At 33.7% G+C, this 55,211-nt stretch carries 63 protein-coding genes (1 of these 63 running past the window's edge); 42 read left to right on the top strand and 21 right to left on the bottom strand.

Annotation, left to right across the window (positions count from 1 at the left end):
• The 36 genes from ACFO3O_RS06395 to ACFO3O_RS06220 all read left to right on the top strand — a co-directional run.
• Window positions 1-221 (top strand): hypothetical protein (locus tag ACFO3O_RS06395; protein ID WP_379977733.1); only part of this gene is annotated, 221 nt, incomplete at its 5' end.
• The gene (locus tag ACFO3O_RS06390) at window positions 218-643 is read left to right on the top strand and encodes a hypothetical protein (RefSeq protein WP_379977732.1); all 426 of its coding nucleotides are present in this window, start codon (window positions 218-220) and stop codon (window positions 641-643) included. The genes ACFO3O_RS06395 and ACFO3O_RS06390, both read left to right, overlap by 4 nt.
• Before the next feature lies 1 nt (window position 644).
• A complete protein-coding gene (locus ACFO3O_RS06385; protein ID WP_379977737.1) occupies window positions 645-4,898 on the top strand; it encodes a strawberry notch C-terminal domain-containing protein in 4,254 nt (1,417 codons plus the stop codon).
• The gene (locus tag ACFO3O_RS06380; protein ID WP_379977731.1) at window positions 4,895-5,860 is read left to right on the top strand and encodes an AAA family ATPase; all 966 of its coding nucleotides are present in this window, start codon (window positions 4,895-4,897) and stop codon (window positions 5,858-5,860) included. Before ACFO3O_RS06385 ends, ACFO3O_RS06380 begins: the two co-directional genes overlap by 4 nt.
• Entirely contained in the window at window positions 5,844-6,860 is a 1,017-nt protein-coding gene (locus ACFO3O_RS06375; protein ID WP_379977730.1) for a hypothetical protein, read from the top strand. Before ACFO3O_RS06380 ends, ACFO3O_RS06375 begins: the two co-directional genes overlap by 17 nt.
• Window positions 6,857-7,165 (top strand): hypothetical protein, encoded by a 309-nt coding sequence (locus ACFO3O_RS06370; protein WP_379977729.1) that lies wholly within the window; start codon window positions 6,857-6,859, stop codon window positions 7,163-7,165. The genes ACFO3O_RS06375 and ACFO3O_RS06370 overlap by 4 nt, the downstream gene beginning before the upstream one ends.
• A gap of 25 nt (window positions 7,166-7,190) precedes the next feature.
• A complete protein-coding gene (locus ACFO3O_RS06365) occupies window positions 7,191-7,547 on the top strand; it encodes a hypothetical protein (RefSeq protein WP_379977728.1) in 357 nt (118 codons plus the stop codon).
• 1 nt (window position 7,548) lies between these two features.
• Complete coding sequence (locus ACFO3O_RS06360; RefSeq protein ID WP_379977727.1) at window positions 7,549-8,238, top strand: hypothetical protein; 690 nt, start codon at window positions 7,549-7,551, stop codon at window positions 8,236-8,238.
• The gene (locus tag ACFO3O_RS06355) at window positions 8,225-8,470 is read left to right on the top strand and encodes a hypothetical protein (RefSeq protein ID WP_379977726.1); all 246 of its coding nucleotides are present in this window, start codon (window positions 8,225-8,227) and stop codon (window positions 8,468-8,470) included. Before ACFO3O_RS06360 ends, ACFO3O_RS06355 begins: the two co-directional genes overlap by 14 nt.
• 12 nt (window positions 8,471-8,482) lie before the next feature.
• Window positions 8,483-8,947: a hypothetical protein gene (locus ACFO3O_RS06350; protein WP_379977725.1), complete on the top strand. Its 465-nt coding sequence runs from the start codon at window positions 8,483-8,485 to the stop codon at window positions 8,945-8,947.
• A gap of 127 nt (window positions 8,948-9,074) precedes the next feature.
• Window positions 9,075-9,551 carry a hypothetical protein gene (locus ACFO3O_RS06345; RefSeq protein ID WP_379977724.1) on the top strand — a complete coding sequence of 159 codons (477 nt, stop codon included), beginning with the start codon at window positions 9,075-9,077 and terminating at the stop codon, window positions 9,549-9,551.
• Window positions 9,551-10,594 carry a hypothetical protein gene (locus ACFO3O_RS06340; RefSeq protein WP_379977723.1) on the top strand — a complete coding sequence of 348 codons (1,044 nt, stop codon included), beginning with the start codon at window positions 9,551-9,553 and terminating at the stop codon, window positions 10,592-10,594. Before ACFO3O_RS06345 ends, ACFO3O_RS06340 begins: the two co-directional genes overlap by 1 nt.
• 167 nt (window positions 10,595-10,761) lie before the next feature.
• Window positions 10,762-11,631, top strand: a complete 870-nt coding sequence (locus tag ACFO3O_RS06335; protein WP_379977722.1) for a hypothetical protein — start codon at window positions 10,762-10,764, stop codon at window positions 11,629-11,631.
• Window positions 11,632-11,848: 217 nt separating this feature from the next.
• Complete coding sequence (locus tag ACFO3O_RS06330) at window positions 11,849-12,013, top strand: hypothetical protein (RefSeq protein WP_379977721.1); 165 nt, start codon at window positions 11,849-11,851, stop codon at window positions 12,011-12,013.
• Window positions 12,014-12,082: 69 nt separating this feature from the next.
• A complete protein-coding gene (locus tag ACFO3O_RS06325; protein WP_379977720.1) occupies window positions 12,083-12,976 on the top strand; it encodes a hypothetical protein in 894 nt (297 codons plus the stop codon).
• A gap of 81 nt (window positions 12,977-13,057) precedes the next feature.
• Window positions 13,058-13,678 (top strand): hypothetical protein, encoded by a 621-nt coding sequence (locus ACFO3O_RS06320; RefSeq protein ID WP_379977719.1) that lies wholly within the window; start codon window positions 13,058-13,060, stop codon window positions 13,676-13,678.
• Window positions 13,679-13,680: 2 nt separating this feature from the next.
• A complete protein-coding gene (locus tag ACFO3O_RS06315) occupies window positions 13,681-14,316 on the top strand; it encodes a hypothetical protein (protein ID WP_379977718.1) in 636 nt (211 codons plus the stop codon).
• A 2-nt stretch (window positions 14,317-14,318) separates the two neighbouring features.
• On the top strand, window positions 14,319-14,867 hold the full coding sequence (locus ACFO3O_RS06310; RefSeq protein WP_379977717.1) for a hypothetical protein: 549 nt from the start codon (window positions 14,319-14,321) through the stop codon (window positions 14,865-14,867).
• A complete protein-coding gene (locus tag ACFO3O_RS06305) occupies window positions 14,864-15,097 on the top strand; it encodes a hypothetical protein (RefSeq protein ID WP_379977716.1) in 234 nt (77 codons plus the stop codon). The genes ACFO3O_RS06310 and ACFO3O_RS06305 overlap by 4 nt, the downstream gene beginning before the upstream one ends.
• Window positions 15,098-15,100: 3 nt before the next feature.
• Window positions 15,101-15,523 carry a hypothetical protein gene (locus tag ACFO3O_RS06300; protein WP_379977715.1) on the top strand — a complete coding sequence of 141 codons (423 nt, stop codon included), beginning with the start codon at window positions 15,101-15,103 and terminating at the stop codon, window positions 15,521-15,523.
• A 5-nt stretch (window positions 15,524-15,528) separates the two neighbouring features.
• The gene (locus ACFO3O_RS06295; protein WP_379977714.1) at window positions 15,529-16,305 is read left to right on the top strand and encodes a hypothetical protein; all 777 of its coding nucleotides are present in this window, start codon (window positions 15,529-15,531) and stop codon (window positions 16,303-16,305) included.
• 11 nt (window positions 16,306-16,316) lie between these two features.
• Window positions 16,317-17,753: a YncE family protein gene (locus tag ACFO3O_RS06290; protein ID WP_379977713.1), complete on the top strand. Its 1,437-nt coding sequence runs from the start codon at window positions 16,317-16,319 to the stop codon at window positions 17,751-17,753.
• A gap of 43 nt (window positions 17,754-17,796) precedes the next feature.
• Window positions 17,797-18,219 carry a TIGR02594 family protein gene (locus ACFO3O_RS06285; protein ID WP_379977712.1) on the top strand — a complete coding sequence of 141 codons (423 nt, stop codon included), beginning with the start codon at window positions 17,797-17,799 and terminating at the stop codon, window positions 18,217-18,219.
• Window positions 18,220-18,269: 50 nt separating this feature from the next.
• Window positions 18,270-18,782, top strand: a complete 513-nt coding sequence (locus ACFO3O_RS06280; RefSeq protein WP_379977711.1) for an N-acetylmuramoyl-L-alanine amidase — start codon at window positions 18,270-18,272, stop codon at window positions 18,780-18,782.
• Window positions 18,783-18,800: 18 nt separating this feature from the next.
• Complete coding sequence (locus ACFO3O_RS06275; RefSeq protein WP_379977710.1) at window positions 18,801-19,247, top strand: hypothetical protein; 447 nt, start codon at window positions 18,801-18,803, stop codon at window positions 19,245-19,247.
• Window positions 19,244-19,738: a hypothetical protein gene (locus ACFO3O_RS06270; RefSeq protein ID WP_379977709.1), complete on the top strand. Its 495-nt coding sequence runs from the start codon at window positions 19,244-19,246 to the stop codon at window positions 19,736-19,738. The genes ACFO3O_RS06275 and ACFO3O_RS06270 overlap by 4 nt, the downstream gene beginning before the upstream one ends.
• A gap of 11 nt (window positions 19,739-19,749) precedes the next feature.
• A complete protein-coding gene (locus tag ACFO3O_RS06265) occupies window positions 19,750-20,277 on the top strand; it encodes a hypothetical protein (protein ID WP_379977708.1) in 528 nt (175 codons plus the stop codon).
• Between the two features lie 3 nt (window positions 20,278-20,280).
• On the top strand, window positions 20,281-20,778 hold the full coding sequence (locus ACFO3O_RS06260; protein ID WP_379977707.1) for a peptidoglycan-binding protein: 498 nt from the start codon (window positions 20,281-20,283) through the stop codon (window positions 20,776-20,778).
• Window positions 20,775-21,386, top strand: coding sequence for a hypothetical protein (locus ACFO3O_RS06255; RefSeq protein WP_379977706.1), 612 nt, complete (start codon window positions 20,775-20,777; stop codon window positions 21,384-21,386). The genes ACFO3O_RS06260 and ACFO3O_RS06255 overlap by 4 nt, the downstream gene beginning before the upstream one ends.
• Entirely contained in the window at window positions 21,386-21,628 is a 243-nt protein-coding gene (locus tag ACFO3O_RS06250) for a hypothetical protein (RefSeq protein ID WP_379977705.1), read from the top strand. The genes ACFO3O_RS06255 and ACFO3O_RS06250 overlap by 1 nt, the downstream gene beginning before the upstream one ends.
• Window positions 21,629-21,637: 9 nt before the next feature.
• Complete coding sequence (locus tag ACFO3O_RS06245) at window positions 21,638-21,988, top strand: hypothetical protein (RefSeq protein ID WP_379977704.1); 351 nt, start codon at window positions 21,638-21,640, stop codon at window positions 21,986-21,988.
• Window positions 21,966-22,319: a hypothetical protein gene (locus ACFO3O_RS06240; protein WP_379977703.1), complete on the top strand. Its 354-nt coding sequence runs from the start codon at window positions 21,966-21,968 to the stop codon at window positions 22,317-22,319. Before ACFO3O_RS06245 ends, ACFO3O_RS06240 begins: the two co-directional genes overlap by 23 nt.
• Window positions 22,231-22,650 carry a hypothetical protein gene (locus ACFO3O_RS06235; protein WP_379977702.1) on the top strand — a complete coding sequence of 140 codons (420 nt, stop codon included), beginning with the start codon at window positions 22,231-22,233 and terminating at the stop codon, window positions 22,648-22,650. The genes ACFO3O_RS06240 and ACFO3O_RS06235 overlap by 89 nt, the downstream gene beginning before the upstream one ends.
• 7 nt (window positions 22,651-22,657) lie before the next feature.
• Window positions 22,658-23,092, top strand: coding sequence for a hypothetical protein (locus ACFO3O_RS06230; RefSeq protein ID WP_379977701.1), 435 nt, complete (start codon window positions 22,658-22,660; stop codon window positions 23,090-23,092).
• Between the two features lie 26 nt (window positions 23,093-23,118).
• On the top strand, window positions 23,119-23,442 hold the full coding sequence (locus ACFO3O_RS06225; protein ID WP_379977700.1) for a hypothetical protein: 324 nt from the start codon (window positions 23,119-23,121) through the stop codon (window positions 23,440-23,442).
• Window positions 23,443-23,568: 126 nt separating this feature from the next.
• Window positions 23,569-24,078 carry a D-Ala-D-Ala carboxypeptidase family metallohydrolase gene (locus tag ACFO3O_RS06220; protein WP_379977699.1) on the top strand — a complete coding sequence of 170 codons (510 nt, stop codon included), beginning with the start codon at window positions 23,569-23,571 and terminating at the stop codon, window positions 24,076-24,078.
• Between the two features lie 5 nt (window positions 24,079-24,083).
• On the opposite strand, the gene ACFO3O_RS06215 is transcribed toward ACFO3O_RS06220, so the two are convergent.
• From ACFO3O_RS06215 to ACFO3O_RS06200, 4 genes are all read right to left on the bottom strand, one after another.
• Complete coding sequence (locus ACFO3O_RS06215) at window positions 24,084-24,581, bottom strand: DinB family protein (RefSeq protein WP_379977698.1); 498 nt, start codon at window positions 24,579-24,581, stop codon at window positions 24,084-24,086.
• 462 nt (window positions 24,582-25,043) lie between these two features.
• Entirely contained in the window at window positions 25,044-25,778 is a 735-nt protein-coding gene (locus ACFO3O_RS06210) for a response regulator (protein ID WP_379977697.1), read from the bottom strand.
• A gap of 24 nt (window positions 25,779-25,802) precedes the next feature.
• Window positions 25,803-26,540, bottom strand: a complete 738-nt coding sequence (locus tag ACFO3O_RS06205) for a hypothetical protein (protein WP_379977695.1) — start codon at window positions 26,538-26,540, stop codon at window positions 25,803-25,805.
• 1 nt (window position 26,541) lies between these two features.
• On the bottom strand, window positions 26,542-26,673 hold the full coding sequence (locus ACFO3O_RS06200) for a hypothetical protein (protein WP_379977694.1): 132 nt from the start codon (window positions 26,671-26,673) through the stop codon (window positions 26,542-26,544).
• A gap of 261 nt (window positions 26,674-26,934) precedes the next feature.
• Between ACFO3O_RS06200 and ACFO3O_RS06195 the strand changes: the two genes are divergently transcribed.
• From ACFO3O_RS06195 to ACFO3O_RS06175, 5 genes are all read left to right on the top strand, one after another.
• Complete coding sequence (locus tag ACFO3O_RS06195) at window positions 26,935-28,596, top strand: hypothetical protein (protein ID WP_379977693.1); 1,662 nt, start codon at window positions 26,935-26,937, stop codon at window positions 28,594-28,596.
• A gap of 4 nt (window positions 28,597-28,600) precedes the next feature.
• Entirely contained in the window at window positions 28,601-29,095 is a 495-nt protein-coding gene (locus tag ACFO3O_RS06190; protein WP_379977692.1) for a hypothetical protein, read from the top strand.
• Between the two features lie 625 nt (window positions 29,096-29,720).
• Entirely contained in the window at window positions 29,721-31,562 is a 1,842-nt protein-coding gene (locus tag ACFO3O_RS06185; RefSeq protein ID WP_379977691.1) for a hypothetical protein, read from the top strand.
• Window positions 31,563-31,578: 16 nt separating this feature from the next.
• Window positions 31,579-32,064 (top strand): hypothetical protein, encoded by a 486-nt coding sequence (locus tag ACFO3O_RS06180; RefSeq protein ID WP_379977690.1) that lies wholly within the window; start codon window positions 31,579-31,581, stop codon window positions 32,062-32,064.
• Window positions 32,065-32,413: 349 nt separating this feature from the next.
• Window positions 32,414-34,267: a hypothetical protein gene (locus tag ACFO3O_RS06175; RefSeq protein ID WP_379977689.1), complete on the top strand. Its 1,854-nt coding sequence runs from the start codon at window positions 32,414-32,416 to the stop codon at window positions 34,265-34,267.
• A 713-nt stretch (window positions 34,268-34,980) separates the two neighbouring features.
• Here the strand turns inward: ACFO3O_RS06175 and ACFO3O_RS06170 are convergent.
• From ACFO3O_RS06170 to ACFO3O_RS06135, 8 genes are all read right to left on the bottom strand, one after another.
• Window positions 34,981-35,775, bottom strand: a complete 795-nt coding sequence (locus ACFO3O_RS06170) for a DUF1963 domain-containing protein (RefSeq protein ID WP_379977688.1) — start codon at window positions 35,773-35,775, stop codon at window positions 34,981-34,983.
• A gap of 166 nt (window positions 35,776-35,941) precedes the next feature.
• Window positions 35,942-37,264 (bottom strand): hypothetical protein, encoded by a 1,323-nt coding sequence (locus tag ACFO3O_RS06165; RefSeq protein ID WP_379977687.1) that lies wholly within the window; start codon window positions 37,262-37,264, stop codon window positions 35,942-35,944.
• Window positions 37,265-37,269: 5 nt separating this feature from the next.
• The gene (locus tag ACFO3O_RS06160) at window positions 37,270-38,139 is read right to left on the bottom strand and encodes a phospholipase D-like domain-containing protein (RefSeq protein WP_379977686.1); all 870 of its coding nucleotides are present in this window, start codon (window positions 38,137-38,139) and stop codon (window positions 37,270-37,272) included.
• Between the two features lie 418 nt (window positions 38,140-38,557).
• Window positions 38,558-39,427: a hypothetical protein gene (locus ACFO3O_RS06155; protein WP_379977685.1), complete on the bottom strand. Its 870-nt coding sequence runs from the start codon at window positions 39,425-39,427 to the stop codon at window positions 38,558-38,560.
• A 201-nt stretch (window positions 39,428-39,628) separates the two neighbouring features.
• A complete protein-coding gene (locus tag ACFO3O_RS06150; protein WP_379977684.1) occupies window positions 39,629-40,453 on the bottom strand; it encodes a DUF4238 domain-containing protein in 825 nt (274 codons plus the stop codon).
• A gap of 212 nt (window positions 40,454-40,665) precedes the next feature.
• Window positions 40,666-41,385, bottom strand: a complete 720-nt coding sequence (locus ACFO3O_RS06145) for a hypothetical protein (protein ID WP_379977683.1) — start codon at window positions 41,383-41,385, stop codon at window positions 40,666-40,668.
• A 161-nt stretch (window positions 41,386-41,546) separates the two neighbouring features.
• Window positions 41,547-42,938: a hypothetical protein gene (locus tag ACFO3O_RS06140; RefSeq protein ID WP_379977682.1), complete on the bottom strand. Its 1,392-nt coding sequence runs from the start codon at window positions 42,936-42,938 to the stop codon at window positions 41,547-41,549.
• Window positions 42,939-43,099: 161 nt separating this feature from the next.
• Window positions 43,100-43,837 (bottom strand): hypothetical protein, encoded by a 738-nt coding sequence (locus ACFO3O_RS06135; protein ID WP_379977681.1) that lies wholly within the window; start codon window positions 43,835-43,837, stop codon window positions 43,100-43,102.
• Window positions 43,838-44,371: 534 nt separating this feature from the next.
• On the opposite strand from ACFO3O_RS06135, the gene ACFO3O_RS06130 reads away from it, so the two are divergent.
• Entirely contained in the window at window positions 44,372-48,208 is a 3,837-nt protein-coding gene (locus tag ACFO3O_RS06130; RefSeq protein ID WP_379977680.1) for a hypothetical protein, read from the top strand.
• 177 nt (window positions 48,209-48,385) lie between these two features.
• Here ACFO3O_RS06130 and ACFO3O_RS06125 read toward each other — a convergent pair whose 3' ends face one another.
• From ACFO3O_RS06125 to ACFO3O_RS06085, 9 genes are all read right to left on the bottom strand, one after another.
• Window positions 48,386-48,811: a hypothetical protein gene (locus ACFO3O_RS06125; protein ID WP_379977679.1), complete on the bottom strand. Its 426-nt coding sequence runs from the start codon at window positions 48,809-48,811 to the stop codon at window positions 48,386-48,388.
• The gene (locus ACFO3O_RS06120; RefSeq protein WP_379977678.1) at window positions 48,812-50,092 is read right to left on the bottom strand and encodes a PA3715 family protein; all 1,281 of its coding nucleotides are present in this window, start codon (window positions 50,090-50,092) and stop codon (window positions 48,812-48,814) included.
• A gap of 169 nt (window positions 50,093-50,261) precedes the next feature.
• Window positions 50,262-50,921, bottom strand: a complete 660-nt coding sequence (locus ACFO3O_RS06115; RefSeq protein ID WP_379977677.1) for a hypothetical protein — start codon at window positions 50,919-50,921, stop codon at window positions 50,262-50,264.
• Window positions 50,922-51,093: 172 nt separating this feature from the next.
• Window positions 51,094-51,480: a hypothetical protein gene (locus tag ACFO3O_RS06110; protein WP_379977676.1), complete on the bottom strand. Its 387-nt coding sequence runs from the start codon at window positions 51,478-51,480 to the stop codon at window positions 51,094-51,096.
• 17 nt (window positions 51,481-51,497) lie between these two features.
• Window positions 51,498-52,067 (bottom strand): hypothetical protein, encoded by a 570-nt coding sequence (locus tag ACFO3O_RS06105; protein WP_379977675.1) that lies wholly within the window; start codon window positions 52,065-52,067, stop codon window positions 51,498-51,500.
• A gap of 42 nt (window positions 52,068-52,109) precedes the next feature.
• Entirely contained in the window at window positions 52,110-52,328 is a 219-nt protein-coding gene (locus ACFO3O_RS06100; RefSeq protein ID WP_379977674.1) for a hypothetical protein, read from the bottom strand.
• 485 nt (window positions 52,329-52,813) lie between these two features.
• Window positions 52,814-53,212, bottom strand: a complete 399-nt coding sequence (locus ACFO3O_RS06095) for a hypothetical protein (protein WP_379977672.1) — start codon at window positions 53,210-53,212, stop codon at window positions 52,814-52,816.
• A gap of 221 nt (window positions 53,213-53,433) precedes the next feature.
• Window positions 53,434-54,300, bottom strand: a complete 867-nt coding sequence (locus ACFO3O_RS06090; RefSeq protein ID WP_379977671.1) for a hypothetical protein — start codon at window positions 54,298-54,300, stop codon at window positions 53,434-53,436.
• A 183-nt stretch (window positions 54,301-54,483) separates the two neighbouring features.
• A protein-coding gene (locus ACFO3O_RS06085) for a LytR/AlgR family response regulator transcription factor (RefSeq protein ID WP_379977670.1) crosses the window boundary here: on the bottom strand, window positions 54,484-55,211 show its 3' portion. Its footprint extends 10 nt past the window's final position; the window shows 728 of its 738 coding nt (coding positions 11-738); the start codon falls outside the window, past its right edge; it ends in the stop codon at window positions 54,484-54,486.

Here is a 55,211-nt window from a genome sequence, read left to right as displayed (position 1 = left end):
ATGGATTTACGCTTTACAATAAACAAGGCGCTGTAGCGAGTATGATGCTCATTTTAGTGGGTGGTCGAAAGCGTACTCCTAGTGCCATCTTTCCAACCAAACAAACTCATCCCCAATTAGAAGCCATTATTGATAGCTATAGTGCTTTATGGCTTCGGATTAAATCGCACCTACATCCTTTAAAAAAATTAGTAGAACAATTAAAAATTGCAAACAGATGATATTTTACAATCCACAACTCATTACTGATACCGATAGCGCCACGTTATTTTCCGTTCAAAATGCTACGGCATTCAATCAATACGATGATCATTATTCAGGTATTTACCTTCATCTTTTTAATCTCATTGAAAAAGCAATTGAAGAAAAAGAAAACGTAGTAGGACTGATTGAGGACTACTTAGAGATTCCCTACTCGGGAGGTCAAAATACCGAAGAGCTCACTGCTTTCATTTTCTATAGTGATCGTATGAATGATGCACTAGCTACCCTTCGTGGTCGCTGGGGAAGTTACGATCCTACCATAGAAGAAAACACCCTTACTAGCGCTTCAGATATTACAAAGAAAGAGGCGATACAGCGCTATAGCTATACAACGCTACGCAGTTATTTGGAGGCTTTAACCACTATTGAACTTGACTGATATGCAAGAGATCGCTTTAAAAGAAGTAGAAGAAACTACGGTAGACACAGATGCGCTTGTTAATTCAAAAAGCGCACTGATGCCTTATGTAGTGAAGTCAAATGCGCCCTATGTGATGGATACCTTAGTCCCTCGGAACTTAGCTTTTGAAACCCAAGTAGCTCTTAATCGAATTGTTCGGGACTATGGTAATATCGATCACCTAGTACGAGATAGATTGCGCTATAACTCCTTAGAGGATCTTTGGAAAGCTTTTAGCGCCGAACAAGTAGACGCTATTGGACTGTATGTAAAACAGTTTGATATGGGCAAAAGTCTGATTATCGCAGATGCTACAGGGATTGGTAAAGGCAGAGAGGCAGGCGGGGTGATTCGTCATGCTTTAATGGAAGGATACTTGCCGATATTCTTTACTCAAAAGGTAAAGCTGTTTTCAGATATCTATAGAGATTTAAAAGCGATTGATCTTACGGATATTAATCCTTTTTTGCTGAACACCGATAGTCAAGCAAAGATTAAAGACGCCGATGGTAGTGTGGTTTTTACGTCTCTTTTATCGTCAGAACAAAAAGAACTACTCACTTCCTCAGAGACTGTAGCGACAGATAGTGATAAAGCGATTGCCTATTACAAATCTATTGGCAGGGACTTACCTGATCCAGATAAATATCCCGAACTGACCATCACTCATGTGATCGATCAAGTGCCAGAGCAGTATGACATGATCTTTTCTACCTACTCACAATTACAATCGGCAGCACCTTATAAATATTTGTGGTTAAAGGCTATTTGTGAGCAAATAAGATTAGGCACCTCAAGATTTAAAGGGGTGGTATTTGTGCTAGATGAATGTCATACCATTGGATCGCATGAGACAATCATCGGTAAGGCCATGTTATCTCTTTTATCCTTATCACACGCGTGCTGTTTTTTAAGTGCCACTTTTGCTAAATACCCAGAGGTGATGCCTATTTATGCAGGATATACTGCTATTGCTGAAGCCAAATTGAGTAATGATGCTTTTGTGCGTTCTATGAAATCAGGCGGACTCGCCTTACAGGAAATCATCTCGCCAAATCTAGCGGAAATGGGACAGCTTATTTCTCGTCAACGCTCTAGTGAGGGAATAGAAACCTTCTATGAAGTATTAGATCACGAACCAGAGCGAAGTTTGCATCGAAAGCAAGTGGATCGCATTATTAAGATCATGCGCCGAATTGCTTCTTTTGAGAGTGAGTATTTAAACGGTCGTTTTGCTATTATCCATTCTCAGGCGAAAGCTATGGGGGATAAGACCAAACAGAAACCTCGAAATTTGGGTGTCAAACAAAGCCCTTATTTCTCTAGAGTTTTTGGCATTGTCGATCAAATGCTCTTTGCATTAAAAGCCGAATCAGTAGCTAAAAAGACCCTTGCATTATTAGAGCAAGACAAAAAGGTAGTCATTGCTTTTAAAAGTACAATGGGCGCTTTTTTAAATGACTTGCAGTTAAGTTCAGGCGATACGATTCCTAGAAAAAATTTAGATTTTGTTCATATTTTACAAAAAGGATTAGATAGTATTTTTTACTACAGCTATACCACTATTGATAATGAAAAAACGCGTGAGCGTATTCCTTTAGAAGACTTATCCGAAGAGGCGCAAATTGCGTATCAAACATTAAAAGAAGATATCAAAAAAGAGCGTTCAGGTCTTACTATATCCCCTATAGATATTTTAATTGATGTTATCACAAAGACACAAAAAACCAATACGCTTGGAGGTCATAAGGGTACTCACTTTAGAGTTGGCGAAGTAACAGGGCGTAAGCAACGTCTTATTTTTGATGGGGATCAGGCTATTGTACAATCTTTCCGATCAGATTCTGAAAAAGCATTTCGCTTGTTTAATTCAGGGGAATATGATGTACTTCTGATTAATCAAAGTGGAAGTACAGGGGCTTCGGCTCACGCATCGAAGGATTTTAAGGATCAACGTAAACGTTCGCTACTGATGCACCAATTTGAATTAGACATTAACACGGTGGTGCAAATTTTAGGAAGAGTGAATCGTACAGGACAAGTGGTCTTACCCGAATATTACTATGTTACATCGGATATTCCTATGGAAGCTCGTCTGATGACGATGCTAAAAGCCAAATTAAAAACCCTAGATGCCAATACCACAGGATCACAAAAAACCCGAGATGATACGCTGAAAAGCCCTGATTTTTTAAATAAATACGGAGATACCGTAGCCCATGCATGGATTAAAGAACATCCAGAACTCATGCCTGATTTAGGCTATCCAAATCATAGTAGAGTGAAAAGTGATAACGGATATGTAAGCTATGTTTTAAATCCAGAAAAGCATGGTGCTATTCGTCAATTAACAGGACGAGCAGGGTTATTATTAGTTAAAGATCAGGAAAGCTTATATGATGAGTTACTCTCGCGATATAAAGATCAAATCCTTTTAGAAAAACAGCAAGGAACCTATGATTTAGAAGTGGAGTTTTTACAACTTGACGGCGAGGTGCAAAAGCGGTATTTGTTTCATAAAGGATCAGGAGGTCAAAGTGCTTTTGGACGAGATACTGTCAGAGAAGAAACGATTGTCAATAACCTGAATCGTCCCTTTACTTTGCAACAGGTAGAACTTCGGCTTTTAAAAGCATTAGCAGGGAAAACCGCAGAAACCGTACAAGCAGAACTTTTAGCAAAGATTGCAACAGAGTATCCCATAATGGTGGCTGAAAGAGAATCTTCAAAAAGAGAAAGTATCGATAAACTTGCAATTCAAATGAAAGCGTATGAGTCGCAAAAAGTAATTAGCGAAGAAGATGAAAAAGATGCTTGGCTGTTAAAGGATATTATCGATGATAAGCAAGAGCGTTTAGATACCTATATAAAACAATTAGCGGCAATTCGTAAACGTATCGAATCTCATATTGGATTTTGGCAAATTGGCGATGCAGTGAAAGTGCCCACCTATTATAACGGCTCAGAGGCTTCTTGGGGTGTTTTTTTAGGGGTTAGTATTGGCAAGAGCGCTAAAAATCCATACACCCTTGGAAACGTTCGATTAAACTTTGCGGTTACCGATAGTCGTAAAGCACTTAGTGTGTCCTTAAATGAAGGTGTTGATAATGGCTTTTTAAGTGATATTTTCAAAGAAAGTAAGGCTACTCCCATATCAGAAAGAGAACAACAAGAAGTACTTCCCTTATGGAATGAGCGAATTAAAGAGGCTTCGGCTAAACGTGAACAACGTCATATTTTAACGGAGAACATCCTAGCTTCAGCCAGTCAAATTGATGGAAAAAACAGGCTCATAAAATACAATACTAAGCAAGGGGCTATTCAGAGCGGTATTTTAATCGCGCGAGATGTAGATACCTCTTTTTACAATCAAAGTAGGTATCCTATTAGCGAAGCTTTAGATAAAATCACTACCCTGGCTATTGGCGGGTATTTTAAAGCGAATGATGATAAAGTTCGATTTGAGAAAAAAGGGAGTACCACTTTTGATGTATTTCTGGAAAAGAAAGCGTTTTATAAAGCCATCATCGATTCTGAATTACAAAAACTTCTAACCCCTAGAATGGGAGCTGACCCAAATGAATTGCCTGACTTTGTTCAAAACGGGAATGAAATGACAGGGAGCGTATTGCTATCGAATATGCGATTATTTTTAGATAAGCTAGACGGATATGGCGTTTTTTACTTAGATGCTACAAAAGAGGTCAAGGAGTTAAAACAAGAAAACGAAAAAGATTGGGAGTCGCGGACTCAGCGATCCAATAAACGCTTTGTGTATGAGCTTGGCACTGCCTACGGCAAATCAAGTCATCCAAGTGCAGGCTTTGAAAACTTCTTTGAAGGGGATAGTCGCTATCCATTAGGGCGTGTGGTCTACAGCAGACGCCTTAGTGATAAAGAGCGGTATAATTTTACCCTTATCCCTGTTTTTAAAGACGCTATGGAATCCTACCGATTATGGAAAAGTGCGAGTAGCGACACCAAGATCATGACTGACTATTTAGCCCTTATCGACACCCTTAGGGATACCCCTTTATTTAAAGCTATAGAAATCCTAGGGTATTTTATTGTCAACCATCCCCATGAGAGTGGTAATGCAGAATTTGTCTTTGGTAGGTATAGCGCCTTAGAACTAGGTAAAGCATCGTATAGTAATGAGATTAGTGAAATTACACCCCTTACCGAGTTTGTTGCAAAACTGAATGTATATAAAGAATTAGAAGAAATACTATGATAACAAGTAAGCGATATAAGCAGTTAAAACTAGATATTCCCGAAATCGATCAGATTCCCAATTTTATGAAGATTTTGGATGATCTGATTTGGGGTAATAATGTTTTTTTAGTGGGATCGGCAGGAACAGGAAAAACTACCCTCGCTGAGAAAGTGAGTTATTCCTTATTCGGAAGGCACGAACGTGATAAAAAAGAGCTTCCCTACATCACGATTAATTGTAGTCAGTGGACTTCCCCAACCGAAATTAAAGGGGGACAAACCATGACGGGCTATAAAGAAGGAGGACTTGTAGAGGCATGGCGAGATGGTAAAATTCTTATCCTAGATGAGATGCCCAAACTCGACGCCAATACCGCAAGTCTGCTTAATGATGCCTTAGCTAAGAGTGCAAGCGACGAGGCGATTATTTTCAATGGACTGAATGAGCCGATTGTAAAACACCCTGATTTTGGATGTATTGCTACAGGGAATACCACAGGTAAGGGCTTTAGTAAACATTATGTAGGCAATAGCAAACAGGATGCCTCCCTTATTGACCGCTTTAGCGGGTGTATTTACCATGTAGGTTTTAATGAGCGTTTAGAAAAAGCCCTTATATATCCCACTCTTGTTGCACATTGTCAAGCCATTCGTTCAGCTATTTTACGCTATGAAGCAAAAGACGCAGGAGATGATACCACAGAGGATATTATGACCCTTCGTACCATGCTGAACCTGCAACGTTCTTATGTACTGGAAATGTTTCGCGAAATGGGTATAAAAGATGCTAATGATAGTCGATTTATCCCTTATCAAAATGGGAAGACATTACAGGACGCACTAGATAGTTATTTCTGGGTAATGAACAGCGAGAAAGCAAAAAAGATCAAGGCTGAAATTAGCTATGATGGATTTATAAACACCTATAAATCCGCAGAGGCTAGAGAAGAATTTTCAAAAGAATATGCTCGCCGTGTCTAAAAATCCTATCCTACATACCCATTCTTTTGAGAGCAGACGCTTTCAATATGTCCAATTTGCAAGTCCCGGAGTCTATCACGCATTTGTGGAAAAGCAATGCAAACAACTATTTATGGACAATGCGCAAACCCTAGAAATGATTATTAAAAATGCGCAAACGCGTATTGTTAAGTCAAGTGATTGGTATGGAAATCCACCACCAAACGCTTTAAGGGATTTACAAGAGCATCGCTATTTTGGGAAAATGGAACTCTTAGAGGTCATCGCTCCAAAAATACAAAAGGAGCTTGATCGTTATACCGATCTTGTGGAAGATGACTTATTAAAACGCCCTCAATTAAGTGCCAACAGTAAAGGTTTGGGTGTGTTTTCTTTTGATCGCGTGATGATGGGCTTATATAAAATTCCCTTTACAAAAAGGAGTAGCGAGTTAGAGAGATTTCATCATCAACTAAAAATTGAACTAGGAAAAGACAAAGCAACCACCGTTAAGAACACCCACCTTTATTTTGAGAATAAATCGAGTTCAAAGCCCACACTTACCCTAACGGTACTAGCGGGTGCAAATGCTAATACAAAGGGGGACGCTTTATATTATGTTGGTATTGCTGTGGCACTACTTACAGAGTATCTGGAGAGTTGCCATATTGCTGTGGCTATTGACGTGTTATTAGGTACTTCTTTCGGGGTGCATACCATTGTATCTGCTATTAGAGTCAAACACTTTGAGGATTCTTTAGATATAAATCAACTTTTAGTCTTGGCAAGTGATCCGAGATATTTCCGATTTAATGGTTTTAAAGGGCTTATAGCGTTAGCGGATTATTGCGGAATTAATATTCCTAATGGACTTGGAAGAATTGATGATACGATTACAGATGCGTACTTAAAATATGTCCCCAATACCCTTTTGTTTAATCAAAGCTATTCCATAGATAGTGCCGTAAAAGAAGTATCACGCATCTTACTAGAATACACACAAAAAGTAAAAACAAGATGAACATACCACAAGACAGTATTCAAAAAATCATGGAAGGGGCAGTTTTAATACAAAAGCACTGCAAAGAGTCGTGTTTTGATTTTCAGGTGATGACTTCAAGATTTCATAAAGATACCCTGATCCTTCGTTGGGTAGAAGTGGATATTAGTGATGTTGAGCGCCCTATTCAATGTTATCGCTATCGCTGTTATCATTTAGATGGAAGCGCTCAAAACTGTTCCATTCATTACAACAATGTGCAAGAGGCAAACACTTTTTTTAAGAGCCTAGAGACCCACTTTAGACAAGATTTTGTCAAAAAATAGATAGTAATTTATTAAAGAAATATGTATGTATAAATTAAAAGATATTAAGGCCAATGCGCTAAGAGATATACCCATTAATGGGCAAAAAGAAATTATAGAGCAAACAGGAAGCCCATTGATATTGGAAGATGGTTATTCCCTTATTAAAAAGCAAACCCAGCATTTTACAATCGATGATCCTTTAGCCAAACAGGCTGATCGATTGCTTTTTGAACTACTAGAGAATCATCAAAAAAATAGCGATCAAAAGACGGTCAAACAGGTAAGTGAGAAAGCAGTTGTTCTACTTAGCAAAGACGCTATTCGTATTCGTGAGAATGAACGACTGCGAGTATTGACACTTTTGAAACTCAAATTAACCCTCAACCTTAAAAGCGCATAAAATGACAGATATAGAAAAAATACAAGCGTTGGATATGACTAAAATTCTTAATAAAGAGGTCAAGTCTGAAATTGAAAAATTAATTGATGATTATAACACGGCAGAAGATAAAGAAGATTTTATAGCAGTTACTAAAGAGAGTTCAAGTCTCATACTAGCACTTATAACAGATGTGTATCCCGATGCCATTGCTATGCAAGAAGAAAAGCCCTGTGTAGAAATTGTAGTGACACCAGAAAAGGGAACTAAACAAAAAATAGAGACTCCCAAAAAAAGAGTAGCTGCTAAAAATACATCTGAAAGTTCTAAAGTCAAGAAGGATTCCCCAATTAAGAAAAAAACCAAATCAACTTCTGTTCAGAGTAAACTTCAGGCATTACAAGAAGAAGTTGAAGAATGCAGGAAAAGAGGTGCAACCCGTAAAAGCACGAAAAAGAAAACGCCTTCTATTCCAAAGACGGTATATGAAAAATTGTATAGCCATATTAATGCTATTGCCAATTTATTGCCAGAACCTTTCAGGGATGATCCAGAGAAAATAAGTGATCTAAAAAAAATGAGTTTAGCCATCCATAAAAAAGTGGTGGTTGTATTTGAACTCAATGAAACCTTGGCTGAAAAAGGGAAGCTTGACCTAAAGCAGAAGTTTAAAGACATAACTAAAAGAATTCAGACAAATGACAGCAAATAAGAAACTATTAATTATTACTGGTGCAGGATTAGCCGTTGGACTCGCCGAAGCGCTTTTATACTATAATCTCGGAACAAATTCTGACACTGATAAAGATTTTAAATTCGGTATTCCTAAAGGTGCAGAACTTGGCAAAACACTAGGTATTGTTTTGGCTATGTCGGTAGCCACGGCACTACTGTCTAACGGTGTTGAGTACTTAGTAAACAAACAAGAATTACAAATCACATAATCTTTAAAAACTATGAAAAAGCTCACACATGAACTATATATAAATAAGCATGCATTAGACATTTTTTTATTGCCAAGTGATATTCAACAGAAGATAGGTGTTTTTAAAAAGATGCTTGAATTAGAAGAGGATGTAGAGGCGCAGGATAAGCAAGAACTCGAAAACCAATTACAAAAGTTGGACGGTGAAATTCTTGCCGATTTAAAAGAGATTAAAAAGCTACATAAAACGAATAAAGTGGACACATCTTTAGAAAAAAGCGCACCTGTAAAGCCTGATACGCAGAAAAAGCGTCACAGCGACGACATCTTAAAAGCGCTTATACAAGAGAAAAGCCATACAAACGTGCCTCGCTCCAAATTACGCGCTCTTGGGATTACAGTGCCTCTATCTAAAGTAACAATCATTGGAAAGTACTGTATTACAAGAACTTCCTTTTTTACCTATCGCTACCGTATCTCGTTAGTATCTAACTAGAGAAGTTTTGATATCGCAGTGGTGTGTTTTTGATGACGCTTTGAAGTGTAACTCACATCGCAGAATTAACTAGGTAGTAGTTACCTCTTATTTCAAATCGCTTACTAAAATGATGTAGTTTGATACTATGAACGAGCAAAAAGACATATTGGAGAAGAATCTCACCATTTATGGGTTGCTTGATGTGCGTGTACAGCAATTAGTTTCCAAGTTTGGAATTACCAGAGCCATTGCCATGTTAGATGGAATGACATCACCACAGATTGTTTTGGACGATGCCGAGAAAGAGGTACTGATCGTAAATTTTTTAAATAAGCGTGCTCAAAAGTATTTTGGTTTTACTGCAAAAGACTTTTATAACGCTCAAGATCAAAACGCGAGAGACGCCCGAATGTCTTGTTACTATTTGCTTGTAAAGCATGTAGGTATGAATTATCAAACGATTGCTTATTACTACAAGCAAAAACGGCGAAACATCCGCTATAACTATAAGAAAATTGAAGAGATCATAGAGATTAAAACTTTTTATAAAGACTTCTTTAAGCGATTTGATGCGCTAGAATCATCATTAATAACCTATTTATTAGAATTAAAAACAAAGTAATGAATGACGAAATAGAAAAAGAAATTCAAGATGTCCTTGCTGATACAGGCCAGCAAGGTGTTTTGGAAGTACCCATTTCAGAGGCGCAAAGCCCCCTTAATAAGACGGTTAAAACAGGGGATATTGCTGATGTATCTAAAAAAAGAGCATCAGATAAAGATAGCTTTTTAAAAACCGCTGAAGATGCCTACGCTAATGAGCAGAAACAAGATGTTATTGCTGACGCGCCACAGCAACATATCGGGGATCATCATGAGCAAATTTCACAAGAAAAAGAGACAGCTAAGGCTATTATATCTGATAAACAAGCTACCCAAACAGCCGAAGCGCTTTTAGGTATGGCAGATAATTTTTTAGCCGTTGGTGGTGGTTTTTTTGTGAAAATCACCAAGCATGAGGAGTTCTTTGAATTTGAAGAACTTGTTGAAGTGATTGATACCCAAAACGAGAAGAATATAAGACGTATCAGGCTTGATCAGGATGATAAAGCGCTTTTAACGCCACTATTAGCCCAAGTAATTAAGAATAAAACCAAACAGCTTACCCCTGAACAGCAACTCTTAGGAGCGATTATATCCGTGATTGTCAAAAAAGCACAAACGGTTATGGAGGTGCGCGCCGAGAATAAATCACTAGAAGGACGTATTCTACAAATTGTGAGAGAGGCGAAACAACCTGAGGCAAAAGACGAGCAGGAATTAGAAAGAAACCAAGCGACTAAAGGGGCTTCTGTTAAAGAAGAGCCTATCAAAGAAACCCCTGTTAAACAAGAGGCTTTTGAAGAAGAAGTTTTGCAGGAGCAAGAGCTTCAGCCTAGTTTTCAGACAGAAGTAGACTATCAAGAAAATGCACCTATCAGAAATCGTGATAGCGTTGTAACTAGCGAAATGCAATTAGTCTATGAAGAGGTAATTCCTGAGACTACTGTTCAAAAACAAAGGGTTACACCTTCAAATCATTCCGTTACCAAAACAAGACCTCTAGCCCCTTTTATAAATGAGGATCAAGAGGGCGATTCTCAAGACTCCGACGATACTTCCTAGCTATTGTTTTAAATAGTAACCGATCTACTTCTTTTTAAAAAGAAGTAGATCCGCGCCTCTTTTTTTAAAGAGAGGACATTCCATCTGCTTATAAAGCAAGTATGGCAGGGATGATACATCCCAATTTGTAAAAGAGATAGACTTAAAAATGACTTAAAATACAGGCTATGAAAGTAAGTGCAAAGCGCCAACCAATGATTATGCTTGTTTGTGGTGAGACAGGTGTAGGAAAGACCTATCGTAATAAACTGGAGATTTATCAGTATATGCAACAGCATTTAGCCCTTGGTAAAAAAGGGCGCAAAGTATTGGCCTTTGACACCAATGATGATGATTATCCAGAATTTACAACGGTTGATCCAAATCACATACAATCACTTTCTAAAATTCATGCAAGGCGTATCCGTCCCTTTAACCCAGACGGCACTCCCATGGACACTGCTCAAAAGCGAGAGGTGATTGAAAAGATCATGAAACACTATAAAAATGGGATGGTGGTTTTAGATGATATCGATCACTATATGGCAGGGGCTAAAGGACAGAATATGATCGGGGCTTTATGTACGGTTCGCCATAAAGGTATTGACGTACTGCTTACCCATCAGTCAGTGGCTAAGATTACCACATCAGAGTGGCAAAATTGTACGTGGCTACGCCTACATCATCAGGTAGATGATGTGACTCGATATCGGGATCGTATTCCTAAATACAATTTGGTACGTATTGCTCAATTAATTGTAGATGCTCATTATGAGCTTGCTTCTACAGCTTTTTCTTTAGGTAACATCACTGAAAAGCGATATCAAGTATTAAAGAGCTTTTTCGTGTATGTCAATATGCGAGAGCAACAAATTTTAGGATGTTCAAAGAAGAGTTATATCAAAGCGGTAAAACGCTTTATAGATCAAGAAGAATCCAAGCAAATCCGTAGGCTCTTACAAGAGCGTGATTTTAGTGGAAATCCGATTTATAAAGATCGCAATGCGGTCATTATTCATCTTATTTCAGGCTATTTAAGTGCATTCAAAGCCGTTTAAAAAAACCTTTTTCTGGACTTTGGTCATTTTAAGTGTTTTTCAAAAACACTTAAAACACTTGTAGTTAGAATTTTATGTTTTTTAAAAATTGCTCTTTTGTCACTTTACCAAAGTCGCGCCACAGAAATACGAGAGTTTGATCTCAACTTGCACTAGGGTAAAAAGAAAAAAATCACTCACAGTAAAACAAGAATTAACATTTAAAAAAAACAAATTGATGGCACACGAATCCAACATTGATATGAAAGCTATTGCCTTTATCGCAGGGGCTGGTATTGCAGGAGTATTACTAGGCACTTTTTTAGTTGCTCCCATGATTGCTAAAGCAAAAGCAAACAAATTAGAAAAAGAGAAAACAAAAGCGGTTACCGCTAAGAAGTAGCCAAAGGTTTTTAAAAAGCCATAAAGCTACAGCTACGAAACAATTTTAAACTTTTAAAAAGAAACACTTATGAGTCCATATAATGATGATTTAATGAGCTATGAAGAAGAAGCAGAAAATCGCTATGATGATTTCTATGAAGGGGAATATGAAGAATACGAAACAGGATTAGAAGGATATGAAGAAGAGGAGGAAGAAGAGTACGATGGTTATGATGATGAATATGACGATCCTTACGGGGAGGACAGCTATATTGGAGGTGTAGCAGATTATGATGACTTTACTAAGCAGAGTATCGGAAGGATCAATCCTAATGACCGTACCCTTACCATCGAGGTTATTAATAACTCAGCTGAATCTGCAACCGCTATCCTTTTTGGTGCGAATGCGGAAGAGGCACAACCCAATGGGGTCATTGTCAATGTTCAGGAATCCTCCCATAAAGAAGTCCGTGAAGAGAGTAAAGCGCATCCTTTTAAAATTGCAGGGATGAAATACTCGGTAAGCGCTCCTATACAGTTTGATAATGTGCTTCGTATTCAAAGAAGAACAGCTTCGGGTACGCAGACCAATCGGGTGTATCAACCTCGTAATGCGACTTCGCCTCAAAACTTCAATAACACCCTTATTGACGATGACAATTTTGAAATGGATGTGACCGGGCAAGATGCACTTCGTTTTACGATCAATGCCAATAGTAAAGTGGTATTTACCTTTACCGTGAAGGCGCGAGCCAATCTTGGCAATCTTCTTCGTGGTCATAATGTGGCGGAACTCTCTCATGCTCCAAGAACTACGGGTCTTCCACAAATAGATTTAGTAAGACGCAAACGTCCTACTGCTCTTGGACTACCAAGGAGAAGACGTGTTACACGTCGCCGTCGAAAGCCTACCGCTAGTAGAAGAGGTATTGCTAGAAGACGAAGAAAACCAACCTCTCAATTGGTTCGCAGAAGACGTTAATTCCCCCATCTTCTATCTGTAACCTTAGTCGGTATAGCGCTGATATGCGCTATATCGACTTTAATTAAATGCATACATTTTATGAATCAAATCCAATATACAGCATTGGGACAGAATCGCATCGATTATATTGTATTTCACAATATAAAGCAAGCTCAAAAGCTTCTATACGATGAGGGTTTTGAGTCCCCAGAAGACCCTTATGATTTAGTAGAGGCAATCAAAGAGCTTATTCGTGAAAAAGGGCGCGAGGTAATTAAGGCTCTTCTAAAAATTCATCCAGATAAAAATGCGATTCTCGCTATCGCTGATACTGTAAAAGTATGTGAGAATTGCAAAACAAAAATTAGCGATACTAAAAAGAAAGGTTGCTCCTCTTGTAAAAAGAAAGGTTGTGCTTCTTGTGAAAAAGCAACGGTTTCTTTGGAGGATAATTATACAACAGATTCTGAAGAACTAGAGGCTACTACGCCTTTAGATGATTTAGTCAATAAATACAAGGCAAGCCCAAGTAAAGAGCTTGAAAAAGAAATTGAGGCACGTTGGAATTCTATACGCCTCACACCCAAAAAGGAACTAAAAGAAAAACCCACTACACCAGACTATGGTTTTATTACTAAAAAAGAGTTAGCCATTTACACTAGCATTTTTGGTTTGGGTCTGCTATTGGGTATAGGATTTACCTATTCTAAAAACAGTTAGATATGACACAACAGCAATATAACGAGGCCATTAATTTAATAGGACATCTGATCCTAACCGCTAGTGACGCTCTCATAGAATTATTAACGATCTACGGAGTGGATTTTCAGGATACTCCCACTAAAAGACAACTCATTAATGCCACTGTAGAAATGCTTAAAAGTGACAGTGATGGTTTTACCGATTCGCTTGCCAAGTTAGTAGATCGTCATATAGATACCGAGGTGGAATCTATGGTTTGGCTTAAAAAGGTAGGGTTTGATCTGCCCGATGCAGAAGATGCTTTTTTTGGGGGACTCATTAAAGGCGCTATAGGAGCTATTGGTGGTCTTTTGAAGAAGAAAAAAAGAAAAAATGATAACGGCTCAAATAGTAATACTACTTCTGCTCAGGCTTTACAAGCAAAACGTGACTTGGAATTACAAATCCAACGGATGCAAGAGCAACAGCGCCGTAGAGAGGAAGAGCGCCGAAGAGAAGAGGCAGAGCGCGTACGGTTAGAGCGAGAAACTCAGGCTAAAAAACGTACACAAACGATGCTAATGGTGGGTGGTGTAGTGGTTTTAATAAGTCTTGTAGGGGTTGCCCTATTTATGTCTCGCTCTAAGCCTCCGATGTATAACCCTTCAAAAGCATAGATATGATCGTTATCGATAGAGAAGATTTTTTAGAAGAAGAGGAATTATATGATGATTTTAATGCTTATGGACTTCCCATCAGACCCATAAGTCATCGTGGAGTAGCGCCTGCTTATCATCCTAAGAGAAGAAAAGCAAGAATGGATAACGGTGGTACTCGACCGATATTAAGACCAAAGAGAAGAAGACCCATCAAAGGGTCATTTAACATTCTTTTACCTAGAAAGAAAGCGATAGCATTTGGAAAGCCAAGGCGTATTCCATTAAAAAAAATTCCCATACTAAAGGTGACACCTCCTCTCAAGGCAAAGGAACTTAAAAAAGAGATCACGTCCTCTCAGAGAAGGGCTGCAAGTGCTACAACCAAAGAAAGAGCAAAATCAAAAGCGAAAGCACTTAAAAAGCAGGTTACTCAAAAGCAGGTCGCCTCTAACGCAGGCAAGCCTAAAATGAGTGTAAAGAAAAAGCTAATCATCCTCGCTCTTACCATAACTACGGTTTCTATAACTGGCTATTTAATTAATAACGCACAAAAAAAAGACGGACTATGAACACACAAGCAAATTCAATAGAGATAGAAGTTCAAGCCCAAGAGCAAGGACAATTAGATGCAGGATTTCTATTTGCATCCTTTAAAAATACAGGAGATAGTCAGGCGCTAGTCAATGGGGTGACTCTTCCCCCTGGAGAAGCCAAAGGCTATCCTTTTGTAGGTAAGGCATATCAGGCGATCTCTTATAATAGCCAAGATAGCACTTTACGAATTTTATACATTTTATAAGTTATGATGGATGATGCCCTTTTTGCTTATATGGAGAGTGAAGAAGATGCTTTTTTCGGTAGTCGAAAGAAGCGAAAACGAAAACGAGCACGTCGAAAAAAACGGCGTACCCTTCGTCAGGCGCGACCTGAAGTAATTGCTCGAAAAGAGCGTCAAAAGGTTTTTGTGAAAAAGTTAGGTAATGTATATCGAGATATCGGAGGTGCGACAGGGATAGGACAAGCGGTTGACAGCCTCTTAAATCCAATTACACCACCTTCCTCTTTAGATAATTCTAATGATTTTGAAATACGGTTAACACCACAAGATGAGCAGACCCCCAGAGGCTCAGAAGCAGGAGTCCCTACCATTTTCTTTGTGATCGGTGGGCTGTTAGTCCTAGGTGTTGTCACACTAGTAATTTATAAAAAAAGACAAGCAAAGTAAAAAGTATGATTATCCCCATTCCAACAAACAAACAGCGATTTGTGATCCATGTAAGGATACGAGCGCACCGAGCGATGGAATTAGGTATTCAAGCCTACGATCCTAGATACAGACATACGTATTATTTACGTCGTAAAGCACGGTTTTTTAAAGGCGGGGAAGCACGCACATTTCAGCTTAAATTTCCAGTCTCCTCAAAGGAAATGGAGCTACTGATTTTTGATAAAAATGTGTTGCATGATCGAAACTTTTCAGTAGTCTCTTTTAATGTCAAGCCAATGGAACCGATATCACTTTGGGCTTCGGAGTCTGAGCATCGTTTTTTAAAGTTTGCGGTCGCCTTTGCTCAAAAAGCAGGATATACCCCTACGGGCTATTATGATAGTCCAAAGGGAGAATTTCTGTTTCAGTATGTGCCTTCCATTACCGATGGATCAGGAAAAGAACTTATTACCCCTGCAAGAACCCACCGATTAATGCCAAGAGTACAAATCTCTAAACGTATGTTTTTAGGCTATAGCATTCCTATTCGAGTAGCGATTCTAGCCCACGAGGGATGCCATTGGTTTTTAAACACCCGAAGTCAAACCACTGCCGATTTATGTGGAATCAAGAAGTATTTGGATTATGGATTTCCAAAGATTGAAGCTGTCTATGCCATGACTAAAATATTTGGAAGCTATCCAGAGCTTATTGGACAAGCGCAGTTAAAACGTACCCGTGATGTGATGGATTTTATAGAAGACTATATCCAAGAGAAAGAAACGATCAGTGATACTTAAGAAAAACAGCTATGATAAACCCTTTAGATACCCAAGCTCAGTTTAGAGCATTCTATAAACATCTTAGTAAGGAATTTCAATCCCTACAATTTGTAGTGACTAATTCCACAGACACATCCGAGCGTATTCGACTTTGGGGATCAAACAGTAATTTATCGATTACTACCTCCGAGCAGTCCATTAATCGATTTAATGATAGCGTTGTCATTGGGGTAGGGAACTATCCACAAGGCATGGTGTATAATCCTGCAAATGATCTTTTCTATGTCGTGAATCAACTCTCGGATGATGTCACTGTTTTTGATAGTAGAGCAAGAATTATTACAACGGTAGCACTTAGTCCGATTCCTGTGGCTTCAGGTACATATTCACCCACGGCTATTACCGTAAACACTAAAGAAGATAGCTTGTATTATGGAGAAATATATGTCCTTAGTTCTGTTCGAGATACGATAAGTGTGATGACTCTTAATTTTACTATTAGTGAGGAATTATCTGTTATCAAACGCCCTACAAGTTTTGTCTACAATCCGATAGATGATGCCTTGTATGTAGCAGGAATCACAGAGCCTAATATGTTTGTGATTGATATCCCTACAAGAAGTGTAGAACAACGATCCATTGAGGGGATTCCTTCTACTATGGGGCTTGATCCTGATACAGGAAATGTGTTTATTCATATTCCAGAATTAGAACAGGTCTATGTCTATGATACCATCCATACTCGTTTAGCCCTCATAGATCAAATTACAAGAAATATAACCGCTTGGGCATATCATCCTATTTCTAAACATATCTATGGTATTTTAGAAAGTGAAGCTTCTCTTTTAGCTATTGACACTCTAAATTTTACAGAGATACGTATTGCTTTAAGTGGTATTGGCGCAAGTATCGCCTATAGTACTTCGGAAGAACTTATTTATATAGGGGAGACTACTAATTTTCAGGTATTACGATTAAATGCAGATCATCAGTTTACTGATCCTTATCCCATTGCTGATTTTGAGACGGGTATTGCGATCCATCCTGAAAGTGGTGTAGTTGCCTTTTCAAAAGCGACCGCCAATAGCGTAACCCTTGGACGTGTTGCAAAACAAGAGGTTACTATTAAAGAAGATTACAATGAGTACCGTCAGGAGTTTCAATTTAGTCCAGCATGGGTAAAACACCTAAAAATTATTAGCAGCGATCAGCTTATAACCACCTTAGAACTTGAAGATGTTTCTGTAAGTGGCAAAAGCGAACGTCGCTCTATAAGTATTGGAAATTACAATAGCCCTCAAAACTTTTTAAATGTTGCAGAAGTTTTTGAAATCGAAGGGGTTGTTATCGATGGATTACACCGATGGTACTTTACCATCCCTTCCCAAACCACCATCACACTGCTTATCTATTACACCAAACTAGATTGGTTTGATGTTTTGGAAAATGAAATAGAAAAGCGCTAAGACTAGCGCTAAAAAGTACAAACACGTTAACTCCCTTAAACAAATGAATACACTTATAGATATTGCCCTTAGTCAGTATGGAATTACTGAAAAAGTAGGAAGGTTACATAATTCGATCATTGTTAATTATTTCAAAGAGATCGGATCAACATGGGTCAAGGATGATGAGACTGCTTGGTGCAGTGCCTTTGCAAATTGGGTGGCATTAAAAGCCCGTAAAAAAGCAAGTGGAAAACTCAATGCTCGCTCTTGGCTTAATGTAGGCAACAAAGTAACAAAACCTGTAGTAGGAGATGTGGTAGTTTTTTGGCGAGAGGCTAAAACCTCATGGAAAGGACACGTTGGTTTTTTTATCGGCTATTCCGAAGATCGAACAAAAATCTATTGTCTAGGCGGAAATCAAAATAATCAGGTCAATATCAAAGCCTATCCTGCTTATCGATTGCTTGGCTTTAGAAGACTTTAGCAAAGATGAATCCTATGTTATAATAGACAACAAACACTTTAAAAAAAATCATGGAAACACTTAATTATTTAGTAATACAATCTACCGATACCTCAGAGGCTACAAACCTTAGTAAACAAGATGTTATTGAGCATCACACGCGCTGCACTTCTAGTGGTGGACTTGGTTTTAATAGACCAGGGTTTGATTATCTGATTTTGCAAGACGGAACCTTGGAAGTATTGGTTAATGAGAACAGCCCTACGGATGTGGATTTATGGGGTATCTCAGGAGGAAAACATCCGATTCTAGGGCGCGTAAAACATATAGGATATGTTGGAGGACGTACTCTAAAAGAAGCTTTTTGGAAAGATACACGTACCGAAGAGCAAACCAAAACCTTGGAGGCTATTATACGATTTTACACCCTTCGGTTTCCTAAAATCATTGTCTTGGGCTTTGATGATCCTACAGCTACAGATGAATCTAAAAACCCTGCTTTTGATGTGCAAGGATGGTTGGAATCTATCGGTGTACCCACTCATAATCAATATAGAAAGCCTATCAATATATCAGCTATTTAATTCATTAAATACAAAGAAATGTCTAAAACCTTAACTGTAGATACCTACTCTTTTGTGATCCCTGAAAAGGATGATCCATGCGATCTATGGATCAGCTATTACAACACGCTCAAAAAATCAGTAGGAAGCGCTCATGCAAAAACCTTGTGGCTTATTACTTGGAAAAGTAACGGGGCTACAAGCTGTACCACCCGTCCTAGTTTTAATCAGTGGATGGACAAACAGGGGCTAGATGTTTCCAATATTGCAACACGTACCCTATCGGATCTTTCAGAAATTCAAGGTAATTTTTTTGGACTTGGTAAGAATCTAACTAAGGTAGTAGCCATAGGTGTTCCTGTGGTTTTAATTGCATTAATTCTTGGGGTTTTAGTCATAGGTAAAAAAGCGGTGGACAGCACAGATATTGAGGATATAAAAATGTTAACTCCTATAGGTAGAGCAAGCAAATTACTTGTCAAATGAGACTTACAAAAGCACATAAAATAGGCATTGGAAGTGCATTAGGAGTTTTAGTTATAACCATTGGATATGCTAGTGTAAGAGCAAGGCAAAGAGATAAACGATTTGCAGTAATCCTACAAGCGATTTCAGGAGTATTAGCCGATATAGAGGGCGGTCTTGATACCACCAAGGCTTTTGATTTACAATACAAAGAGAGGGTGTTACAAAGTGTATCCCAAACCGTAATTACCCTTAAAAAGCAAACCGCTATAGGGTATGCCTCTTTAATTAATAGCGCATTAACTCCTTGGTATCTCAACGATGATGAGGAAAAGATATACGGGGTTTTTAGAGGTCTTAAAGATAAAGTACAGGTATCACAGCTTGCTAATGCCTATCAAGAGGAATATGAAAACAATTTGATTGATGTGTTAAAGGATCGTTTAAGCACTTCTGAAATAAAAATCATTATGGGGATTGTAGCGAAACTGCCTCCCTATAGAACCTTATAAAAAAAATACAGATGAAATTATCAAAAACAACATGGTGGATGATCGGAGGTAGTGTTTTAGCAGTTTCTGGTATTGGACTATATCTATTGCTTTCTAAAAAGAAGAAAATAGCCCAAAAGGGATCAATCTCTATGGGCAATAGTGTATTTCCAAAACAGGATACCCCTGCATCGGTCACTCAAACAGCCACTGTAAAGGAAGAACCGAACTGGGGAAAACCGTTTAATTATGGATATATCGATGATGTAAAAGCATGGGTAGCCCCTAAGACACTTAAAGAATTACCAAGAGTAAAAGCCATTGCACTTGCTAAAAAGCTTAAAGAGGCTAAAGGCACTTTTAATGATGATGAAAAAGCGGTTGGAAATGTCTTTGGAAAACTCCTTAGAGATAAGACACAAGTATGTAGCGTCTCTCGCGCTTTCTATGATGTGTATAAAAAGGATTTATGGCAACACTTAGATAGCTTTCTAAGCGTAAAAGAAATGCAAACCCTTGTGACAAATCCAGTAAGAAAACTCCCTAATTATCAATCCTAAGCTATGAAAGAACAAATCAGTACAATAGATCAAGCTCCTAATAGTTCAAAGGAACTTTTAGTGGTAGGAGGTATTATTCTAGTAGTAGCCCTTGGGGGCTTTACGTGGTATTACCTTTCTAAAAAGAAGAAGGAGCAAAATGCCTCTGATAATGATGCTAATTTTGAAAGTGATGACCTTACAGATACAAGTATGTTCAATACACCACCTTTTAGACCTATTTCCACTAATACTTCAGTTTCAACTTCAACTTCGACTTCGAGTTCAAATTCAACTATTCATATCAAAAGAGGAAGTAGGCATCCTGATGTAAAGATTTTACAACGCTATCTAAAATACTATAAACAGCCCCTAGGTCGTAGTGGACCAAAACGAGACGGGGTGGATGGTATTTTCGGAAAGCTTACCGCGAAAGGCGCTCAGAAAAAATTAGGTAAAACAAGCTTCACAAGGTCTGATATTCAGTCCATGAAAAACACTTTAAAACTTTTAGGACAATGAAAATTACAAACAAAGAAATAGGACTTAGTGGTCTTTTGATCATGGGAAGCGGACTTTTAATTGGGTATCTATCGTTATTATGTGAAAACAAATCTGAAACCCCAAAACAAGCTCCTGAAAAATCAAGTCCTCAAAAAAAGACCACACCTGTGGTGCAATTAAGTGTAGTTGCTAAAGATACCCCTATTGAAAAATCGATACAGACGACAAAAACGGTTGACTCTCCCATAGAAACTACTGAAAAGAAACAAGAGATGATCTCTAAAGTAGCAGAAGCTGAGATAAAGGAAGTAGCACTAGAAGTAGAACCTCAAACGGAAATAGAAGTAGCAACAGCAATAGATGATGTAATTGTCTTAGATACTTCAGAGCAAATCACAACATCCCTAGAGATGATCCTTGATGATTTTCCACTACGTCTAGGTAGTAAAGGAGAAAGAGTATTTGAATTACAGAAATACCTTTTAAAAAATCATGGCTGGGGTGGTGCAGTAACTGATGCGTTTGATCAAAACCTAGCAGATAGAGTTCAAAAACTTCTGAAAGTAGAACAAGTAGATCAGAAACTATTTAATAAACTCATTTATAAAAGAAAAAGAAGAAGATAATGTCCGAGCCAAAAAAAAGAAAGGGTGGGCTTTTAAATGCCCTGATTGATAAAGATGGGATTAAAACAGAAGTGACCCTTACCATTACCAATCAAACAGCCACCAAAGTGGTTCTTACGTTACTTATTTCTGGAATCAGTCTTATTGTGATTGCAAAACTCTTAAAAGAAGTATTTCCTAGTAAAGAGCTTACCGCTATTAGATCAGAGGTAAGCAAGATAAAAAACATATTAATAAAGTAAAAGAAGATTATGATGACAAGTATTGAATATCTCATAGACTATTTAATAAGCCTTGATTGGGGCTACGTTATTACGTTTATATTAATCTCACATCTAGTAAATCAATCAAAAGTAACCACTTGGTTTTTTAAAAAGACCAACGTGAAAATACGTACCCGATATAGGGTGTTATTCATTGGCGTTGGATATGGCATTTTAGTCTATCTATTACGCGGGTATACAGTAGCAAATATTGAAGGTTTATTTCAGTCTTTTGTCTTTGCCATGGTCTTTCACAAGCTTGTGGTTGAAAGACTCTTTGCTGTACTGAAATTAAATCCAATACAAAACATAAATTATGAAGACCATAGTGAAGAATAATTGGAAACTAATTACAGGAATTGTCTTAGTGATCCTAGTAGTTAGTAGCTATTTGCTTTCAACAAACCAATTACAAACCACAAACACAATCCCTGATATATTAGAACAAGAAAATAAAGAGTTGTCTGCCTTAAATATCCAATTAGATACAAGGATAAAAGATTTAAAAATACAGGCTGGAAACTTGCAAGGAATCATTGATCAAAAAGATCAAGAGATCTATCACTTAAAAACAGTATTAGATGAAAACATTAATCGTATTAATAACTATTCTATCCCTCAGTTGGAGCAGTTTTTCGCAAGGCTTAAAACCGATAGTCTTCCCCATTGACGGAGAGACCTATTTTTGTTTTACCCCTTGGCAGTCTAAGTATATCGCTAAGGCTTTAGAAAAAGAAAGACTTCAACGAGGACTTATCAAAGCCTTAGAAAATCAAAAAGAGGAGTTTATCCTAGTACAAGAGGTCAAAGACAGTACCATTCTATTTTTAGAAAAGAAAAATGCCAATCAATCCTTAGTGATTGACAATAAGAATTTAGCATACAATGCCCTAGAAATAGATAACAAAGCACTCACAAAGAAAGTAAAAATGCGAGGGGTAAAAAACACCGTGCTAGGTGGCGCACTGCTTGTACTAGTGAGTGTATTAATCATTAAATAAAAAAACTATGTCAATTTCAGGATATCAAAGTGATAACACCCAAGGTGGAAACCTTCAAAATTCACGTAACAGCGTTACAACGCACGAAATTTTACCCGAGCATTTAAGTTCTATTCTAACCCACTCTCCTTCATTTAATACCTACAGCCTAGTTAATGAGAATTTACTCATAGCGAAGGATATTAGATTAAGCCCTAATACCCCTGAACTAGAAATTGGAGATTGGCTTGTAAGCTTACCTGCTCCATTAATAGACGAAGGCACTCATACAGGAACTTTATTTAGTATAGGATGGAGTCAGTTTTTCTATTCTATAGATATAGATGGAAGAGTCACGATAAGCGGAACATTTTTAAATGATCAAGATGAATTGATTTTAAACATAAACCCGTACATCATAGAGACGCCCATTCGATTTAAAACCTTTGGAAGTCCTTTTTAGATGAAACAAGTAATAAAATACACATCATGGATATTACAAAAATCATTATTGTCATATTTAGCGCTACAGGGTTTTGGAAGCTTATTGAACTCTTAGTACAATTTAAAGGTCAAAATCGCTTAAAAGATGCAGAGATACATAACTTACAGACCCAAGGCAATAGCCTAATCATTGAGAATTATAAGAAGTGGTCGGAGAATATGGAAAAGCGATTAGAAGAGCTAGAAAATAAAAATACAGAAATGACCAAAACGATCACAGAACAACGAAAAAAAATAGATAAACTTCAGAAGTATGTTGATCAATTAGAAGAAGAAATCAAACCCTATAGAAGCTCTATAAATGAATGAAAATAAAAGTAACACCCTGCTTAATGCCGTTTTTGGGATTTTTATGCTTCTAAGTATCATAAAGGTAGGGATGGATATACACGAGAAATGTAAAAAGAAAAAGAACGGTCTTGATAAGCAATAAATATGGTATCATCTTATAAACATATTTATATAGGTATTGGAACGGCAGCCCTTATTGTAGGTGGTGCTGTTTTAATACGTTATTTGGCAGAGTCAAAAACTAAAAAACAGAAAAGTTCTATTGACTTTTCTGTTTTTGATAGTAAAGATATTGTCGGCTCTGGGCGTTGTATTGATAGGTCACTTTTAAAACGATTGCAATTGCTTGAAAAAAGAACGGGCTATGCAGTACTTAAAAATATCAACTCGGCAGTACGGAGTCAATTTTGGAATAAAAAAGTGGGTGGAGTGAGTAATTCCGCACATTTGATTACCAAATGTAAAGCTGTTGATATTCACGCCCCCACGCGAGCCATCCGTAATCTACTAGTGGTTCAAGCATATAATCTTGGTTTTACCCGTATCGGGGTTGGAAAAACATTTGTGCATCTGGATGTAGATACATCCAAACCACAATACGTGGCTTGGGGCTACCCTTCAGGAACCCCGCCTGAGATTAATCCTTTTTCTTGACACTTTTAAGATAGATGAAGCTCTTTTCTGATAAGAAGCTTGATGGTAATGCCTAGTTGTCCTAAATGATACAACGTGTGATGAATTACCCCCTCTATGGCAAATTCAAAGGGGTTGACAATTTTATAATGCCCTTCTGTATATGTCTTTTCTAATAAAGAATCCTCTTTGTCTCCGATAAGAACAAGGATGGATAAAATACTTTTTTCATAATCTTCTTTTAATTGTTTCCATCCAATGGTTTTAAGTTCTTCATTAGAGCGCCAATGGTCAGGTTGATAGACCAATTGTAAATTAAAATGTACTTTTAATTTATTAATAACATCTATATGTAACGCTGTTAAATGCCCTATGATTTCTGCAATACTGTGAAGCTCGGGTATAGGGCGAATAAAAGCAGTGTGAGCAGATATACCATCTATCTTTTCCATCACGTTTTGACCCAGCCATAATGATTTATAGTTGATAGCTTCTAATTGTTGTGCGTAATACTGTATTGTCATTAATTTTTACTTTTAAGATGATAGAACTACACCCAAAACCCCAAATGAAAATGTGGTGCAATTACTTTGGATGAAATGGGTGGGTAGTCCTACTTCTCGGGGTGAAAAGCTCGATAAGAAACTATACCCAATAAGCGCTTTTTCTTCCCCTAAAAAGACAGACTTAAAGGATATAGTATCAATCACTGAATTGAGTGTCTAAATAAAATTATTCAAAATGTTAACTATATAGTTTCTTTAGAATTCATAGGACTATAACCCAAAATATTTGAGTGTGGTGCAATTTACATCAAACACTAAGGGCTTAACTATAGTCCTACTTTTATAAAGGGCGAAAAGCGTAATTGAGTGTTTGTCTTTTAAAATATTATAATGCTAAATTATTAATACACTGTTGTGAAGATGTAAACCAAAAGTGTAAAAATTTTACACTTTTGGTTTACAAATATTCAAGAAAATATATTAAAGGAATCCTAGCTCTTTAGCTTTTTGGATCAGCTTTCTATTGCTTTTATCTGTAATATTAAATATATCTCTGAGTTTAGATTTACGCTTTTGAATAGCACTTTTGGATAAAAACAATAATTCTATAAGTTCTGCCATATTAGATCCTTGTGACAGTTCATAAAGTAATTGTCTATCTGTAGCATCAAGAAAAATATTATTGGATATAATTTTTTGATTATGAGTAGTTACAGACTCAGAATAATAAGGTGAAAATTCAAAAATTTTCTTTAAAGCATTAAGTAGTGTCTCAGGAGTAATATCCTCTTTAACTAGGAATCCGTTCGGATTGATAGATTGAATAATATTTTGAATTCTAAAATTATCTTTAATGAATGTAATTACGATAATTTTAGAAGATAAATGCAGTGTTTGCTTTATCCAAAGACCAATATCTTCTCCTGAAAATAGTTTTTGATCTGGGTAAGCTGGAAGTTGTATGTCTAAAAGAATAAGTTCGTAGAAGTTTTTTGGCAAAGAAAGTTTATCATAAGCCTCTTTACAGTTAGAAGCGATTTCTATAATAAACCTGTACTTTTTTTGGTGAGCACTTAATTTTTCAAATACATTCTTAATAGCAGTTTGCATCAAAGGATGATCTTCTATAATTAGAACTTTTAATTCTTTTAGATTATCTTTTTTGTTTATATGCTTGTCACCCTTCTGGTTGTGCATATCATTTTTCTTTTTCATAAATCGTGTCGCACCACAAAATTATTATAAGGCAATCGTTTTTGCTTCTTCTAAATCTTTTAATTGTTTGTCTAATTGTCCATAGATCATCATAGCTCTTCTGTGTGCTAATCTTGTCCATGTCTCCATATCGTCCGTTTCTTTTATAAATAAAGGGAGGCATTCTAATGCCTCTATTTTTTCTGTAATAAAAATATTAGTGTCTTGAATAGTATCAACTTTTGATTGAATCTGAGATAGTTTTGAGTCTTTATCTTTTAAAGTCTCAACTCTTTGCTGAATTTCTTGTTTTAATTTTTGTATTTCTAATATAAATTTCTTGTTTCTTTCGTTTTTCTTTTTGACAAGGTATTGTTGTAATTTATAGAACGAGAAAAATATTGCAGCTATGATTAAAAGAAGGATTATAAATGTTATTGTAAACATACCGTCATCAAAACCATTTACATACCGATATAAAAGAACTAGACCTTGATATGTATTTAAAGTTATTATAATAATAATTGCTGATTTGATAATAAGTTTCGAGTGCTTGAAATGCTCTTTACTTAAAGGCATTAATAGAAGAAATGCAACACACAATAAGAATATGTTTAGTTTTTGAATCAGTGTCCAAATAATATCTTCAGAGGTTAACCCTTCCACAATTTTATAGGTATTTCCAAACACAGTTATCTCACTAAATTCAGGAATTAAGTAATCAAAGTGGTTTAAGGGGAATGTTATTAGAATACAACATACCCCTATGATAAATCTAATCATTTTACTTAGAAGTAGAAGTGTTGTTGTCTTTATCTTCTGTCTTTTCTGTAGACTTGTTTTCTTCAGAATTTTGATTTTCCTCAGAATTTTGATTTTCCTCAGAATTCAAACCATCGGGTGGTTTTTTAGCCATAACATATTCATTAAAAATTAATGATTTAAATATAAGGTAAAACTTTTTAAAAAAATATCACTAAGCCTCATAATTTTTACGGTAAAACCATAATTAATAGAGGGTTGCATACAAATATTAAATAAATAATTTGTAATCTAAAAGTATAAAAGTTTTACACTTTTGGACTATACACAACTCTTGCATAATTAATAATTTCATCCTCTGTAACAAATATATAATCAGTTAATTAAATGTAATTATTAATTTAAAATCTAAAAAATGAATAATGTAAAAAAGTTTTTGCAAATGCGATTGTTTTATTTTCTCTCTTTTCTTTTAGTGTTTATAGCGTGTCAAAAAGATGATGACGGGTCTCCTCTTTTATTTGAAGCCCATCAACATGAACAAATACAAACAACGACTACCACTGTTTCTTTAGATGAGATTCCCAAAGTAGCAGAATATCTCTCTACGTTAGGAGATCAGAGAGGACATTTTACTATTGAAAAATCTATTTATTCAAACTATAGATTAAATGAACCTGACTTGGTTATCGGGACACTTCAAACGAGAGAGATTATTGAAGTAACAGACCAATATGATCAGAAGAATCATACTTTTTTGTTATCCTCTATTGGGAGTGCTAATACTACTGTAAAGTCAACATTTAATCTTATAGTACAAGAATCTTTAAGTGGTTTATTTTCATATATCGTAGAATATCGACCTGATGAAAATTGGATTCCTAATTACAGAGATTTGCAAGATTTTTCAACTTATAGTGGAGAGATCATCCATTATAGTATCACAGGCAGATACATAGCAAAATTAAACTTGATAGATGGTGTAGCAATTAACGGAGAAACGAGAAGCCCTTGTTCTGACGATGGTGATCCAAATGGAGATACAGGAAATAATGGAGGTAACGATGGGAATCCTGGTCCGGGAGATAGTGGGCCTGGTGATGGTGATGGAGGTGGAAATGAAGACAATCCCCCACCAGATCCTGATGTATCAGCAGATCTTAAATGGCTTTGTGTTTGGAGGCAGTTTTTACATAATGAGCCAAGTGAGTGTAATAATCCTAGTCTTGGTGGTTCATGGGTCATTGTGATTACCTATGGAGATAAGAGTGTAGAAGATACGGTAAGATGTCCTAATGATTTACCTGAACTTCCTGAAGTATGCTATGATAACAATGGCGACCCCTGTCCTAATCAATGTGATCCAAATGGAAATGGATGTGCCGAAGCGCCTATTGATCCTAATCCCGTAGTAGCAGTTAACTATGACCTAGCCCTTATTTATAGTTTAAATCAATTTTTAGAACCCAATCTTACTACTGAACAAATTGATTGGATTTTTGAAAATGAAGAGAATGTAGCATTCGCAGTAGAATTAAATAATTTTTTGGAAGCCCTTGATGGTTCTGAATATGAAGATTATTACGAAGATTACTTAATAAGTGCTATTGATGATATAAAAGAAGATGGTGTTTTGGACGTAGAATTCTCTTATCCGAAACCACACTGTTCTAGTTTTGAATACGCAAGTGGTATGAATGGAGCTTTAAAGGGATCTGCTGTAGTTGGTATTCATAATTTTTTCATGTCTCTAAAAGCCGACAGCGACGGGATTAAGTTTCATTATATTGATTTGGATCTTCCTGTTATGTATTTTAATGTACCTGGAGTTATTTTAAATGGAGTTGCAGCTACAGAGAGTGCTATAGCACTCGATCAAGCTATCGATGCAACAGAAAATTGGTTTTCTATTAATTTTGAAGCTAATGGTTTTGTAGTTACTGAACAATGGATAAATAATATTAACTTTGAAATGAGTTTGTTGTTAGGTGGTAGTGTTTCAAGAATACCCTCATTTCCAATACCTAACCCTGCACCTTATGTCATCGATTTATTCACAACAGGTAATTGCATGTAGCCATATGAAAATATTAATATTAATATCATTATTTTTCAATCAAAACTTTTTCTATGATCATTTGCTAGGCAAAAATGTATCAGATGATATTAAATTAAAGCTTTTTCAAACTAGTGAAAATAATTATAGGGTTATTCCAGACACTCAAAATAAAAGTCAAGAAATAAAGAAAAAAAATATCCTTATTAGAACTAACGATGACGGAATAATTGAACACATAAGTTTGCATTTACGAGGATATACGCTTGATGAGATAATTGAAATATACATAGAAAAATATGGTATTCCCGATGAATGTTATTCGATGAAAGCAGAGGTAGAATCTCTTAATTTAGCAACTAAAAAGAGTAATATCAATGAAGACTACATTAATTTAGAGTCTTCTCACCTTAAAGATAATCCTATACTAATAAAGTGGTTTAAAGAAAAAATCGAAATAACTATCCTCAAAAATTTTATCACTGGCAAAATTACGGTCACTTTTTCATTTTTTGAATGATTAATCATGGGCTTTATTATTTTTTTCGTCTTAACATTTTTCTATTGGATATATATAATTTGAGAATCTAGATGAAAATTATATATCTCAAATTCATTAAAACTGGTTTAAAATCTTTAAGAAAAAATTTTCGTTAAAGTTTAATTCCCATTTACATGATAAAAAGTTAGTTCAAAACTAATCATATTAACCCTTCGACATCTTGTTGAAGGGTTGATTATAGTACCTTATGATTTATGCCTGTTGATTTTAGAGACAAAAAATAGGTGTATTTTATAAACCATTTTTAAATTCAAAAAAAGAACTATTTACGCATTTGAATTTGCACTAGAAGTTGTTAATAATCACATCTTATATCACTTATAGCAAATAGGTGTGATCCTTAAACTCCTCATCAAAAAAAGACTTCATGTGTAAATAATGTAGAACAAATAGTAGATCACAATAAATCAGACTACTTCCTTTAGTCTCAAAGGAAACGCTAGTATTTTTTAAGAGTTTTTTAATTATATCAGTCACTTCATTTATTTACATGAAGTTACAGTCATCTTGGGTCTGTATTTGAACTCTTATAAATTCTTAAACACCTTTATAATTTGAGTATTAATTTAAACAAAAAACAGAAATGATTAAAAATTTAGTATTGTGGAGAACTAGAATTTTTTTATTCCTCACAGCGATGGCGCTTTTTATATGTTGTCAAAAAGATGATGACGGGTCTTTCCCTTTATTAGAAGCCCACCAACATGAACAATTACAAACAACCACTACGATTGTTTCTCTAGATGAGATTCCAAAAGTCGCAGATTACCTCTCAACATTAGGAGACCATAGAGGACATTTTACTATTGAAAAATCTATTATTGCAAACAATAGATCAAATGAACCTAATTTAGTTATAGGAACGCTACAAACCAGCGAAATTATCCAAGTAACAGATCAGTATGACCGTAAGAATCATACATTTCTCTTAACTTCTATTGAGAATACTGATACAACTGTTACATCAACATTTAATCTTATAGTACAAGAATCTTCAAGTGGTTTATTCTCATATATCGTAGAATATCGTCCTGATGAAGGGTGGATTCCTAATTATAGAGATACACAAGATTTTTCAACCTTTAGTGGAGAGATCATACATTACAGTATCGCAGGTAGGTACATAGCGAAATTAAGCTTGATAGATGGTGTTACTATTAGCGGAGAAACGAGAAGCCCTTGTTCTGACGATGGTGATCCAGATGGAGATACAGGAAATAATGGAGGTAACGATGGGAATCCTGGTCCGGGAGATAGTGGGCCTGGTGATGGTGATGGAGGTGGAAATGAAGACAATCCCCCACCAGATCCTGATGTATCAGCAGATCTTAAATGGCTTTGTGTTTGGAGGCAGTTTTTACATAATGAGCCAAGTGAGTGTAATAATCCTAGTCTTGGTGGTTCATGGGTCATTGTGATTACCTATGGAGATAAGAGTGTAGAAGATACGGTACGATGTCCTGATGATTTACCTGAACTTCCTGAAGTATGCTATGATAACAATGGCGACCCCTGTCCTAATCAATGTGATCCAAATGGAAATGGATGTGCTGAAGAGCCTAATCCTAACGTTGGTATCTTTTTTGATATAGAATGTACTTTAGAAAACAATGAAATGAATGTAAATTCACCGTTTAATGTTGATTTTTCTTTTATAAACCCATGTACAGTGGGAACTATTACAACACCACAAGATGAAAAACTTCTATGTATCTATAGTAAAATAACAGATACACCTTTATTCAAACAGTTTTTTGTAAATACTTTTGGAGAGAGTGATGTATTGAATGTTACATTTAAAGTAGTAGATCAATTCCCAAATAGTACCCATCCTAATGCTAATGGAGTAACTGTAGCTAATAGTGTAGAGAGAAATATTCAAACAGGAGAAATAACTTCTATGAACGTTGAAATATTTATAAGAAAATCTTACATGGAATTAAATTCTAATATTGCTGTAGCGAAAACTATTATTCACGAATCTATACACGCTTATTTATTGGTACATTATCTTGGTTGCAATCAAGCTATTGATATCGAAGGTTTGAACAACCTTGATTTTGGTAATCTAATCAATGAATATTATGGAAGTGCTTGTCCGAATCAAGAACAGCATGAATTTATGTTTGAGTATATGATACCTGCTATGCAAGAAATATTATCAGATGTTAGAGATAATTTTGTTCCACAAACACATCAATCAGCAGCAGAAAGTCAAAACCATTTCATGGATGAAAATAATCCATCTGGTGATACTGTCCCTTGGGATTGGAATCAGTTTTATTTTTACCTTAGCTTGGCTGGATTACATGAAACTAACGGCTATATGAATAATATAGAAAACTCTCCCGCAAAACTGTTTAATTACCAACAATACGTTCAAATAGGGCAAAGTTCTTTTTCTAAAACATATTGTGAAGATTAATTAAAAAAATCATAAAATGAAAAAAATCACTTTATTCATATTATTAATATCAAGTTCTATTTTTTCTCAAACAATAAAAGAAGATAATACTCTTATTATTCTTTTTGAGGAAGAACAGGGAAGCCACACTAATTATAATAAAGATAAATCAGTCAATTCAATATTTTATAATATTCCTTTAGATGAAGGCAATAGTAAAGATACAAATGACCCATTTTATCAAACTAATAAGGTGTCTTTTGTATATAAAGTATTTAAAGACTTTGATACCGCTTTCAGAAAAGATTCTACTTTCGTAATTAAAGTAGATAAAAGTTTTATTAAAAATAATGAAGATATAATTCTCACTAAGGATGATTTTAATAAAATGGACAGGCTAAAACTGTTTTTAAAACTAGATCAAAATCGCAGTAAAAATATATTTTTAATTAATAAAAATGAGATAAAAGATAGTAAGCTACTAATGCGCCAAGTCGATTTCTTTTATGTACATTCTGAGTGATCAACTATTTAATTATACATTGATATTCCTAAATTTAAGAACTTACTCAATTGAGTAGGTTCTTATTTATTTAAAATCAGTTATTTCATTATATTACATGTAGTTATAATTTTGTTTTTATTTTTTTTTATGAAATTTGAAAAAAAAAACTAAAGTTAGTAAAAAACGAATATTATTCACGTAAATATATTACGGTTAAAGTGTAAATGCCTGATTATTAGAATTTTTTTTCTACTTTTACGGTTTCCCGTAAGGAAATTAACTAAAACTGTGTTTAATTTGAAAACTCCTAAATTTTTGTCACCCCTATGTTTTTTGTTTTGAGTATTAATTAAACCATAAATGCATAATGATTAAAAAAACAGGATTTTGGAAAACAAGAGTATCTCTTGTTCTTATTTTTGTAACACTTTTTATTTGTTGTCAAAAAGATGACGCATCTTTTACACTTCAAGAGGTACATCAACATGAACATTTACGAACGTCGACTAAAAATGTTTCTTTAGATGAGATTCCTAAGGTGGCAGCTTACCTTTCAGCATTAGGAGATCATAGAGGAAATTTTACAATTGAAAAATTTATTGACGCAAATAGTAGATCAAGCGAACCCGACTTAGTGATAGGAACGCTACAAACTAGAGAGGTTATTGAGATAACTGATCAATATGACCGTAAGAATCACACTTTTCTACTAACCTCAATTGAGAGTACTGATGCTACTATTAGATCAATATTTAATCTTATTGTCCAAGAATCTTCTAGCGGTTTATTCTCATATATAATAGAGTATCGACCCGATGAAGACTGGATTCCAAATTATAGAGATACGCAAGATTTTTCAACTTTTAGTGGTGAGATTATACATTACAGTATAACAGGGAGGTACATTGCAAAATTAAATATGATAGATGGTGTTGCCGTTAATGGCGAAACGAGGAGTCCGTGTCCTGATGATGGTAGTCCAAGCGGAGGTGGAGGTAATGATGATAGTCCAGATCCAGGGGATAGTGGACCAGGTAATGGTGATGGAGGTGGAAACGATGACAATCCTCCACCAGATCCTGATGTGTCAGCTGATCTTAAATGGTTATGTGTTTGGAGACAATTTTTACATAATGAACCTAGTGAATGTAATAATCCTAGCTTGGGAGGTTCATGGGTCATTGTAATTACTTATGGCGATAAAAGTGTAGAAGATATCGTGCGATGTCCTGATGATCTACCTGAGCTTCCTGAAGAATGCCATGATGACAATGGTGATCCTTGTAACTGTGATCCAAGTGGAAATGGTTGTGAAGATACGCCACCAGATGAAGAACCTGAAAATACAGATAGTGATAGCAATCCAACTATTGGCATTTTATTAGAAGATTACCCTAATGCTTCTGAATTAAATGAAGCATTAGCAAATGATCCATTTCTTCTTTTAGAAGTTGATTGTGATCAAATTCAAAATTGGCAAACCTTAGCCCAGCATACTGCATCACAATCAATTCAAGATAAAATAGATAATTTACCATCAGGGATTTTTAATGATTTTGAAATCCAATCTTTAGAAAGTGCCGAAGGAAACCTTGTTAATTTAGATTTGTTTCCTGTTAATATAACTACACTTCCTAATAATCCAAACACAGGACAACAATTTACTCCTGACGAATTTTTGGATTATTTCAGAAGGAATATAAATAATTTTGTCGATGACTCAACGTTTGACCCTTACTGTCAGATAACATCTATTTGCCAACAAGAAACAGATTTGTGGGACTCAAATGATCCAACTGGAGCATTAGTTTACATAGATATATCAGGTGATGATGGAACCGTAATTTGCTCTGAATACGAGCATGATTATTGGTACTTTATGACTCTCAATGCTCCATATTCAGGCAATCATCCAGTGAGTGGTGTTAGACAATTTGGATATGAGACAAATTCAGACGGATCATTTGATTTTTATGTTAGAGGAACTGATCGATTTGATAGTTACTGGATTTCTAATCTTGCTTATGTACGTGGTTTAGGAAATTCTTTTTTTGGAGCTGATGATTTATGGGAAAGCTTTCAAGAAAAAGTAAATCAATTTGTAAACGAAAACGGAGGTAATTCAACAATCATTCCTGCAATAAAAAACAGACCAGATTGGGATAAAGTAGAGGAAGTTCTTAGAGGAGAAAGACCTATAACTGACTTAGGCTGTAATTAAAAATGACTATATTATGCAAGTGATTAATAAAAATTTAAATAATATTTTTTATTGGAGTTTTTTCTTAGCTCTTATAATTTATCTTTTACCAAACGACTATATATTTGGTGTTTATACACCGAATGCGCTTGGTTGGTTTTTGGTTCTTGGGCTAATACCTATATCGTTAATAACTTATCTTTGGTTATTAATTGTTGACTTGAAAAAAAGAAACTCGAGACGATTAATAATCCGAACTATTGTATTCCTATCAATAATTTGTTTTTGTATAGCCTATTGGTTCTATCAAGCGACAAAACTTGGTAATATTTAGATCATATTTATAGTTAAAATATTTAATTTTATATTACATAATTAATAAACCCTTCGGTATTAAGATTGGAGGGTTATTGTAGGGCTATTTCTATGATAATTTTACAATAATGTGTCCCATGCAAGATACGCTTATGAAGGTGAGGTAATTATCAAATAAACTTTAAAAAATATAAATCATATTAAAAGGCAAAGCTGTATTATCAGCTTTGCTTTCTAGTTTTGATGACTTGATTTATTTTAGAAGCAGACTTATATTTTATAGATGTGTTGTAGGAAATTCTCTCATTCTTTTTATGGCAAGGCTATTAATAACAATAATTAAATAGCTGATATATAAATAATTCCTTTATAGGGGACAGATCATTTTAAAAGTGCCGTAGAGAATGTAGCACAGTTTTTTATGTAATTTGAAACGACATTTTAATATCGTTAAAGTTTTTATTTTCTAAATCAGTTTTTGATAGTCCAAAATAATAAGTTCCACTTCCTCCAAATTTAGATAAATTAGTATTTGAGTCATCACAATCTAATTGTAAGAGTAATTCATAAGTTTTTGACAACTCTAATATATCACTCCAACGTTTTTTATGTTCTGAACTTTTGGCTAAATAAAGACCTAATTCTTTTGAGGCGAATTCATAAATAACACTAGATTGAATTGATCTATCATGTCCTAGAATTTGATGCATATTATCTGTGTTTTCAAATAGTTCTCCTATGAATTCATCAGTTGGCTCGTGGAAATAAAAAGAAAAATCATCATATTTTTTCTCAAACTCAAAAAGTTTATAATTTTCGTCGTCTGGTATTGTGTAAAATTGAAAATACTCGATTTCCGCTGTTTTGAATGTCTGATTTTCCTCAATGTCATTTGGAAATTGAGTTCGGATGATATTTTCAGTTTCGCTAAATATAAATTTATATGGTTGATTTATACCATTAAATTCTTTCCAGTCTTGGTTAAGGCTTAAAAAGACATAAAAGAAACCTTTTTTTGGCAAGATGCTTTCTTTGTCAAATTTTGTTAATTCAGACAAATTATATTGAGCACAAAATAACATTGACTTATTGTCGGATTTAGGCCATTCAAAGTCTTTTGGTAAATCAGGTTTTCCACCAATTTTTGATTTTCCAACTTTTAAGTTTTCGTCATCACTTGATTTAGTGTGAATTCCAACAGTCTGTCTAATCATTTTGATTAGTTTTTCTTTGTCGGTTTTTTCGATTTGGATTTCTTCTGAATTCCGAATGAATGACTTGATTTTATTTAACTTATTTTTTCTGAAGCTGAACATTTATTTATAACTGGTGTTTATGAATATTACGAACAATGGTCTTTTTTACATGCTATTTTTTTATCTAAATACCGCAAATCTCACTAAAATGATCTGTTTTCAATTCACAAAACTCATACACTGCCCACCATTCTTCTCTTGTTATAGGTACTGCCATTTTTAGTTTGTTGATTACATCTAGTAAGTCAACATCATCGTATTCAAAATAAGTGTCATTACAAATAATATGTGGAAGGTCGCCATTTTTCATTTTCGAGTAACTTTCATTCTCTATTCGCTGTTGAGCAATACCAACCGAGTTCCTAGAAGCACTTCCTGTTGCAACCTTAGCTGTAAATAGATTGAAAAAGGTATTTTGTTCTAAGCTCAACTCTTTTGAAATATTGAGAATTTCATTATTTACATCTTTTTCCAACTGTTCACTATTAGGAAGTCCAGAAGCTTCTAGCACATGATCTATATTAAATTTTTTAAAATTATAAGCTCCGTATTTTTCTGCATAATTCATTAAAAGGCAGACAAATGCAAATCCACGATCTTTTAACTCTATTAACTTTACAGGTCTCTCTTCCCATTCTTTTACTTTAAAAGATTTGGGGATATTTAGTTTTTCAAAAGACTCAGTAGTTAGATTGAGGGATAAAGTAGCAAACTGTGAGGCTATTTCATATCCTTTAATGGCATCTTTAATGTTTAATATGTTTGTTGTGGTATGGACACCTACGGTGTATAATGATAAGTCAGAATTATATAGTTTTTTGAAGATTTCGTCCCCAAATAATTTTAACTCAATTTTGAAAGAAAACTCATCTAAAGAATGAATATCAGTTAAACGTGATGCTATTTCAGCAAAAGTAGCTGTTGTTTCTAATAATGAGGCAGTAGAAAGTGGTACTCTAGCGACAGGAAGATCATTATGCGAGTTGAATTTTGCAAAAAAAATCGGCTTACTATTATCTATGTGTCCTAAACTATCATAACGTAATCCCATAGAGAAGCTATATCTCCAAGGCTCTCTTGCGCTTCCCTGTATCTTATTATATATTTCAGAGTAATAAGTAGCAAATTTGTCTCCTTTAAAACTATCGTGTAATTCTTTAACCTTAAACATTTCTGATTCATTTCCGTGAAAAATACTATCAAATGCCCTGTAAGTCTTTGCTAGTTTCTGAACACCCCAAAGAGTTCCTATATGGTCTAACCAATGCTGTACTTCGTGAACAATAATACTCTGATGTTCTGGAAATTTTGTTGGATTTTTAAATACTTCAGCAAATTGATCTTTACTTATTTTATTAAATGAAATAAAATTTCCTAAAGGGTGATAATATGCTACAGTGTCTACACTTGGAAAAATCTTCCAAAAATTATTATTTCCTAAATACATACTGCTTAGTTTATTGTTTTGTAACAACTATAACAAGCTGGTTTAGAAAAATTCGCATTGTGGTTTTTACCACAAGAAACACAATAATTCTCGGGGTAGCTAGAGTCTCCAAACTTAGCCCATATTTTATAACAGTTATTACAAAGTGGTTTTTCTATAGATAATGGAATATTCGTTTTACAACGAATGCAATGTCCATTTTGCTTTTGAGAATTATCTTTTTCTTTACTTACATCACGCCCCGCTCGCTCAGATTTAATGGCAGCGTTTACATATTTTTCATGTTCAAAAGAGGAAAGTGGTATTTGTTGTATGTCTTTTCCTTTAGAGATATCTAAGATTAAATCTAGTTCTATTTCAGAACCTACATAATCTTTACCTAATAATAACTTCTTTTTGTACTTAGGGCGTTTGACATAGATCGTATACCCGTCTTTTTCTAATACTGAAAAACAGGTTTTTTGAGCAGTTTCAAAAAAAGTGTTAGAGGTTAACAATTTTTTTGTGGCCATAACACCGAATTCAATGTTATTTATAAAAGAATAATCAATTAAATTCATAGAAGTGACAATAGCTTTATTTTCATTCCCATAATACTTTGCGTGTAAATTAGGTATGTAGACTATAGTGATATTAGGGAACTGAGTAAAATACTCAATGTCTTGTTTTTTAAAGCTTCGACTTACATTGGATTCATTTTTCCCAAAACCAATGATAATCTGTACTTGTGCATTGTTTAAATGTGTTTTAAAAACTTCATTTTTAAAGTAGTCATCTAGTTGAATGAATGGGGATAGTATAAGAATGAACTTCTCCGCATAATAAATCGTGTCATAAATTTCTTCAGCAAGTGCTTCATCGGTTAAAAAACTCATATAAATAGTTTGATATGTTTAATTTAGCCCTAAATATAAAATAATGTAATATACTACAAAGTAAATAGTTGCAGTAAGTTGCGGTTTGTGAAAAACCTAAAATAGTTTTCTTCTGAAAAAACATTAATTCTAAATCAATGTTATTCTCTTGGTAGTGTATTTAGAATATAAATAAATAAATAAATCAAATGATGAATCTTAGAGAAATTCCTATAAGGTTCTAAAATCTAATCTATGATATTTCTAGGCTTTTGTTTCTTCTATCAGGTATGATAACTGAAATTGATTAATATCAAAATCATCCAAATGCATATCAAATTGTTGTTTTCTTGTTTTAGGGTTTTGTTAGTGTTTCTAGCCTTGAGCAGTAAAGCTATTAATCAGTAGCAGAATATCAATACTATTTTTATGCATAGTATTATTCAGTACTATCCTCAATTCTTATGTACAAATTATCAACTTTATTGTACCAAATTGAACAAGTTAAAGATGTTTTTTTGCTGATACTCACATCAAAATTCACATCAATATTACCCAAAAAATCGGGCTGATTTCCACTTTTAAAATTATTTCTCTCAACGGTAAATCCAAACTTCTTAGGGTTTTCAATCTTTTTTCGTTCGAAAACTAAATCAGGAAATTCTTTTAATAAAGTTTTATATAGTCTGCCGTGTTTATGAATATCAATTATTTTTCGATTTTCTTTTCTTTCTATCCAAATGAGATTCATTCGGTCGAGTCTGTTGAGAATTTGCCACCAACTTTTATTATAATCGCTTTTCCAATTCTCATCAGGAAATACTTTGCTAAAAATTTCTTTTGTTGTTGTTGATTCAGCTACCTTAATTAGCACTTCTAATTCTGGTTGGTTCAAATCTTGCCATTGCTCTGTCTTAAATGCAATATTCATTTTTTCAGCTATGTCTGGCTTAATTTCAATTTCCTTAATAATAATTTTTTCTCTTAATTCTTTATTTGATTCAACTTTTTGATTTGCGCAATCGTCACATTCAATCTTATCGCCAAGCTCAAAATCTTGCCAATTTATTTCACTTTTTAGTTTGTAATCGCCAATCAATGTTTTACACTTTGAGCAATAAAGTTTTAATCGACTATTTTCTTTTGCATAAGCTGATACATTTGGCATTGACATTCGATGTTTTTTTGCAACTACATTAATATTATATCTCCATTTTCGTGATGTTTCATCAATTGCCCAATAGTCTTTAATAATGCTTTTGTCAATGTCTTCATTTAGATAGACAATCTCGCAAATTGGCGGTTTCATAATTTTAGTATTATTTTTTGGGATTTGCCCAAATATTATGCTCAAGATTAAATATATGGCAAGTAGAGTAGAAAACAAGTGATTATTTTCGGTTTAGTTACATTGCAAATAGGTAAGAATCTTTTGATTAAATACTAATTGCCTATTTTTTATATATAGTATTGTGTTTTCGTTTTTATATTCACGTAATCTTAATGTAATTCAAAAGTCATTTTCTTTCCTTGAGTATAATTGTTCTTTAGAATGATTTTTTATAAATTCATTGTATTTAATCACATCATCCTTAGATATATAAATTTTCCCATCTAATTTTTCACTGATGTATATGGCATACTTAGGTGATATAGGATAATAAAGTTCCATTTTTTCAGGAGCTTTAGTATAAGAATGATTTCCCATTGTATTCAATACAGGTTGGTCACCAGTAATAAAATCTATATCTGAATTATTTATTAGTAACCTTGTTTTGGTTTTAGAAAAAATCCAATTACCTATTGTATCTGCAAGAATTAGATTAAAAACTTTAGAAAGTTTTTCAGGATTTAAGTTCGGAGTTTTAAGATTTGCTTTAATCATATTGTCACGCATTTTGTTTGTCCGAGTGTATTGAGAACCAATAAAGTAAGCAAAATCATTTTTTTCTTTTTCATTTTCAAAAAAAGATAAATCTTCCAGATACAATTTTCCTAAAATGGATATAAAGTTTTTCTCAATAATTGAATGAAAATCTTCTATTCCACATTTTTTTATATATCCATTTGAATCTGCTGTAAAATTGTAAAGTTTTAACAATTCATTCAATGATTTTTGTGCGGTAGGGTGCATACCACTTAGAAAATATTTTAAAAAGGCTAACTCATCAGAGTTTAATTGTTCTGATTCATAGAAATATCTTTTTTGAGCGATATTTTTTAAGGATGTATTAAAAGTTGAGCCATTCCTTTGACACCATATTTTATCATTAATAGTCCAAGGTTTTAAATAATATTTCCAGACATAGTGTTGTTGTTTTTTTAAATTATTCATTGAACACTATTTTAGTATTTATTTTTTAATGAAATATAGAGCAAGTGGTAGCATTTTTGTTTCGGAGTATTACTTAACAAAATATAAATATTTTGTCTTGACCTTTCCATCTATAAACGTCAATTTTTACATTTAGAGACTTCATAGATAAGTATAGATCTTTTGATTAAACTCAAAAGCCATATGTTTTCTTATTACAATGTTGTAAGTAGTTATTTATAATTTGATGTTAATATTACTATTGTTGAAATAAAACAGAAAACGCAAGCAAATAACATTACAATTTTAGTAGCATTCCAAAATTTCAGGAAGAAAGTATCATTTGAAGAGTAAACTGTTTTTTCCAATCTTTTTTCAGAAATACCAAATACTTTTCTAAAGGTAGTATTAATAAAATCCTCGGTAAACTCCTCTTCTTTTTTTGCTTGTTCAGTCAAACGTTTGTATTCTTTATTTAAGAGCAAAAGTGATTTTTCCTTTATTTCATTACTTTCATATTTGTTATAATTTTCAACGACGTCAGAATAATCAATGTCAAACCCTTTTTTAATTTTTTGATATACTTCATTTATGTTTTCAGGATCTATTATATCAGATTTAATAGGTGTCATTTCGTAATTTGAAAAAGATCCTTTTAAATAAAAAAGTATTTTTTGAAATATACTTAAATAAATTAGAGCTGCTAGTCTGTAAATTATACCAGATATTATGCTAATACACAATAGCAAAAGAATTGTTTTTAAAATATGTATTTCAAATTTAGAATTTAAGTCTGCAATGTTTGAAACTATTATAGAAATTCCAGTTATAGAAAATCCAACTATCCATACTAATATTTTATCAATTTGATTGAAGTTGAAAATAATATTGTTCTTGGATTCAGCTAGGTTCTCCAATTTTATTTTAGTTAAAACTTCTAGAGGTCTTTTCATAATTACTTACGATATTGTATATGAAACGTAGCGTATAAATAGATACTAACTTTTCGGATAGTATACGAGTCAAATTTAAAAATTTGGGGATTTTCACAAATACACACAACCTTTGTGTAAACTTCTTAATAGAGATGTTTTATGTGTGTTGTTAGCACCAGTTATTTGTTCGTTTCCATCTTCTTTTCAATCCGTGATTTTATTCTTGGTTTGTTATCATTTCCAATAATTTTCAAACATTCTTGATAAAGTTCTGTTGCTCGTTTTTTTAAATTCCACGCACCAAATTGGTCAGCAATTTTCTCTATTGGTCTAAAATCTTCTTTACTGTATAAATTTAAAAATAGTTCAAGTAATTTGATAGAGTTTTCTGATTTCTCTAATTCTGAACTTTTAGAGTCAAATATGTAAATTAGGTTTCTATTAAACTGCTTTTTTTTGTATTCATAATAGTCAGATGATTGTTTGCCATAAATTTTAGGTTCGATTTCTCCGCTTATTAATTTTTCTAAAGTTTTATTAGCTTGATTTATAAAATGAATAACCTTATCATATTTATTATTGTTGATTAAGACTTTTAACCAATCATTAAATTTTCCAGTATGAATTGCAGAGTCAATGTCAAATTTGTATTTATTAAATTCTTCATCTACTACTTGCTCGTTGTTTAGTTTAATTTCAATATCGATTTTTAGCTCTTTGTAATCTTCATTTCTTTTTATTTCTAAAGCTTTATCAATTTCTTTTTGTGCGTTCTCAAATTCTTGATTGTCGAAAAAGTCAACTGCTTTAATAAAATATTCTAAATCTTCTCCATAAGCGACAAAGTCAGTTAAGGGTATTCCTTGTTCATTTAGAGCTTTAATGAAGTAGGGTTTTTTCGTAATTCTTTTTCCTGTTTCAAGAGAAATTTTGTGTTCTTTTTTATTGAGCTTGGCATCATAAAAACCAAAGTAGCGTTCACTTCTTTTGATTGCTTTCCACTTTCCATATTTTCCCTTTTTTGGTTTTATTCCGATTTTATGCCATTCCGAGATTGGTTTTACAATGTCAACATATTTTAGAATTTGCTTTGGAAGTTCTATGTAGTTGCCGGTTTCTAAATAAACTGGAAATTCTTTAATTTTTTCAAACTCTTTTTCTTTTTTCTTTTTTTGCTCTTCTGGAGGTAAAAATTGTTCGGGATATTCAACTTGGAAATATTCTCTGAATTCCTTGTACTCTTGATTGATTACTTCCAAAATATCTTTGAATTCTCCGTTATCATTTACATTCTCTTGTCGGATACTTTCATATAATTTAGCGTATGATAAATTTGCCAAATCAATATCTCCAGTTTTTAAACCTTGCTGTATTTTTTGATTATGCCAATCAATTGCATTTATTCTATCGGGGAATTTTATTGTGGATAATTTTGATAGAAAGGGAGGATTTGATTTCAGCGATGGTTTATTGCTCAAAGAACTTTTCTTTTCAGATTCATTTTTCTGTTTGTTTTTTCCAATGTAGTAAAGTACTACAATTACAATTCCTATGATTATTGTTACTTTCATTCGGTCAGTTGTGAGCAATTGATGCTAACGTCTTTGTATTTGATTAATGGTGTGTTTAAGTACCTAATTTAGTAAATAAAAAACCGAATAGAAAATCTGAGAGAATTTTCGTAAGTAGTCTTTAACCAGTTCATTAATTATACTTTATGTTAGCGTATTTTTTAATCTTTTGGTTCAGAGAAATGACTTCCTTCTCCTAACCATTCTCTCTTTAAGCCTGTTTTTTCGTTAAATTCCTTTTGTTCACTTTCAGTAGCGTAATCAATAACGAATTGTTGACCTCCATCATCATAATAAGTATATTTTCCATTTGTATTCAATTCAGCAGGTAAATAAGAAAACCTTTGGAAAAAAGAATCGGAAATGTAACCAACTTTCTCCAACTTCCATTTTTTATTAATTCCGTTTGCCTTAAATATTATCCATTCATAATTATTTTCATCTATTTGAATAGATACTTCAGAGTATTTTATTTCCCCATTTGTAATAGTTCCCATTCTTTCCATAAACCAAATATATTGGTCACTTGGGTCAATAAATTCAAGGTCAAACCAAATGCATTTGTCACTAAAATTAAAATTTTTAATTTCAGGATTTCTCCAACCAAAATAAAAGTACAATCGTGAAAATGGGTTTTGTTCAATTTCTTGTAATCTTTCTCTCTTAATTTCTTCTCTAACAGATTTTGCATAGCCATCTGTAAGGATTATTTCTTTAGTAACTCCATTAGCAAATTCATAGCCTAAAGACTTGAACACTTTTATTTGCTCTTCAAAACTTATTAAATCAACTTTAGTAGAGTTCACTGCGGTTAATTCATTTTTTTTATTCTTTTTTCCAGAAAAACTATAAATAATTATTGCTATAATGATTCCAAATATTAATCCTAATTTTTTCATTTAATTTATTTTCAGTTTTTCGTTCAAATTACAGCTAACAATGTTATAATATCAATTGTAATTATTTGTGAAAGAGCAATCTACTAAATTAATAGAAGTTAAAAAAGCTTTATTTATATTTCCTGATCTTATATAACTCGAAATATGTTCTTGATAAAAATTGAATATAACATCAAAAATTTCTTTAAAATCTGAATCGGCGAATAGCTTAACAGGATATGATTTTGCACTATGTAGATAACTCTATTTAATTAATGTAAGTGCTGTACAAACGGGCTTTATTTGGTCAGATTTATAATCTAAGTAATTATAAGTTGCGTGTAAAATATCTAGTATATAATATCTACTTAGTCTATTTTTAATATGTTCAAAAGTTATTTGCATTTTCTATGTTATTGCTATAAATGTATATGTTTTTTTAGTAAATTATTTGATAAGTAATACCCCAATTAAGGTTTTAAAATCACTTTTAAGTAATAGTATTTTGGCAAATCTAATGATCTTAAAGTTAGAACTTTGTATATTTTAATGAATATGGTAGAATTATTAGAAATCACAGGAAATGATATATCTAAATTAAGTGATAGTGATTTGAGAGACTTAATAGGTCTCCTATGCGAAGCTGATTATAAACTATCCACACTTTCAACAAAAGGAATCCTTTGGGGAGGTCATCAAGATGCTCCTGATGGTGGTTTTGACGTTTATATAAATCATGTAGAACAACCTCCAAAAAATAGCTTTATTCTTAGAAAAATAACAGGCTTTCAAGTTAAAAAACCTAATATGACTCCTTCAGCTATAAAAAAGGAAATGTCTCCTAAAGGAATTCTACGAGATGAGATAAAAGATTTAATCAAAACAGGAGGGGCATATGTAATAGTTAGTTCTAATTCGACAACTACTAAGTCAGCTTTGGATGGTAGATTAAAAATGATGAAAGAATGTGTCAAATTAGATGATATAGAAAATAACTTAAAATTGGAGTTTTATGACCAAGGGCAAATAGCGACTTGGTTAAGAAATCACAAGTCACTGATAGTTTGGGTACGAAATAAGATAGGTAGACCCATAAAAGGATGGAAACCATTTTTAAATTGGTCTTATCCTAAAGGGAAAATTGAAGACAGGTTTATTATCGATGATGAGCTTAAATTGTTTAAAGGTAATAAGGATACAGATTCTAAAGAATCAATTTTAAACGGGATTGATAAACTAAGAAGAGAACTCGCAAAACCTAGATCCTCTGTACGTCTTGTAGGTTTATCTGGAGTAGGCAAAACTAGACTTGTCGAAGCATTATTTGATAGTAGAATTGGAGAAGGTGCTTTAGATCAGAATTTAGTAATTTATACAGATGTATCTGACAGTCCAATACCTGATCCTAAAACATTAAGCGAACAGTTAGTAGCAGAAAATACAAGGGAGATTTTGATAGTTGATAATTGTAGCCCAGAATTACATAGAAAATTAACTTCTGTAATTACAAGTTCAGGTAGTGTAAGTTTTCTTTCCATAGAGTATGATGTTAAAGATGATTTGCCTGATGAAACCTCTGTTTACAGATTAGAACCTGCTAGTGACAATGCAATTGAATCTTTTATCAAGTTAAGGTATAAACATATTAATTATATTAATTCACAGACTATTATAAAACTCTCTGGTGGTAACTTTCGTCTAGTAGTAGCTTTAGCTAACACAATTAAAAAAAATGAGTTTCTATTAGAGCTGAAAGATCAAGATTTATTTGAAAGATTATTTATACAAAGGAATGCACCAGATAATAAATTACTTTGTAGCGCAGAAGTACTCTCGTTAGTATACTCTTTTGAAGGAACTGATACTTCGGATCATTCTGAAATGGGAGTTTTGGCTTTGTTAGTTAGTATACCTGTTTTAGATTTATATAGAGATATACAAATACTTAAAAGACGTGATTTAATACAGTCAAGAGGTCGTTGGAGAGCATTATTACCACACGCACTTTCTAATAAGTTAGCAAAAAATGCTCTTGAATCTATACCTATTCACAGTGTGACTAAAGTCATTTTAGATGAGACTAATAATAGACGGTTGTTGTTATCATTTACCCATAGGTTAAGTTTCTTACAAGATCATCAAATTGCTCAAAGTATAGCTGGGACTCTATTGAAACTAGATGGTTTTTTAGGGAAGCTAAATGGAAAACTTAATTACGATCAAGTTAAAATGGTCAAATATTTAGCTCCTGTAAATCCTCATGCTACACTTGAGTTATTAGAATCTTGGTCTTCAGGAGAAAATGAAGATTATTTCACGTCCAGAGAAAATAAAAGTCATTATGAGTATACAAGGATACTGAAAAATATAGCTTACGACCCTAAACTTTTTTCAAGAAGCGTTGATCTCATTATAAAGTTTGCTTTAAGAGAATCACCTACAGAAAATAACAATCCCACAAGGCGTGTTTTAGCACCACTTTTCCAATTACAATTATCAGGTACTCATGCAAATATAGAGACTCGATTGAAAACAATTAAACGATTATTAGACTCACTCGAAGTAAAAGAGCGAGATTTAGGATCATTGCTGATTAAAAGTTTATTAACATCATCTTCCTTTGTAGGCTCGCCGTCTGATGAAATCAATTCTAAAAATCAAGACTATGGTAAAATAGCAAACACATATCAAGAGTACTTAGATTGGTATTTGAAAATAATAGAATTTCTCCGTGATTATCTATTTCAAAAGAATGATATAGCTCAAAAATTAAAAAAAGAGTTAGCTCTAAATCTTAGATTATTAATTTGTACTATAGGACTTCCAAAAGAGTTAAAGACTTTACTATTAGATTTACACAGAGATAATTATTGGGAGGGTGGCTGGTTGGCTTTGAAAAGTATACTAGTTTATAACAGCAAGAAATTAAAAAAAGAGTTTGTTGAAGAAGTTAGGTGTTTAGAAGAGAAAATACGTCCTAGATCATTAGAAGAAAAGATAAGAATGTATACACTTAATGACCAACATAGAGTTTTTGACATTGATAAAGAATATTCTTCAAGTGAATCATGGTCAGAGACAAATAAGCGTATTTCTAACTACACCATTAATCTAGGAGCTTTGCTATCTCTTAATCAAAATCTTTTTGAGAAATTATTACCTGATCTCGTTACGAATAGAAATAGAAGATTAAGATTTTTAGGTCAAGGTTTGTTTCTAACATCACGCAATAAATATAATACTTGGAAGACTATAAATACCACTTTGTCTAAAGTTTCAAAAGATAGAATAGATATAGAATTCATTATTGGTTATCTTGAAAAATGTGCTGAGTTATCCCCAAAGATACATGATGTTTTTATAGATAGATTTATAAAGACTAAATCTCCTTTGATGAAATGGTTTCCCATACTACAAGCTACTAAAAAGTTAGATAAGGATGCTAAAGTACGCATGATAAAATCTTTAAATTCAAACCTGGTCGATATTGATAATTATTATGTAATAAGCCAGAAAAGTTGTAGTAATGAAATGTCTAATAAGGATGTGATTTTTTTATTAAATGTCATATTAAAAAAGGATAAAGGGTATTTAACATCACTAGATATATTAGAATCGATTGGTTCTCAAAAGAAAAGGTTTTCTAAGTCGGTAATTGGTATTGTATTTAAAACACTTCATGCTTTTGATTTTAATAAATATCATTTTCCATACATTAACAGAACCCTAAATGAAGTTGCTTGTTTTGCTTTAAGTAGTAATACCGATGACTACGACTACGATGTCGCTTTGTTATGTAAAAATATAATTACTGCCTTAGAGCATAATTTTAATTATGATCATCCCTTCAAAGAGACTCTCATAAAACTAGCAGAAAAAAAACCTTTTATATTTTTAGATACTGCATTTGGAAATAACGATTTAGATATTAATTATTATATATCCTCCTTATTTAGGGATGAATTTTTAAGAGGAGAGAATCCTATTGATAGCATCAATATTAAAAGTTTAGTTAGATGGTCAAGAGTAAACCCTATGGAAAGATATTTAATCTTATCAAAAAATATTAATTTAATAGAATCTTCCCAAGGTCAAAACATCTTTAATTGGAAACGATTTGTTTTTTATATGCTTGATGATATCAAAAAGGAAGATAAATTAAAAGAGATACTAAATAACATGAGTTCTTTTACTAGACCACGATCTTGGAGTGGATCAAGGGCTGTAGCACTTCAAACTAGGGTAAGTCTATACACTACTTTAATAGATCACAATAAAGAAACTGTCAGAGATTGGGCAAATAAGGGAGTTTTAAAAATCAATAAAGAAATAGAGGATGACATGGAATCTAGTTATGATAGAACACGAAGTGTGATGGAGAGTTTTGAGTAATTAATTTATAGCTGTGATTATATATAAAGTTGATTTATTAAACGTAAGGTTTCAAATGCTATTAGATGCTGTTTAATGTATAAATTTGCAACTCTGAACATATTTAAAATTCTGATTATCATGGCTTTATTTTCTAAGCCAAAGGGTTTAATACCCCGAGGCTTGCCCCGAGATAGGTTACATTTTTTTGCTTTCGCGAAAGCGGTATTCTTTTGAAACTTCACCAGCATCGTTTAACTTTTCGCCTATGAGCGTATCATTTTGCAGGGTAAGTCTCACATTTTCTAGGATGGTGTATTTTGTTCTTTCTAGATCTCCTAAAACAAGGGTCCAATATTTTTCTTTTTTCCACTGCCAAGGAAAGCCATCAATCATTTCGGAGGTAATTTTTCCACAACTGTCAATAGTTACTTCAATAACATCTACATTCTCTTTTTCAAAATAAAACTCCATATAAACTTGTTTTCCAGCACACGAATCATCGCCAGTCACTTCTTCACAGATAGAAAAGATAGGGGCTCTAAAAGTTTTGCCAACCATCACAGGCTCGGTTACTAACGATGTAATCATGCATAGATAGATGATAGATATGGCACTTTTCATTCAATTTGATATATAGGTTTTACCATCAAAAAGTAAACGCCCTGAATTTGACGTGATTTTCTCTTTGGTATCGCAGTCACCTTCTTCATTTTCATAATTGATTGTTTCTGTTATTTTCTCTTTCACTATGATATCATAGTAGCCTTTAGTTACTTGTTTTGAAAGAATGAGTATCTTTTTTGTTCCGATAAACGCTCCTGCACAGTTAGTATCCCATTCTCCACCATACTCCATGACATCAAAATTATGGACCACTTTTTTTAATGTATTCCCTGATTTTACAAATAGGGATATCGTTTCTTTGCTGTACGGATTTGCTTTTGATAATCCATAAAAATTAACACGAACGCCAAAGGCTCTTGCATTTTTGGCTACGATATATGGGGCGGTGTCTATGGTTATTTCTGAAAGCCGAACTGCATCATACACCATACCATTGGTTTTAGAACTTTCAAAATAGTGATGGATAATATCGCCTGTTAAATTAGTTACCACTACAATATGGCTATTGAGTTCAAAATAAATTTCGTCCTCATCAATTTCTGCATATTCTGGAATCACCATGATGGTTTCTTGTGTATTTGCAGGATTTACTTTAGTCACCAATAAATGGGTGTTCACCTTATCATATCTTAACTCCAATTGCCGTATGACCTTGTCAATTAGTACTTCTTCCGAGCTTAGCTCTTTGAGGATCCCGTCTGTACCAATTCTATAAACAGATTCCTCTATTCGTTCTTGTTGATCTTCTATAAAGATATGGTTTCTTGTAAGCGTACTTTCTGAAATGTTAGTGATTGTCCTTGTAGAACTTTCTGTTAAGTCATCATGCGACACAAGAATACTATCCATAAATTTTCCATCAAGCGTGTAATTTATGAGGATTGATTCCATCTTAGTCTCCTTTTTTATAACGGTGACCACGATGGAATAAAAGTCTTCTGAAAATCCAATTTTATATGAAGCAATTGCCTTGTAATTATGAATATCCTTTTGGAAGTTATGATGTACAATATCATTTAGTTGCAAGGCTTCTATATCCACTTCATTATAGTCTGCCTCATCAATAAAACTGTCAAAATTTGTGTCTATTGTTATTGGTAAACTTCTTGTTTTGGTACGCTCAATCTCATATTTAAATCTAGCTTTTGTTTTCTTTATATCGTCTAGCGATATGCCTGTGGCATCTTGAGCAGGCAGTTCACTGCGATGTTGAGCTTTGCTAGTCGTTATAGAAATGAAGAGGGCTACACTAGTTATAATGGTCGTTAAAATTTTCATTAGTTTTAATTATACTGTAGTTATGCGTATTTAGCATTCTACTATCCCTGTTTTCAAGTTAATTGTCTTCTTCCTTCCATACCAAACGTATTCATTATCTATATACCATATCGCTTCAATACGATCCTCTGTAGATGCACTTTTTTATGGTTTTAAATGGCTACCTTATTTAATAACTAGTGACATCTAACTCATAAAAGTCTTTAATTTCAGAGAGTTTGATGAGGCTATCTATTTGAATGTTTGTCCATGTATCCTTAAAAACCGCATCTCTTCCCCCTATGTCTGGGGTTGTATTGATACTTATTAGCTTCTTTTTAGTTAAAAAATTGATACTTACTTCACTTTCTGTAATTGCTCCACCCTTTCTATGAACGTATTTTAGTAATTCGAAATCAGAATTTTGATATACAAAAGTGTATTCCCAATATCCATATCTACCGTGGGAATACTGAATATATAAACTCCCATTTTGGACGTCTATTTCTAATTGTGGTGGATAATACATGCCCCCATCTTCATTTTCAGATTCAAAACAACTTTCGTTTATGGTTGCCAATTCATACGAGCCATTTTTACTAAAGAGTACAATGATACCTCGCCTGTTGCGGTCTACTGCTTTTTCAAATCTATGGGTTACTATTTTTGTACTATCTCCCCCTTTAATTACCATTACAAGGTCTTCTACTCCATCATTATTTAGATCGCCTTTGTGTTTGCTATAAAGCGTATATTCCTTGGGTATAAAGCTATTCGGGTCTGTATTTTGACAAAAAGAAGCACTACTTAGTAGCGATAGGCATACTGTAATGCGCCAAAATTGATTCATAGGTTTTTGAAATTGATTTTTATCTAAACACTTGTATTTCAAAATTAATGATAGGTCTCTTCTGTATACGCTTTCGCGAAAGCGTATACTACATACTGCCAAATGACAAGAAATGTGATTTTAATAACATAAATACATAAAATACTCTCTACGTCAAATTTTGAAAAGAAATTTAGGAAGCCAATCTAATCAATTTTTTTTCAATTTCTTCAAAAGCTTTTTTCTGAGGTGCCGCTAAAACAGCATTTTTAATAGCACCTGCGGCGATCTCTATAATATTACGGTATGCTTTTACATTTTTGCCAAAATAAGCATGCATTACTTTATTGGGAATGATATGGTTTACCTTAACCGTATTTTCATTCACAAAAAACACTTTAGCAGCGTTCATATTGCTTTTTTTAATCACAATACATTGCGCCATTTGTCCGTTAGCGTCTGTCCTGTGTTCCCAAATGTCATAGGTTTTAGAGCATTGATACGTTGTGTTTTTTTCTAAGCGATCCAATAACTTATCTAAAGAGTTATAGTCGTTTTTGATTTCAATTAAATTTTCCATAAGTAATATGATTTGGTTTAATAATCCATTTTAATAAGTTCTCCATCTAGTTTATAGTAGAAATAGAAAGTTGTCCCTCCAGTTTCTGGTTGTAAGCTAATATTATATTGTGCATTTGCAATATCTCCGTTTTTGGGATATTGAATGAGTGCTGTGTAGAGTGTTGGGTTTTGGATGTCTTTTTCTGCTGTTAACTGTTCCTTTGCTTTTTCTACTAAGCCTCCCATTTTTTCGAGATTAATAGTGGCGTCCAATTGAAACATATAATCGGCAGCCTTAGTTCCTTCGGGGACTTCCAAGGTGATTTCTGATGTTTGTGTCCATGAATTTTGCGCGAGACTCCATTGTCCCATTTTCATAGATTCTGGTGACTCTGTAACCGTTAGTGTAATTATATTACCAATGCGATCATCGGAGTTTATTAATATATCTGTGAAGTAGGCAGTATCGCCAAATTTGGTTTTTATTTCTTGTGCTATCTGTCCAAAACCTTCGGCTGTATGCGGTTGATTACTCGTCACACCATTGCAAGAAAGAATGATTATAGCGAGTGATATATAGAACAATATAGGTAATCGTGTTTTCATTTATAAGTGGGTTATAATTAGTTTTGTAAAATGTTATTGATTCTATGCTTCATCGTCTTCTTCTCTCCCAAAGAATAAGAACAACGCCCCTCCTCCTAGTATTAATAAAATTCGAATTACCCATCCCATGGTATTCCCCCAGGCATCCACCCAAGCTAGTAGTCTGATGTTGTAATTAAAAATAGAGAGTATGATCGAAATAATGCCCATTGCTGCGAGGATGAGTCCTCCCTTACCTAATTTTAATTTGATGTCTTCCATAATGCGTTTTATTGGTTAGTTTCATATAAAAATATAGGGATGAAGTCATATAAGAAATAGAGAAGAAATTTATGGTGTATATGAATGTATAAATGGGAGGGTTGACGAGATATTCGTAAAAAGTAAAGCATTTTATAGTCGTATTCTTAAAAGTGACTAATCCCAGAAAAAAGTGCCAACGTAATTTGATTTTAAGATAGGATGTATGTATGCAGCGTAAGTGATTCTTATTCCGCTTTCGCGAACCTGCCTCGCCAGCAGGCAGGAGCGTACTTCTCCTCTATTCCCTTCGGATTTATTCGTATTTACACCTTTTTTAGAGTCAAAAACAGTCTAGCTTCTCAGGTTGTTTGAAAAGGATGTATCCTGAAAGGCTGATGTGATTTCATAAAAAAAGAGGTTATCTTTTTGATAACCTCTTGATTTTTAGATTTTTTTAAATCAAAATTGTATTGTACTATCGCCGGGTATAGCCTATATAATCATTAGTTTTGATCAGAAATAAAACGCATGATAGGTCCATCACTTTCCGGATCATCAGAAATAATTAATATTTCGTTTTCAATGGTATAATCATATTCGATACCAGCAATGGTGATCGTATTCGCTGTTATTAGTAGATTGCTATAATTCCCTGAAGCTAATATATAAGGGTATGCTGCTTCTATCGTATTTACAATAGATAATTGGTTAGCATCTATATCAAATGTCCATTTAATCTCATTAGAATTAATTTCAGGTAAATCTGGTAAAAACGCAACGTATGATGTCATTTCCCATGTCCCGTTTAAATCACTAGCTACCGCTGTATTTTTTTCGTCATCCGTTGAGCAGGATGTCAATAATCCTATAAACAATAAGAAGTATACTATTTTATTTTTCATGATCATTCATTTTAAGTTATTAATATATAGATGCAAAAAAGTGTATTTGGTTGTGTCTCATTTAATATTATTATTTAAATCCGCAGTATGCATTAGAAAACTTATTAGAACTTAAACAAGCTTCATTACGAAAATTTAATACATAATGCGGGTTAAACGATGATGTAGTACTTAGCTATCCAATTAACAAATTACTTTACGCTAGATAGTATATGTGTTAATTAATCAATAAAAATAACCCCTGTTTTTGTGATACCACTTGCCGATGTCCAACTAAAACTTCCAGAAGCTAACGCATTGCAGGAACTGTCAAAATAGAGTCCATTTCCAGTAGAAAGATCCCAAGTAGTTACTCCATTAAAATTAGACATTTGATTATGTGCGATAACAGCATTGGTGTTTCCCGGAGCATTTCCCATTTGAGGAGTAAACGAAGGATTACTAACACATGGGTAGTTAAAATTTTCTCCCATAGTATCTGTAAGCATACTACCATTAAAAGTAACGACAGCACTGCTGATGGTTTCATACCCAAAACCTTCTGGTGCCGGAATTCCAGATGATATTAAATTCCACGTTCCAGCTAAGGCAGCATTATCTGTAAAGGTTCCAGTAAGACTTATAGGCATTCTAGTATTTGTTCCTTTTAAGACATGTGCAAAAAAGGGTTCATTATCAATTACAATATCGTAAAAAACAGGGTGTTTGATATCTTCTAAATGTATTGTAAATGAACTTGTTTCACTTTGAAATGTATACAATTTTGAAGTGAGGTTGGTTACTTCTTTGTTTAGATGGTAAGCAATTTTATCTCCATCTACCATTTCAACATAGGCCTCATACAGAGAATTATTGTCTATGTTTACCCAAATTTTCCCTCTTTTTTGATTTGTTCCCGAAGCGATAATACCGTGGTACAACCCTTTTTCGGAAGTGTCAAAACTAGCGTTAGGTACTTGTTCTTTTATTGAATTTTGATAATCGACAATTACATTGGATTCTAAGTTATTTTCATCGGTAGAGTCTATAGAGCAGTTTGTAAAAGCAAACGTAGATACTACAAGAAGTAAAAGGTGTATTTTTTTCATCAATTGTGTTGTTAGTAATGAGTTTAAACTATGAAAGGTGTATTGATAAAAGTAAGTAAAAATACACTAGGAAAAAATAAAGAATCAATATGTGTTTATTACCAATAATTAAGCGTCGTACTTGAGGTAATATCCGTGGTAACAACAAAACGCACAAACTGATCAAAACAGAAGAGAAATCAGCTAGCTTTTATTCCACTGTAAAAATGTGGTCACAAATTGATCTTTTTTACGAGAGGACACAGGTATTTTCTTACCGTTTTTTAAATAAATCACTCCTGATTTTTCGTATTTATCAATAAACTTCAAATTGACCATAAACGATTGATGAGGACGCGTAAAATTGGCATTTAAAAGGCGTTCTTCAAATTCTTTTAAGGTTTTAGAAACTACATACTTTTTATTGTTAGTACAGAAAAAAGTGGTGTAGCCTTTATCGGATTCACAATACAGGAGTTCATTTAAATCTATGACCTGAAAACTATCATGAAGGGATAAGATTAAGGTTGCATCATCATTATTCCATACTGCTTTTACAGTTTTAATTTGTTGTTTTTGTTCGGCTACAGGTAGATTCTTAACTTTTTGTAATGCCGCCTGAAGTTCTTCTACATCCACAGGTTTAAGAAGATAATCTACAGCTCCTATCTTTAACGCTTTTAGTGCATATTCTTCATAAGCAGTAATAAATATAATTTTAAAGCTTAGATGTTCTGTTTGATCTAAAAAATCAAAGGCCGTACCGTCCAAAAGGTTAATATCTAAAAAGATTAAATCAGGTTTACATGCATTTGCAACAACTACAGCATCTTTTACAGACTCACACTCCCCTATAATTGTTACGTCAGTATCTATTAATTGTAACAAATTGAGTAATCCTTTTCGAATGTATTCTTTGTCTTCTACGATGA

This window comes from Dokdonia ponticola (assembly GCF_042653865.1).
Taxonomy (GTDB): Bacteria; Bacteroidota; Bacteroidia; order Flavobacteriales; family Flavobacteriaceae; genus Dokdonia; species Dokdonia ponticola.
The sequence above is the reverse complement of the archived record's forward strand: the minus strand, read 5'-3'. Positions and strand labels throughout refer to the sequence as shown.

Excerpts from the sequence above, each read along its gene's own strand:
- ACFO3O_RS06270 (WP_379977709.1), top strand. The coding sequence starts at position 19,244 with ATGAGACTTACAAAAGCACATAAAATAGGCATTGGAAGTGCATTAGGA.
- ACFO3O_RS06155 (WP_379977685.1), bottom strand. The coding sequence starts at position 39,427 with ATGAAACCGCCAATTTGCGAGATTGTCTATCTAAATGAAGACATTGAC.
- ACFO3O_RS06220 (WP_379977699.1), top strand. The coding sequence starts at position 23,569 with ATGGTATCATCTTATAAACATATTTATATAGGTATTGGAACGGCAGCC.
- ACFO3O_RS06385 (WP_379977737.1), top strand. The coding sequence starts at position 645 with ATGCAAGAGATCGCTTTAAAAGAAGTAGAAGAAACTACGGTAGACACA.
- ACFO3O_RS06355 (WP_379977726.1), top strand. The coding sequence starts at position 8,225 with ATGACAGCAAATAAGAAACTATTAATTATTACTGGTGCAGGATTAGCC.
- ACFO3O_RS06185 (WP_379977691.1), top strand. The coding sequence starts at position 29,721 with ATGATTAAAAATTTAGTATTGTGGAGAACTAGAATTTTTTTATTCCTC.
- ACFO3O_RS06235 (WP_379977702.1), top strand. The coding sequence starts at position 22,231 with ATGAAAACATTAATCGTATTAATAACTATTCTATCCCTCAGTTGGAGC.
- ACFO3O_RS06240 (WP_379977703.1), top strand. The coding sequence starts at position 21,966 with ATGAAGACCATAGTGAAGAATAATTGGAAACTAATTACAGGAATTGTC.
- ACFO3O_RS06205 (WP_379977695.1), bottom strand. The coding sequence starts at position 26,540 with ATGATTAGATTTATCATAGGGGTATGTTGTATTCTAATAACATTCCCC.
- ACFO3O_RS06330 (WP_379977721.1), top strand. The coding sequence starts at position 11,849 with ATGGCACACGAATCCAACATTGATATGAAAGCTATTGCCTTTATCGCA.
- ACFO3O_RS06175 (WP_379977689.1), top strand. The coding sequence starts at position 32,414 with ATGATTAAAAAAACAGGATTTTGGAAAACAAGAGTATCTCTTGTTCTT.
- ACFO3O_RS06160 (WP_379977686.1), bottom strand. The coding sequence starts at position 38,139 with ATGAGTTTTTTAACCGATGAAGCACTTGCTGAAGAAATTTATGACACG.
- ACFO3O_RS06315 (WP_379977718.1), top strand. The coding sequence starts at position 13,681 with ATGACACAACAGCAATATAACGAGGCCATTAATTTAATAGGACATCTG.
- ACFO3O_RS06110 (WP_379977676.1), bottom strand. The coding sequence starts at position 51,480 with ATGGAAAATTTAATTGAAATCAAAAACGACTATAACTCTTTAGATAAG.
- ACFO3O_RS06370 (WP_379977729.1), top strand. The coding sequence starts at position 6,857 with ATGAACATACCACAAGACAGTATTCAAAAAATCATGGAAGGGGCAGTT.
- ACFO3O_RS06245 (WP_379977704.1), top strand. The coding sequence starts at position 21,638 with ATGATGACAAGTATTGAATATCTCATAGACTATTTAATAAGCCTTGAT.
- ACFO3O_RS06210 (WP_379977697.1), bottom strand. The coding sequence starts at position 25,778 with ATGAAAAAGAAAAATGATATGCACAACCAGAAGGGTGACAAGCATATA.
- ACFO3O_RS06305 (WP_379977716.1), top strand. The coding sequence starts at position 14,864 with ATGAACACACAAGCAAATTCAATAGAGATAGAAGTTCAAGCCCAAGAG.
- ACFO3O_RS06180 (WP_379977690.1), top strand. The coding sequence starts at position 31,579 with ATGAAAAAAATCACTTTATTCATATTATTAATATCAAGTTCTATTTTT.
- ACFO3O_RS06285 (WP_379977712.1), top strand. The coding sequence starts at position 17,797 with ATGAATACACTTATAGATATTGCCCTTAGTCAGTATGGAATTACTGAA.
- ACFO3O_RS06390 (WP_379977732.1), top strand. The coding sequence starts at position 218 with ATGATATTTTACAATCCACAACTCATTACTGATACCGATAGCGCCACG.
- ACFO3O_RS06165 (WP_379977687.1), bottom strand. The coding sequence starts at position 37,264 with ATGTATTTAGGAAATAATAATTTTTGGAAGATTTTTCCAAGTGTAGAC.
- ACFO3O_RS06195 (WP_379977693.1), top strand. The coding sequence starts at position 26,935 with ATGAATAATGTAAAAAAGTTTTTGCAAATGCGATTGTTTTATTTTCTC.
- ACFO3O_RS06350 (WP_379977725.1), top strand. The coding sequence starts at position 8,483 with ATGAAAAAGCTCACACATGAACTATATATAAATAAGCATGCATTAGAC.
- ACFO3O_RS06140 (WP_379977682.1), bottom strand. The coding sequence starts at position 42,938 with ATGAAAGTAACAATAATCATAGGAATTGTAATTGTAGTACTTTACTAC.
- ACFO3O_RS06335 (WP_379977722.1), top strand. The coding sequence starts at position 10,762 with ATGAAAGTAAGTGCAAAGCGCCAACCAATGATTATGCTTGTTTGTGGT.
- ACFO3O_RS06275 (WP_379977710.1), top strand. The coding sequence starts at position 18,801 with ATGTCTAAAACCTTAACTGTAGATACCTACTCTTTTGTGATCCCTGAA.
- ACFO3O_RS06135 (WP_379977681.1), bottom strand. The coding sequence starts at position 43,837 with ATGAAAAAATTAGGATTAATATTTGGAATCATTATAGCAATAATTATT.
- ACFO3O_RS06225 (WP_379977700.1), top strand. The coding sequence starts at position 23,119 with ATGGATATTACAAAAATCATTATTGTCATATTTAGCGCTACAGGGTTT.
- ACFO3O_RS06095 (WP_379977672.1), bottom strand. The coding sequence starts at position 53,212 with ATGAAAAATAAAATAGTATACTTCTTATTGTTTATAGGATTATTGACA.
- ACFO3O_RS06260 (WP_379977707.1), top strand. The coding sequence starts at position 20,281 with ATGAAAGAACAAATCAGTACAATAGATCAAGCTCCTAATAGTTCAAAG.
- ACFO3O_RS06120 (WP_379977678.1), bottom strand. The coding sequence starts at position 50,092 with ATGAAAATTTTAACGACCATTATAACTAGTGTAGCCCTCTTCATTTCT.
- ACFO3O_RS06320 (WP_379977719.1), top strand. The coding sequence starts at position 13,058 with ATGAATCAAATCCAATATACAGCATTGGGACAGAATCGCATCGATTAT.
- ACFO3O_RS06230 (WP_379977701.1), top strand. The coding sequence starts at position 22,658 with ATGTCAATTTCAGGATATCAAAGTGATAACACCCAAGGTGGAAACCTT.
- ACFO3O_RS06340 (WP_379977723.1), top strand. The coding sequence starts at position 9,551 with ATGAATGACGAAATAGAAAAAGAAATTCAAGATGTCCTTGCTGATACA.
- ACFO3O_RS06345 (WP_379977724.1), top strand. The coding sequence starts at position 9,075 with ATGAACGAGCAAAAAGACATATTGGAGAAGAATCTCACCATTTATGGG.
- ACFO3O_RS06145 (WP_379977683.1), bottom strand. The coding sequence starts at position 41,385 with ATGAAAAGACCTCTAGAAGTTTTAACTAAAATAAAATTGGAGAACCTA.
- ACFO3O_RS06365 (WP_379977728.1), top strand. The coding sequence starts at position 7,191 with ATGTATAAATTAAAAGATATTAAGGCCAATGCGCTAAGAGATATACCC.
- ACFO3O_RS06250 (WP_379977705.1), top strand. The coding sequence starts at position 21,386 with ATGTCCGAGCCAAAAAAAAGAAAGGGTGGGCTTTTAAATGCCCTGATT.
- ACFO3O_RS06255 (WP_379977706.1), top strand. The coding sequence starts at position 20,775 with ATGAAAATTACAAACAAAGAAATAGGACTTAGTGGTCTTTTGATCATG.
- ACFO3O_RS06310 (WP_379977717.1), top strand. The coding sequence starts at position 14,319 with ATGATCGTTATCGATAGAGAAGATTTTTTAGAAGAAGAGGAATTATAT.
- ACFO3O_RS06280 (WP_379977711.1), top strand. The coding sequence starts at position 18,270 with ATGGAAACACTTAATTATTTAGTAATACAATCTACCGATACCTCAGAG.
- ACFO3O_RS06105 (WP_379977675.1), bottom strand. The coding sequence starts at position 52,067 with ATGAAAACACGATTACCTATATTGTTCTATATATCACTCGCTATAATC.
- ACFO3O_RS06300 (WP_379977715.1), top strand. The coding sequence starts at position 15,101 with ATGATGGATGATGCCCTTTTTGCTTATATGGAGAGTGAAGAAGATGCT.
- ACFO3O_RS06375 (WP_379977730.1), top strand. The coding sequence starts at position 5,844 with ATGCTCGCCGTGTCTAAAAATCCTATCCTACATACCCATTCTTTTGAG.
- ACFO3O_RS06290 (WP_379977713.1), top strand. The coding sequence starts at position 16,317 with ATGATAAACCCTTTAGATACCCAAGCTCAGTTTAGAGCATTCTATAAA.
- ACFO3O_RS06130 (WP_379977680.1), top strand. The coding sequence starts at position 44,372 with ATGGTAGAATTATTAGAAATCACAGGAAATGATATATCTAAATTAAGT.
- ACFO3O_RS06265 (WP_379977708.1), top strand. The coding sequence starts at position 19,750 with ATGAAATTATCAAAAACAACATGGTGGATGATCGGAGGTAGTGTTTTA.
- ACFO3O_RS06325 (WP_379977720.1), top strand. The coding sequence starts at position 12,083 with ATGAGTCCATATAATGATGATTTAATGAGCTATGAAGAAGAAGCAGAA.
- ACFO3O_RS06190 (WP_379977692.1), top strand. The coding sequence starts at position 28,601 with ATGAAAATATTAATATTAATATCATTATTTTTCAATCAAAACTTTTTC.
- ACFO3O_RS06115 (WP_379977677.1), bottom strand. The coding sequence starts at position 50,921 with ATGAATCAATTTTGGCGCATTACAGTATGCCTATCGCTACTAAGTAGT.
- ACFO3O_RS06125 (WP_379977679.1), bottom strand. The coding sequence starts at position 48,811 with ATGAAAAGTGCCATATCTATCATCTATCTATGCATGATTACATCGTTA.
- ACFO3O_RS06090 (WP_379977671.1), bottom strand. The coding sequence starts at position 54,300 with ATGAAAAAAATACACCTTTTACTTCTTGTAGTATCTACGTTTGCTTTT.
- ACFO3O_RS06380 (WP_379977731.1), top strand. The coding sequence starts at position 4,895 with ATGATAACAAGTAAGCGATATAAGCAGTTAAAACTAGATATTCCCGAA.
- ACFO3O_RS06150 (WP_379977684.1), bottom strand. The coding sequence starts at position 40,453 with ATGAATAATTTAAAAAAACAACAACACTATGTCTGGAAATATTATTTA.
- ACFO3O_RS06100 (WP_379977674.1), bottom strand. The coding sequence starts at position 52,328 with ATGGAAGACATCAAATTAAAATTAGGTAAGGGAGGACTCATCCTCGCA.
- ACFO3O_RS06215 (WP_379977698.1), bottom strand. The coding sequence starts at position 24,581 with ATGACAATACAGTATTACGCACAACAATTAGAAGCTATCAACTATAAA.
- ACFO3O_RS06170 (WP_379977688.1), bottom strand. The coding sequence starts at position 35,775 with ATGATTAGACAGACTGTTGGAATTCACACTAAATCAAGTGATGACGAA.
- ACFO3O_RS06200 (WP_379977694.1), bottom strand. The coding sequence starts at position 26,673 with ATGGCTAAAAAACCACCCGATGGTTTGAATTCTGAGGAAAATCAAAAT.
- ACFO3O_RS06295 (WP_379977714.1), top strand. The coding sequence starts at position 15,529 with ATGATTATCCCCATTCCAACAAACAAACAGCGATTTGTGATCCATGTA.
- ACFO3O_RS06360 (WP_379977727.1), top strand. The coding sequence starts at position 7,549 with ATGACAGATATAGAAAAAATACAAGCGTTGGATATGACTAAAATTCTT.